We start from the raw sequence: 55024 nt of genomic DNA on the forward strand, positions 1-55024 counted from the left end.
CGCTTCAAATCACCAGAACACGCAAACAAATCACTGCACAACAGATGCAACTGTCAAACAACGCAGGATCAACACCCCAACACCGTCAGGGAGCCCATCCCAACCCCACCATGTCACAGGCAGGAAAACCAGGGGAAGCAATCTAGGAACACCAAAAGCGCCCGTCAACCACCTCAACCCCAGCACCTCCAATCCCCGCAGGAACCATCAGCGCCGTGAGGGGGTATCTATCCCCGCTCCAAAGAAGTGTCAAACGTCGAAGTCATGCGCGTAGGTCATGGGCCGTCGGTGCCGATTTCCTCTGCACCGCTATTGACCCTCGACGAACCGGCGAACGCCGTGGAGGCCGACCGCCTCCCCGATCGCGACGTCACGCCGGACGCGGTTCGCGATGCCGACGACATGCCAGGCATTGCCGATCACGGCGAGCAGCGGCGCCCCCGACGCTCCCCGCGTTCCCGCGCAATCATGGACGACCATCCCTGCCGCGACGGCCAGGAGCTGACAGCTCGTGTCCGCCAGCAATTGCTCGGGCCGATCCTGCTGGTAACCGCCTAGAGCGAGTTCCAGCCTGGGAGGCAATCCCCTGGCCCAGGCGGGAAGGACAGGACCGGGCAGCGGTTCCGCGAGCAGCAGCAGCGCCCAATCGGAATCCGGCGGGCCGCTGGCGTCGGGGCGATAGCCATCCCCGGTGCGGAACCCGACGACGCGGCCATGCGCGGAATAATGACCTCGGTTATAGGCCTGGAGGAAATGCACCGAGCTCGGCTGCACCAGCTGGCGGCTGCGCGGAGAAACGAGGCAGTGCGCGGCGGTGAGGACGAGGCGCGGCTCGACCAGCGTGCCGGTGCAGCGCCCGCCCAGCTCGGTCTGCACCCTCCCGATAGCGCTCCAGGGCGCGTGGCGCACATCCACCGGGCGCCGCGGGTCGTCCACTCGAACCCCAGGGAGTTCCCCACGCGGCGGGGGGTACTGCGCGGCGGCAGGCGCGGCCAGAAGCAAAGCCAGCACCGCCGCGAGCCTCACGCCAGCAACTCCTCGACGAGGCGCGGCACCTCCTGCGTCGCAAGCCCCCGGCGTCCCTCCGCAAAGCTGCTGGCCATGGCGCTTCGCTCCGGGTTGACCTCGATGCCCCGGGCACGCCGGGGCAGCATCCGCACGAAGCCGGCCGCCGGCCAGACCTGGGCAGAAGTGCCGATGGCGATGAACAGGTCGCAATTCGCCAGCGCCGCCTCGATCCGCTCCATGTGCAGCGGCATCTCGCCGAACCAGACCACGTGCGGACGGAGCCGCCCCCGGGCTCCACAGCCCGGACAGGCACTTTCGGCGGTGATCGGGTCTTCCCAGCGGTGATCCGTCCCGCAGGCGAGGCAGCGCGCCCGGCGCAGCTCGCCATGCATGTGCAGCAGCGCCTGGCTGCCCGCGCGGTCATGCAGGTCGTCCACGTTCTGCGTCACCAGCAGGAAGGAACCCTTCCGCCACTCCCGCTCCAGCCGCGCCAGGGCGTGGTGCGCGGCGTTGGGTTCCACCTCGCGCAGCTGGGCGCGACGCGCATTGTAGAAGGCCTGGACGCGCTCCGGATCGGCCGCGAAGCCCTCGGGCGTCGCCACCTCCTCCAGCTTCACCTGGGACCAGATGCCGCCCAGGTCCCGGAAGGTGGCGAGGCCGGACTCGGCCGAGATGCCGGCCCCCGTGAGGACGACGATGTTCAATGCCGTCCGTGCCCCCCGGGCCCACGCGCCCCCGCCGCCTGGACGTGAAGCTGCGCCGGCACTTCCCCGGCCCGCTCGAAGCGAAGCGTGATGGGAACCTGCTCGCCCGGCGAAAGCGGCCGCGCGAGCCCGTACAGCATCAGGTGCAGCCCGCCCGGCCGCAGCGTGACCGCCGTCCCGGGCTGGACCTCGACCGACTCCACCGGACGCATCCGCATGACGTCGCCGTCGCGGAGATGGGTGTGAAGCTCCACGCGCTGGGCCAGGGGGCTCGTGGCACCGAGCAGCCGGTCGCCGGCGCCGGAGCGCAGGGTCATGTAGCCCGCGCCGGTGGCCCCCTGCCCCGCGGCGCGCGTCCACGCCTCCTCCACAAGTACGGCCGGCTGAGCGAGGGCGCCCGCCACCGGCACGGAGGCGAACAAGGCGAGGAACAAGCGACGCGTCATCACGATTCATCCTTCAGCAAGGCAGTTTGGGCGCGGCTGGCGCGGGCCTCAATACGCCCGGCGTCGCGCGCCAGCAGTGAAGCGGAGCGCGACGCCGCCACCGGGTCGCCCTCGGCGCAGAGCCGCTCCAGCCGCGCGAGGCCGGAAGCGAGGGATTGCGCCTCGGCGGCACTGGCATGCGGCCGGGCCGCCTCGATGGCCTCGGCGGCGCCGGCCGTGGCGCCGCGGCAGATCTCCGTCATCGCGGCCTCCATCTCCGCGGGGTCGCACGCCCAGGCGACGGGCACGGCCATGAGCCACGCGGCGAGAAGGGCGCGCGTCACCGGGGCACCAGCTGCAGCGCGGGGGCGGGATGCGGGCTGCCCGCCTCGCCCGACCAGTCCTGGCGCCCGCCGCCGGCGCAGATCTGGGCCACGGCGAAACGCAGCGCCTGGCCGGCAAGGTCGGGGGTGCGGATCGTCATGACGAATTCCTCGTAATGGTCGTCGGGCAAGGGGCTGCCACGCCAGGAGATGGTTGCCGGCGCCTCGCGCACCAGCCCGTGGCCGGTCGGCACGGGGCGCGCCAGCGCCCGGGTCTCGATGGCGATCTCCCAGCCCAGCTTGGGCATGGGGCGTGCCGAGGCCACCCCCTCGGGGAGCGTTACCTCGATGGCGGTGGTGGGCTGGCCGGCGCAGCCATGCGGGACCGCAAAGGCGATGCGCGCATAGGACTGGGTTGGCGCCTCGGCCGGCTGCACCGTCACATGGGCCGCGGCCGGCAGCGCGGCGAAGCCCAGCAGGGCGAGAATGAGCCTCATGGCAGGATTTCCTTCAAAAGCGCAGGCGCAGCCCGGCATAGGCCGCGCGGCCCATGCCGGGTTCGTAGAGGGCGGGGTTGCCCGTCACGCGCGTGGTGACGGAGGCGCTAGAGATGGTGCGGCGATCGGCGAGGTTGCGTGCCTCCAGGAAGGCCGAGAGCCGGCCGTCCAGGAACTCCGCCCCCGCCCGCAGACCGACCAGCGCATAGCTGTTCGTCCGGGTGGTATTCGCGTTGTCCACGAAGAACCCCTCGGGCACGTATTCCAGGTTGGGTGCGATCCAGGCGCCCGAGCCATGCCTGTAGCGAAGTTCGGCGCGCAGCAGGTGGCGCGGCGCGCCGGGAAGCTGGTTGTCGCCGAAGCGGCGGTCGCCGTCGAAGTGGAAGTCGCCGAGGGCATAGGCGGCGCGCAGCGACACCGCATCGCCTGCCGCCGCCACGCCCCGTGCCACGGTCCAGCGCCCGGCCAGTTCGACGCCCTGGTGGATGGTGCGGTCCGCGTTCTGCGCGAAGGCGGAGCCCGGGGCGGGGCCCTGGAAGAGCTGGATCTCCTTGCGGATCCAGGCGCGGTAGAACGTCGCCTCGAAATCGAGCGGCCCCGCCGTGCCGCGCGCCCCGGCCTCCAGCGTCATCGCGCGCTGGTCCTTCAGCAGGGAGAAGCCGCCCAGCGGGACAAGGGCGACGAGGTCAGAAAGGGTCGGTGGCTCCGTGGCCCAGGTGAGGTTGCCGAAGAGCTGTACCGTGTCCGTCGCCTGCCACAGCAGCCCGGCGCGCGGATTGACGAAGCCCGTCCGCAGCGAGCCGCCGAGGGCCGGGTTCAGCCGGTTGTCCGATTGCCGCACCGCCTGCCCGCCGGAGATCCCGGCAACGAGGGCGACGCGCGGCAGGATGTAGAAGCTGTTCTCCGCATAGGCATCCAGCGTCTGCGCCCGGTCGCGGGAGGAGAAGGTCTGCGCGCCCCTCACCCCGGCGAGATTGACGAAGCGCCGGTTGTCGTTCGTTCCAGCGGCGAAGTTCACCCCGGCCACCAGCCGGTTGCGGAACCCGCCCAGCGTCCCGTCCCAGGTGACGCGCCCGAAGGCGTTGAGATCGTTGGTCCGGTTGTCGACGTACTGGAAGATCGGATGGTCCAGCTGCCGCGTCACCCAGGACCCGCCGAACTCCAGCACCGTGCCAGGCGCCACCCGCACCGCCGTCCGGGTGCCGAGGCGGTAGCTCTCGATGTTGCGCTGGTAGTCGAGGGCAATGTTGGTGGCGTTGGCGCGGCGTGGCGCCTGCAGGGCCTCGGAACGGGTGACGGCGCCAGGGATCCGCTGGGCGATGGCGTTGTAGGCGAGGAAAACCCGCGTCTCCGCATTCTCGCTCCAGCGATAGGCGACGTTGGCGTTCATCCGGCCGCTATCGCCCTTGGAATGCTGGCGGAACCCGTCCTCCCGCCGCATCGTGCCGCTGACCCAGGCATCCACCGGCCCGGAGGAGGCGCCATGGGCGACCTGCCCGCGCAGCATTCCAAAGGACCCGCCCTCGAAGCGCAGGAGGCCGCCCGGCATGTCGCGCCCCGTCGGCGTCACGAAGTTGATGGCGCCGCCCAGCGTGTTGGCGCCCAGGGCGAAGGCATTGCCGCCGCGCAGCACCTCGACGCGCTGGAAGGTGAGCGGGTCCAGTTCCGCGAAGTCGCCCGAGCCATCCGCTTGGTTGACCGGCACACCGTCCTGGAGGAGCCGCACGCCGCGCAGGTGGAAGTTCCGCGCAAGGCCGGAACCGCGGATGGAAAGGCGCGAATCCTCGCCCCATTTCGGCTGGGCGAAGACGCCGGGCACCCATTCGGTCATGTCGCGCAGGGTGGTGGTGCCGGGTCGCTCCTGAAACTCGGAGGCGGGCACCATCGTGTTGGCGCCGGGCGAGAGGCGGAGGCGGATCTCCGCCTCCTCGTTGGTCGGGACGGTCAGGCGCGGCGCGGTGCCGGTGACGACGGTCTCGGGTAGCTGGTGCTGGGCAGCGGCTGGCGCCGCCAGGAGAAGCAGCGGCAGGGCCGCGCGCAGGGGTGGCATGAGGCGTGATCCATCGGCGTGAGCGCAGTTCGGCCCGCGCAAGAGGACGCAGGCCGGCTTCGGCGTTCAGGCGATGGCGGGTGGGGCGCGGGAACCGAGCGGCGGGGCGCGGGCTCGCGCGACCGGCGCCGCGACGGCGGCGAGCGGCTCGAAGCGCAGCGAGACGTAGAGCACGTGCTGCCAGACGGAAGGCGGCGCCGGCAGCGCGACGGCGGGCAGGTCGGCGCAGACCGCGCAGACGCCGGCCTCACCCTTCGCCTCGCCATGCTCGCCGAGATCGAGCATCCGCTTGCCCTCGGCCGTGCAGATCTCGACGAGGAGCGACGAGTCGCCCGCCATCGTGCGCAGGCAATTCGCGACCGCAACGCCCGACTGCAGGAACAGCAGGGCGGCAAGCAGGCGCAGCAAGGGCTTGCGGAGGCGGGCCACGGGACCGCCTTACCGGATGGGTGTTCAGGCGGCCAGGGGGTAGTCGGCCTCCGGCGTGTAGACCGCCTGCTCCTTGCCCAGCTGCGAGGAGAAGAGGGTGAAGTGCTCCACCGTTACCGGCTCGCAGCGGAACAGGCTGTGGGTCTGGAGGAAATCCACCAGCTTCGGCACCGGCACGGCATCCGCGCGGCCCAGCGTGACATGCGGCGTGAAGCGGCGCTTCTCGGCCGGGAAGCCGGCGCGTTGCAGGGCCGTCTCGATCTTGGACTGGAGGTGCGAAAGCCCGGGCGTCCGCTCCGCCGTGACGTGCAGGGAATGGACACGCCCCGATTTCTCGAAGGTGCCGAGCCCGGCCAGGCGAAGCTCGAAGGGCTTGGCACGGATCGCGGCTAGGGCCTCGTCCACCTCCTCCGCGCGGTAGGGCGGGGTCTCGCCGATGAAGCGCAGCGTCAGGTGGTAGTTGGCCGGTGGAACCCAGCGCATCCCCGGCAGGCCGCCCGCGAGACCGGCCAGCCCGTCCCGCACATCCTCCGGGAGGTCCAAGGCGACAAAGAGACGCATGACCGAGACCCCCTTTCCCGATTCCCCTGCCCTATCCTGCGGGCGGCGCGACAGCACGGTCCAGCAGTTCCTCGACCTGCGGCAGGATCGTGCGGACCATGAGCGCAACGCCATGCGCATTGGGGTGGATGCCGTCGCCCTGGTTGAGCGCGCGCTCGCCCGCGACGCCCTCCAGGAAGAAGGGCATGAAGACCACGTTCCGCCGCTCCGCTGCACGGGTGAAGACCGCGTGGAACTCGCGCCCGTACTCGGCGCCGAGATTGGGCGGGGCATGCATGCCGGCCAGCAGCACCGGAATGCGCCGCGCCTCCAACCGGTCCAGGATGGTGTCGAGCGCCTTGGCCATGCGGGGCGCTGGAAGGCCGCGCAGCCCGTCATTCGCGCCCAGCGCCACGATGGCCGCGCGCGGGTTCTCGGCCAGGAGCCAGTCCAGGCGCGCGGCGCCGCCGGCCATGGTGTCGCCCGACACGCCGCCATTGACCACGCGGACGTTGCGACCCCGCTCCCGCAGCGCCGCTTCCAGCCGCGGCACGAAGCCCTGGCCCTGCGGCAGCCCATAGCCGGCGGTCAGGCTGTCGCCGAGGGCGAGCAGGGTCACCGGCCCGCCACCTTGCGCCAGGGCCGGCGCGCCCATCATTCCCATTCCGGCCACGAGGCCAGCCTTTCGCAGCGCAGCGCGCCGACCATATGAACGTCCCATGGACAATGCAGACACCCCGCTGATCGAAGCGCGCGACCTTTCCTTCGAGGTGGGGGCAGCCGCGCAGAGGGTCAACATCCTCAAGGGCGTCTCGCTGCGCGTGGATCGCGGCGAGGCAGTGGGAATCGTCGGCCCCAGCGGCTCGGGCAAGACCTCGCTGCTCATGCTGCTGGCGGGGCTGGAGCGCGCCACTCGGGGTTCGCTGCGCGTCGCGGGGCAGGACCTCTCGGCGATGGACGAGGAGGCGCTGGCCCGGTTCCGGCGCGACCAGGTCGGCATCGTCTTCCAGGCCTTCCACCTGATCCCGACCATGACGGCGCTGGAGAACGTGGCGATCCCGCTGGAGTTCGCCGGCCGCGCCGACGCCTTCGCGCGGGCGGAGGAGGCGTTGCGCCTCGTCGGACTCGGCCACCGGCTTGGCCATTATCCCGGTCAGCTTTCGGGCGGCGAGCAGCAGCGCGTGGCGGTCGCCCGCGCCTTCGTCGCGGCGCCCAGCCTCCTCCTCGCCGACGAGCCGACCGGCAATCTGGACCGCGCCACCGGCACGCAGGTGATGGACCTGCTCTTCGGCCTGCGCGAGCGGCACGGCACCACGCTCATCCTCATCACCCATGATCCGGCCCTGGCGGCGCGCTGCCCGCGGCAGCTTCGCATCGAGGACGGGCGCATCGCCGCCGACTCCGCTGCCGTGAAGGTGGCGGCGGAATGAGGAACGCCCTGCTGGGTTGGCGCCTCGCGCGGCGGGAGCTGCGCGGCGGCGTGCGCGGGCTGCGGCTCGTCCTTGCCTGCCTTGCCCTAGGCGTCGCGGCCATCGCGGCGGTCGGAACGCTGCGCGCGGGGGTGGAGGCGGGGTTGCGCGCGGATGGCGCCCGCATCCTGGGCGGCGACCTGGAGATCCGCGCCGGCTACCAGCCCGTGGACCCCGCCGTGCTGGACTGGGCGCGCGAGCGCGGGGCCGCGCTGTCCGAGGTGCGGCTGCTGCGCGCCATGCTGGTGGCGCCGGAGGGCGAGCGCATCCTCGTCGAGCTGAAGGCCGTGGACGGCGCCTATCCGCTGGTCGGCGAGCTGGGCCTCGACCCGCCCGGCCCGGTGGAAGGCCTCTTCGCCGAGCCGTCGGTGGCGGAGCGCCTCGCCCTGCGCCCAGGCGACATGGTGCGGCTGGGCGATGCGACGTTGCGCTTCGGCGGCGTCATCACCGAGGAGCCGGACAAGGTCGCCACGCCCACCATCTTCGGCCCGCGCGCGCTGATGCCGCTGGCGCTGCTGCCGGAGACCGGGCTGATCCAGCCGGGCAGCCTGATCAACCACGAATACCGCCTGCGCCTGCCGCCGGGCGCGGAGCCGCGCCGCTTCGCCGAGGCGCTTCGCACCGCCTTTCCCGGCGCGCCCTGGCGCGTCCGCCTCGCGGAAGCGGCGGAGCCGGGGGTGAACCGCTTCCTGGACCGCGCCGCCTCCTTCCTGACGCTGGCGGGGCTGACCGCGCTGCTGGTGGGCGGCATCGGCGTGGCGACGGGGGTGCGGGCCTGGCTGGCCGCGCGGTCGCGCACCATCGCCACGCTGCGCTGCCTGGGCGCGCCGCAGGGCGCCATCCTTGCCGCCTATCTGTGGCAGGTGGCGGTGCTGGGCTCGGTGGGGATCGTGCTCGGCCTTGCCGGGGGGTGGGGCCTGACCTGGCTGGCGGCGCAGGCGCTGGCCGGGGCGCTGCCCGTCCCGCCGCGGCTCGGCCTTTATCCGGCGCCGCTTGCGCTCGCCGCGCTCTATGGCGCGCTGACGGCGCTGTGCTTCGCGCTCTGGCCGCTGGGCCGGGCCGGGCGCATCCCGGGCGCCGCCCTGTTCCGCGACGCGGTGGCGGATTCGACCCGCTTTCCCGGCTGGGGTGTCGTCGCCGCCAATGCGGCCGCTGCCGTCGCCCTGGTCGCGCTGGTGGTGCTGACGGCGGAGCAGCCCTTCTTCGCCGCGGCCTTTTGCGCCGGGGCGGTTGCGGCGCTGGCGCTGTTCCGCCTGGGCGCCGCGCTGCTGATGGCCGGGGCGCGGCGCGTGCGCGGCCTGCGCCGTCCCGAATGGCGCATGGGCCTCGCCAACCTCCATCGGCCGGGGGCCAGCACGCCGGTCATGCTGGTGGCGCTCGGCCTCGGCCTCACCACCCTGGCCGCCATCGCGCAGATCGAGGGCAATCTGCGCAACGCTCTTGGCCAGGAGATGCCGGAGCGGGCGCCGAACTTCTTCTTCATCGACATCCAGCCCGACCAGGTGGAGCGATTCGATGCCCTCGCCCGCTCCGTGCCAGGGGTGGAGGAGGTGCGCCGCGTCCCTTCGCTCCGTGCCCGCGTCACTGCCGTGAAGGGCGTCCCGGCCGAGGAATGGCGCACCACGCCCGAATCCGCCTGGGCTCTGCGCGGCGATCGTGGCCTCACCTACAGCGCGACCCCGCCGGAGGGGACGAGCATCGTCGCCGGGCAGTGGTGGGACGCCGGTTACCGCGGCCCCGTCCTCGTCTCCTTCGATGCCAATCTCGCACGCGGCTGGGGGGTGGGGATCGGCGACACGCTGACCCTGAACGTGCTGGGCCGCGACATCGACATGACCATCGCCAATCTGCGCGAGGTGCGGTGGCGGTCCCTGGCGATGAACTTCACCCTGATCGCCTCGCCCGGGCTGCTTTCGGCGGCGCCGCACACTCACATCGCCACGGTGCGTGGCGACCCCGCGCAGGATTCCGCTCTGCTGCGCCGGGTCACCGACGCCTTGCCCAACGTCTCCGGCATCCGGGTGCGCGAGGCACTGGAAAAGGTCGGCGAGCTGCTGGAGCGCATCGGCACGGCGCTCACCGCCACCGGTTCCGTCACGCTGCTGGCCGGGGCGCTGGTCCTTGCCGGGGCCGTCGCGGCGGGACAGGCGCGGCGCGTCCGCGAGGCGATCGTGCTGAAGGTGCTGGGCGCGGCGCGCGGCCAGATCCGCCGCGCCTTCCTGGTAGAGTTCGGCGTGCTGGGCCTTTTCGCTGGGGCGCTGGCGGCGGCGGCGGGCACGGCGGCGGCCTGGGGCGTGGTGCGCGGCATCATGGGCCAGCCCTTTGTCTTCCTGCCCGGAACCCTGCTGGCGACTGTGGCGGGGTGCGTCGTGCTGGTGCTGGCCTTCGGCTACGCCGGCACCGCGCTTGCCCTGCGCGTCCGGCCAGCACCAATGCTCAGGAATGAGTGAGGCGGACCCAAATCAACCAGTTGATTCGGATTACAGATGTTCCATATTATAGCTCTGCGGGCATCCGTCCGCGCTTCTTCCCTTGGAGGATCCGACACTCATGGCCTTTCAACCCGAATCGCGGTGGTCCAACCCGCTCGGGGCGACGCAGCAAGGATGGGGCCGTGGCGCCGCCGTTGACGCGGCGACCATTGACGCCGGGCTGCGCGCCTACATGCTGCGCGTTTACAACTGGATGGCCTCGGGCCTGCTCCTGACGGGCATCGTCGCCTACCTGATCGCGCATACCGGTCTTTCGGAGGTGTTCTACAGCGTCGTCCGGACGCCGCGCGGCCTCGCCACGGCGCCTACGCTGCTGGGCTACGCCGCCATCTTCGCGCCGCTCGTCTTCGTGCTGGTGCTGAGCTTTGGCATCAACCGGATGAGCCGCACGACCGTCCAGGCCCTGTTCTGGACCTTCTGCGCGGTGATGGGCGCCAGCATGGCGAACATCTTCGTGATCTACACGAAGACCTCGATCGCCAGCACCTTCTTCATCACGGCCGCGATGTTCGCCTCGATGAGCCTCATCGGCTACACGACGGGCCGCGACCTGTCGAAGATGGGTTCGATCATGCTCATGGGCCTGATCGGCATCATCCTGGCTTCGGTGGTGAACATCTTTCTGGGCTCGCCGGCCCTGGCCTTCGCCATCTCGGTGATCGGCGTGGTGGTGTTCTGCGGCCTGACGGCCTTCGACACGCAGCGCATCAAGAACGACTACATCGAGCACAGCTACGCCGAGGGCACGGACCTCGCCGCCAAGCGCTCGGTCATGGACGCGCTCGGCCTCTACCTGAACTTCATCAACCTGTTCCAGCTGCTGCTGAGCTTCATGGGCGGCCGCAACCAGGAGTGACGCGACGGGCGCAACGCCCACGCGGAAAAGCCCGGCGGGTTCCCCCGCCGGGCATTTTCATGTCCGGAGCCCGCGAAAGCCTCAGTCGCCGGCTTCGGCCATCCTCCGGTCGTCGCGCCCACCCTCCATGTTGTCGAGGATCGGGCATTCCGGGCGCCCATCCCCGGCCGCGTGGTCGGCGAGGTGACGCAGCGACGCCGCAACGGCCTGCATCGAGCGGGCCTTTTCTTCCAGAGCCTCCACGTGGGACAGGGCGATCCGGCGGACCTCGGCGCTGTCCCGCCCCTCATCCTGCCACAGCGCCAGGAGCTGCTTCACCTCCGCCAGCGGGAAGGCAAGGTCACGCGCATGGCGGATGAACCGCAGCACGGCGACGTTCTGGGCGGTATAGGAGCGGTAATTGTTGGCGCGGCGCACAGGCTTCACCAAGCCCAGCGTCTCGTAGTGGCGGATCATCTTCGCGCTCACGCCGCTCTGCGCGGCGGCCTCGCCGATGTTCATCGCGGTGTCTCCTCTGCCGGTCGCCACCGAGCCAACACCAGGGCATTGGCGAGGACGGAAACCGAGGACATTGCCATCACAGACCCGGCGATGGCCGGGTTCAGCATCCCAAACGCCGCAAGCGGCAAAGCTGCTGCATTGTAAACGAAGGCGAACAGCAAATTGCCTTTAATTTTTTGGTAGGTCCGTCTCGCGACCGTCAAAGATTCCGACACAAGGGAAGGATCGCCGCGCAGTAATGTGACCGGCGCGGCAGCGATCGCTGCTTCCGTTCCAGTTCCCATGGCGATGCCGAGATCTGCTTTTGCCAGGGATGGAGCGTCGTTCACACCATCTCCCACCATGGCAACCTTCAATCCTTGACGCTGCCACTCGGCGATCCGCTCAAGTTTAGCTTCCGGCAAGAGAGACGCGGCGACGTCGGTGAGACCCAGACGCTGGGCAAGGCCGCGGGCCGCTGCCTCGCTGTCGCCCGTCAACACCGCGACGCGCAGCCCCCGCGACCGGAGCGCCGCGATGGCGGGGGCAGCTCCCGGCTTCTCCGTATCCTCGAAGGCCAGCAGGGCGATGACCCGCCTCCCTTCCTCCACCAGCCAGGAAAGGGTGCGGCCCTGCGCTGCCTCGCGTTCCGCCTCGGCGGCAAAGGGATTGGCGAGGCCGGACTCCCGCAACGCCCGGGCGGAGCCGAGAAGGAGCGGACGCCCCCCGACGGTCCCGCGTACCCCGCGGCCCGGAAGCGCACGAAAATCCCCCACGGCGGGGGGCGTCCCGGGTGACGCGGCCAGCACGGCGCGCGCCAGGGGATGCTCGCTGCCGGCCTGCAGCGCGGCGGCGAGGGCGAGTGCCCCTTCCTCCACCTCATGCAAGGCGGCGAGGCGCGGCCGCCCCTCGGTCAGCGTCCCGGTCTTGTCGAAGGCGACCAGGTCGATATGGGCGCCGCGCTCGATCGTCTCGGCGTCGCGGAGGAGGATGCCCGCCCTGGCCGCGGCGCCCGTCCCGGCCATGATCGCGGCCGGGGTGGCGAGGCCCAGCGCGCAGGGGCAGGCCACCACGAGCACCGCGACGGCCGGCAGGATGGCCTCGCCCCACTCGGCCCCCGCCAGCTTCCAGCCCAGCAGCGTCAGCGCCGCCAGCACCACCACCGCCGGCACGAAGACGGCCGACACGCGGTCCACCAGCTTCTGCACCGGCGCCCGGCTGGCCTGCGCGGCGGAGACCATGGCGGCGACGCGCGACAGGGTCGTTTCCTCGCCCACCGCCGTCACCCGCATGACGAGGCGGCCGTCCAGCACGGTGGTCCCGGCGGAAAGCCGGGTGCCCGGCTCCTTGTGGACGGGGCGGCTTTCGCCGGACAGGGCGCTCTCGTCCACACCTGCCTCGCCTTCCTCCACCGTGCCGTCGGCGGGAATGCGGCCGCCGGGGCGGATCGCCGCGCGGTCACCCACGCGCAGCAGCGGCGCGGGGATTTCCTCCTCCCGTCCTTCCGCGTCCAGGCGCAGCGCGGTGCGTGGGCGAAGCTCCAGCAGGGCGCGGATCGCGGCACCGGTGGCCGCCTTGGCCCGCCCTTCCAGCCACTTGCCGAGTAGCACGAAAAAGATCACCAGCGCGGACGCCTCGAAATAGAGGTGGTGCGCGTGCGGCTCGGCCAGCAGGAACCACAAGGACAGGAAGAAGGCGGCGCTGGTGCCGAGCGCGACCAGGAGATCCATGTTGCCGGTGCCCGAGCGCAGCGCGGCCCAGGCGCCGCGATAGAAGCGGAAGCCGAAGCCGAATTGCAGCGGCGCGGCGAGGGCCAGCTGCCACCAGGGGCGCGGCATCAAGTCCTGCCCGAAGGCCATTCCCACCATGCCCCACAGGAAGGGCGCGGCGAGCAGGGCCGCCGCCAGCAACTCCCACTCCGGTCGTCCCATGCGGCGGGCCGGGCCTGTCTCCTCCTTGGTCAGGGCATAGCCGGCACGGCGCAGCGCAGCCTCGACGACCGCAGGGTCGGTGCCCGCCACGACCCGCATCACCGCGCGATTGCCGGCGAGGTTGGCGCGCGCCTCCAGCACCCCCGGCACCGCCGCCAGCGCCTTCTCCACCCGCGCGACGCAGGTCGCGCAGCTCATCCCCTCGACTCCCCAGTCCCAGACTTCCTCGCGCAGCCCGTAGCCGGCGCGGGACAGGGCGCGGGCGATTTCCCCCAGCGGGGCATCGCCCTCCAGCGCCACGCGGTCCTCGGCGAGGTTCACGCGGGCCGAGGCAACGCCCGGCAGGCGCGAAAGCGCCTTCTCGACCCGTGTCGCGCAGCTGGCGCAGGTCATGCCGGAAACGGGGATGGTCATGCTCATGGGCGGAATGTGGGGATTCCGGCAGCGTGACAGTCAAGCCGCCTGGACACCGAACCCAGCGGAGGACAGATGGGAGCCATGCGCCGCATCGCGATCCCGCTCCTTCTCGCCCTTGTCTTCGCTGGTCCCGCCCCCGCGCAGGACGCGCAAGGCTTCCGCGTCGTGAACCGCGCGGGGGCCGATGCCACCCAGCTCTACGCGGTGCGGTCGCCGCGCGGGGCACAGGGTGACTGGGGCGGCAACCTGCTCCGCCCCGACCGGCCCCTCGGCGAGGGCCAGGGTTTCCGGGTCAATCCGGCCGCTGGCACCGGGTGCCGCTTCGACCTGCGCCTTGTCCTGACCGACGGCAGGGAGGCGGTGCTGCCGGACCAGGATATCTGCGCCAACCGCAACCTGGACTTCGCCACCACCTCCCGCCCCTCGGCTCCGCCTCGCACCACCCCGGCCACGACGCGCGCCGCCGGACCAGCAAGCCGCGACGTGCCGCTGGCCCAGCCCAATGTACAGGCACGGCAGGTTTCAAGCGGGACGGGCTTCTTGGTCGCCGATGCGCGGGTGGTGACCAACCACCACGTCATCGACAACTGCAACCGCATCCTGCTGCGCACGCCGACGGGCCATTGGCTCGCCGCCACGCCGCCCGCGCGCAGCGACGCTGCGCTGGACCTGGCTCTGCTGAACGTGCCGGGGCTCGTGGGCCCGGCCCTCGCCTTCCGCTCCGGCCCCGCCGTGCGGCGCGGCGAAGGCGTCGTGGCCTACGGCTTCCCGCTGGCGGGGCTGCTTTCCAGCGACCCGAAGCTGACGCGCGGCGAGGTGAACGGGCTGCGCGGCCTGGGCGACAACCCGAACCAGTACCAGATCAGCGCCGAGGTGCAGCCGGGCAACAGCGGCGGCCCGCTGGTAGACATGCAGGGCAACTTGGTCGGCGTGGTGGTGAGCAAGCTGAACGCCCAGGCGGTGAGCCGTCGCACCGGCGACATCGCGCAGAACGTGAACTTCGCGGTGCAGGGCAATGCGGCGCGCGACTTCCTGCGCCGCGCCGGGGTCGAGCCGCGCATGGCCGACAGCACCGGGCCGGACCGCCCCACCGCCGATGTGGGGGAGATCGCCCACCGCTCCACCTTGTTCATCCGCTGCGAAAGGTAGGCCCCTCCCCGGCCCCGCCTCGCCCTGCTAGCGTCCCGGCCGACAAATAGGGAAGACGCCCATGCAACGACGCGCGATGCTCGCCGCGCCCGCCCTCGCGGCCGGCGGCGCCACACTCGCGAGCCTTCCGGCCGCCGCGCAGGCGCCCCGGATCGTCAGCGAGGAGTTCATGGTGCCCGCGCGCGACAGCGGCATCGAGCTCTTCGTCCGCAACAAGCGGCCCGAGACGATGACAAGCTTCACGCCGGGCCGCACCCTCCTCATGGTGCACGGCGCGACCTACCCGGCGCACACCGCCTTCGACCTGCCGCTCGGCGGGCTGTCCTGGATGGACTACATCGCCGGGCGCGGCTTCGACGTGTGGTGCATGGACATTCGCGGCTATGGCCGCTCCACCCGTCCGGCCGAGATGGCGCAGCCGCCCGAGGCCAACCCGCCCCTGGTGCGCGGCGAGACGGCGGTGCAGGACATCGCCGCCGTGTCCGAGTTCGTGCGGCAGCGCCGCTCCATCCCGCGCTGCGTCCACCTGGGCTATTCCTGGGGCACGGCGCTGATGGGGCGCTTCGCCGCCGACAATCAGGGCGCGGTCGAGCGCCTGGTCCTCTACGCGCCGGTCTGGCTACGGCAGGGCGCCTCGCTCACCGATCCCGGCGGCGATCTCGGCGCCTATCGCTTCGTGACGCAGGAAGCGGCGCGGGCGCGGCGCGGGGCGGGCGTGCCGGAGGCGGCTCGGGGAAACCTCGTTCCCGCCGGATGGTTCGAACACTGGGCCGGCGTCACCTGGGCCACGGACCCGGAGGGGCTGCGCCGCTCGCCGCCCGCCCTGCGCGCGCCGAACGGCAGCGTCGCCGACAGCCGCGAATACTGGCGGGCCGGCAGGCCCTTCTATGACCCCGCGAAGATCACCGCGCCGACGCTGCTGGTCCTCGGCGAATGGGACCAGGACACGCCGCCCTACATGGCCCAGACCCTGTTCCCCCTGCTCACCGCCAGCCCCGGCAAGCGCCTCGTGCTGCTGGGCGAGGGCACGCATGGCATGTGGATGGAGCGCAACCGTGGCGCGCTGTTCCAGGCCGTCCAGGTATTCCTTGAGGAAGCTGCTGCCTAAGATGCTCAAGAACCCGACGATCTGCTTCGCCCATGTCGCCTATCAGTGCGGCGCACGGTGGGAGGCGCGCGGCGCGCCGCACCCCTTCTTCGAGGTGCGCTCTCTGCCCGAGCTGGAGGCGCGCATCGGCGAGGCCGACGTGCTCGTCGTCAGCGGGCTGTGGCGCAACACACTGCCTGCAATGGCGCCGAAGCTGCGCTTCGTGCAGTCGCTCTCGGCCGGCACGGACCAGTACGACCGCGACGTGTTCCGCCAGCGTAAGATCCGCCTTGCCTCCGCCGCCGGCGCCAATGCGGCGGCGGTGAGCGAGCACGCGCTGTCGCTTCTGCTTGGCATCACGCGCAACCTGTTCACCGCGCGCGACGACCAGCACCGCACGCACTGGTCCGGCATGAAGAGCGACTTCGCGGTGCGCGAGGACGAGCTGGCAGGCAAGACGGCGGTCGTGGTCGGCATGGGCCGCATCGGCGGGCGGCTGATCCGGCTGCTCAAGGCGCTGGACATGACCGTCATCGGCATCCGCGCCAATCCGAGCGCGGGCAAGGAAGGCGCGGACGAGGTGCACGCCCTGTCCGCCCTGCCTGAGATCCTTCCCCGCGCCGACGCCGTTCTGCTGGTCTGCCCGCTCACCGCCGAGACGACGGGGCTGATCAACCCCCGCACCCTGGGCGAGATGAAGCAGGGCGCCATCCTGGTGAACTGCGCGCGCGGCAAGGTGGTGGAGGAGGAGGCGCTGCTGGCAGCGCTGGAATCCGGCCAGCTATCCGCCGCCGGCCTGGACGTGACGGTGGAGGAGCCGCTTCCCACTCCGAGCCCGCTCTGGTCGCATCCGCGCGTCTTCCTGACGCCGCACACGGCCGGCGAGACGCGCAAGTACGAGGACAACGTGCTCGACCTGATGGAGGAAAACCTGCGCCGCCTCCGGGCTGGCCAGGATCTGGTGAACGCGGTCGTCTGATGTCGGGCACGGAGGAGTCGATCCGCGCGATCCGGGAGGATTCGCGCTTCCAGACGGCTTGCGCGGTGATGCGGGAGGAGCATGGGCGGACGGTGGAGGACATCATCCGCCTCACCGAGATCCCCTCCCCGCCCTTCGGCGAGGCACCGCGCGCGGCGGCCTATCTGGAGATGCTGCGCGACCACGGTCTGGAGGAATGCCGCCAGGACGAGGCCGGCAACGTGATGGGGCTGCGCCGCGGCTTCGGCAATGGCGACATCCTGGTGATCGCGGCGCATCTGGACACGGTGTTCCCGGCCGGCACCGACGTGCGCGTGCGGCGGGAAGGAACCAAGCTCCTCGCCCCCGGCGTGGGCGACGACACGCGCTCGCTGGCCGTGAACCTCGCCTTCCTGCGCGCCATGGACCGCGCGGGCATCCGCACGCGCCACGACATCCTGTTCCTCGGCGATGTGGGCGAGGAAGGACTGGGTGACCTGCGCGGAGTCCGCCACTTCTTCGCCAACCACCCGGAGCGGTCGCGCATCCGCGGCTTCCTAACAGTGGACAGCCCGGAGGTGGACCGCATCGTCACCGGCGGCATCGGCTCCAAGCGGTTCCGCGTCACCTTCCGCGGCCCGGGCGGGCATTCCTTCGCCGCCTTCGGCCTGGTGAACCCGGTCTACGCCATGGCCGACGCGGCGCGCGCCCTCGCCGCCATGCCCGTCCCGCGCGAGCCGGTGACGACGCATTGCGTCAGCGTGATCTCGGGCGGCACCTCCATCAACGCGATCCCAGAGACGGCGGTGATGGAGGTGGATCTCCGCTCCGCCTCTGCCGAGGTGCTGGGCCGGCTGGAGGCGGATTTCCTGGCGGCGGTGGACGCCGCCGTGGCGACGGAAAACGCCGCGCGCACCGGCGGCCTCAAGGTGGAGCTGCAGCGCGTCGGCGACCGTCCGGCGGGGCACACGCCCAACGGCGCGCCCATCGCGCGCATCGCCTTCGCCTCCGTGGCGGCGGAGGGTTACCAGCCTTCCTTCGAGTGGTCCTCCACCGACGCCAACGTGCCGATGAGCCTCGGCATCCCGGCGCTGCGCATCGGCTCAGGCGGGCGCGGCGGGCGGGCGCATTCGCTGGAGGAGTGGATCGACGTGGAGGAGGAGGAAAGCCTGCGCGGCATGCGCACCAGCCTCACCACCATCCTCGCCCTCGCGGAAATGGAGACCAGCCGATGAAGCTCGTCGTGCGCATGTCCGACGTTTCGCCCTACTCGCCGGCGAACCACCACGGCACGGTGAACCACCGCCTCATCGCGCCCGAGACGGTGGGCGACACCAGGATCGAGCTGCTGCACGGGCATCTCCAGCCCGGCGGCTCCGCCCTGCCACACGCGCACCCGGGGCTCGACCAGGTCTGCTACCTGCTGGAAGGACGTGCCCGCGTGTCCTGCCGCGGCGTGGTGGAGGAGATGGGGCCGGGCGATGCCTGCCACTTCCCGGGCGATTGCGAGCACAGCTTCGAGGTCCTCGGGGACTCGCCGGTGCGCGTGCTCGTGATCTATTCTCCACCTTATGGAGAGGATCCCGCCAAGGTGATCCGCCGCTGAGGAGGATTTCGCCATGACCCCGCGCCGCGCCCTGCTTCTGGCCCCGCTGGCGGCCCCGCTCGCCGCCCCTGCCCTGGCCCAGCAGGCGGAGTGGCGCCCGAGCCGCCCCGTCACGCTGGTCGTGCCCTTCGCCGCCGGTTCCGGCACGGATGCCGTGGCGCGCATCCTGGCGCAGATGCTGTCGCAGGAGATGGGCGGCGCCACCATCACGGTGGACAACCGCGCCGGCGCCAACGGCACCATCGCCGCGCGCGCGGTGATGCAGTCACCGCCGGACGGGCAGACGCTGTTCGTCACCACCAACACGACGCACGCCGCCAATCCGTGGCTGCTGAAGCGGCTGGACTACGACCCGATCAACGACTTCACGCCGATCTCGCGCCTCGGCAACTACGTGTTCTGGCTGGCCGTGAACCCGGAAGTCCCGGCCCGCAACCTGCGCGAGCTCATGGCGCTGGCGAAGGCACGTCCGGGCCAGATCTCCTACGCCTCGGGCAACGGCACCGGCATCGTGGCGGGCGCCACCATCGCCCGCATGGGCGGGGTGGAGATGCTGCACGTCCCCTATCGCTCGACGCCGCCCGCCATCACCGACCTGCTCGCCGGGCGCGTCCAGTCCATGGTCGTGGACCTGACGCCGAGCCAGGGCCACGTGCGCGACGGGCGGCTGCGCGCGCTCGGCGTCACGAGCGGCCAGCGCTCGGCGCTGATCCCCGACGTGCCGACCCTGGCGGAAGAGGGTCTGCCCGGCTTCGACCTGCTGTCCTTTGCCGTGCTGCTCGGCCCGGCCCGCATGGCGCCGGAAGCGACCGCCGCATACGGCGCCGCCATGCGTCGCGTCGGCGCCAAGCCGGAGTACCGCTCGCGCCTCGCCGAGGTGGGGTTCGACGGCATGACCTCAACGCCGGAGGAGGTCGGCACCTTTATCCGCGAGCAGATCGCGGCCTGGGGCGAGATGATCCGCGGCGCCGGAATCGAGCCGGAGTGACCTGGCGCGGCGGGGCGTCTTCCTGACATGCCCCGCCGGTGGCGGCGGCGCGGCTGGCGCTGGGGCCGCGCCCTCCTTCTCGCCCTGCTGATCCTCGCCGCGATTCCCGTCGGCCTGCTTTGGATCACGCTGCCCGGCTCAGTGTCGCGGCTGGAGGACCCATCCCTTTCCGAGCCCGTCGCCCTGCAGTTCGACGCAGGCGGGATGCCCACCATCCGCGCCGCGACGGAGGCGGATGCCGCCTTCGCCCTGGGTTGGCTGCACGCCCGCGACCGCATGTTCCAGATGGAGATGATGCGGCGCGGCGCGGCGGGCCGCTTGGCGGAGATCCTGGGCGAGCCCGCTTTGCGCGTGGACCGGATGAGCCGCAACCTCGGCCTCGCGCAGCGCGCCGAGGCCGATTTCGCCGCGCTGGATGCGGGCACGCGCACCATGCTCCAGCGCTATGCCGATGGGGTGAACGCCCGGATCGCGCAACGCGGCCGGATGATCGCTCCCGAGTTCCTGCCCCTTGGCGCGCCCGAGCCGTGGCAGCCCTCTCACTCCCTGCTCTGGGGCAAGGTGATGGGGCTGTGGCTGTCCGGGAACTGGCGGACCGAGCTGGAGCGCGCCGCCCTGGCCGAGCGGCTGCCGGCCGAGCGGCTGTGGGATCTGTGGCCCGCCGACCGGACGGCGGGCCGGCCCGACATCGCCGCCCTGCCCGGCGCCGCCCGCGCCCTGGCCGCCATCCCGGTCTTCGGGGTGGACGCGCCCCTGCCCGACCGGGCCAGCAATGCCTGGGCCGTGGCGCGCGGCGCGACCGGCGCGCCGCTGTTGGCAAGCGACCCCCATCTCAGCTATGGCGCGCCGGTCCTCTGGTACCTCGCGCGGATCGAGCTGCCCGACGACACGCGCCTGGGCGCCACTTCGCCCGGCGTGCCCTTCCTGGTGATCGGCCGCAACCGCGACCTCGCCTGGGGCTTCACCACCACCCATTCCGACACGCAGGACGTCTTCCTCGGCGGCGCGGTGGTGCGCGAGCGCGAGGAGATCCTGCGCATCCGCGGCGGCCGGCAGGAAGTGCTGCGCGTGCGGGAAACGGAGCACGGCCCGGTCGTGGGCGAGGCGCCGCTGATCTCGGTCCGCATGGCCAATCTGGAGCCGGGCGACACCGCCGCCGCGGGGCTGCTGGCCCTGAATCGCGCGCGCGACCTTGCCGGGGCGCGGGCGGCGGCTTCCCTCATCTCCTCGCCGCCGCAGAACCTGATGGTGGCTTCGCGCGACGGCGGCATCGCGATATTCCTCACCGGCCGCACGCCGCTGCGCGCCCCCGGTCATGACGGCTCCCTGCCCTGGGACGGGCCGGGCTGGGAGGGCCTCGTGGCCTTCGACGCCATGCCGCATCGGGAGAACCCGGCGAGCGGCGTGCTGGTGAACGCCAACAACAAGGTCCAGCCGGAGGGGCACCCCGTCTTTCTCGGCCGGGAATGGTACGGCGACTGGCGCTTCCGCCGCATCCACGCGCTGGTGGCCGAGGATGCGCCGCAGGACATCGCCCGCATGGCGGCGATCCAGCGCGACATTGTCTCGCTGCCCGCGCGCGAAGCGCTGCCGGTGCTGAACGCCTTGCCGCGCGGCGACGGGGCGCTGGGCCGTGCCCAGGCACTGCTGACGGACTGGGACGGCACCATGGCGGCCGACCGGCCGGAGCCCTTGATCTGGGCCGAGTTCAACCGCCGCTTCCGGGCGGCGGCGCTGCGCCGCGCGGGCGTGCCCGACGCGCCCGCAGGAACCGAGTTCGGCCAGTTCCTGCTGACCGCGCCGGAGGCCGCGTGGTGGTGCGGCGGCGATTGCCGCTCCCTGGCCGGCATCGCCCTGGCCGAGGCGGTGACCGCGCTTCAGGCGGCGCATGGGCCGGACCCCGCAAGCTGGCGATGGGGAAATGCGCACCGCGCGCGCTTCGAGCATCCGGTGCTGCGCTTCGTGCCGGTGCTGTCGGGCTGGACGCGGCTGGAGGCGCCGGTGGGCGGCGACGGCGACACGGTGCGGCGCGAGGCGGTGCGCGGCGACGGCTACATCTCCGCGCATGGCGCAGGGCTGCGCTTCGTCGCCGACCTTTCCACGCCCGATGGCGCCTTCCTGGAAATCGCGACCGGGCAGTCAGGCCACCCGCTGTCGCGCCACTGGGGCGACCGGCTGCGCGGCTGGGCGCGGCAGCGTCCCTAGCCTTTCAGGATCGCCTCCACGGCCTCCTGCACCGCCAGCGCTTCCTCCAGCGTCGCCAGCGCCGTCGCCTCGCCCCGGCGCAGCGCGGCGAGCTTGTCCAGCTGGCCGCGCAGCGTCAGCGGCCGCATCTCCGCATTGGGGCGCGCATCGGGGGCCTCCTGCCACGCGCCGTCCACCAGGCGCTCGGCGATGGACCAGTCGCGCAGCCGCACCTCTCCGTTCTCGCCGCGCACCACGAAGAGGTTGTGGTCATCGGCCGCGGTCGTGCCGACGCTGCCCTGCAGCGTGACCGGGACCCGGCCGGCGCAAAGCCGCGCCGCCACCGCCGCTTCCGCCCCATCGCCATCCGGATGCACCGCGCGCCCCTCGAGAAGGGACAGCTTTCCGAAGAGTCGCCCAGCCAGGAACAGGAAATGCGACGCCACTTCCCGCGTGAAGCCGCCCTCCGCGCGGCCCGCCAGCCAGAAGGCCGCGCCGCGCTGCCAGGAGCGCGGCCACGCGGCGAAGGCGACAAGGATGGAGACGGAGCGCACCTCGCCCAGTTCCGGCAGCCAAGCGCGAAGCTGCGCCACGGAAGGCGAGGACGCCATGGGGAAGTTCACCGCCGCCGGGTAGCCCGCGGCCCAGCGCACGAAATCCTGCGAGGCCGCGACATCGTGACTCAGTGGCTTTTCCATCAGCAGGGCACGCCCCGCCTCCAGCACCGCCCGCCCCTGCCCGATATGCGCGCCGGGTGGCGAGGCGACGTGCAGCGCGTCCGAGGCGGCGATCGCCTCCTCCATCGTCGCGCAGAACCGCGCCTCCGGCGCAATGGCGGCGAGGCGGGCGGCGGCGCCGGGGTCCGGGTCCCAGGCAGCGGTGAGGCGCCAATCCTCATGCGCGACGGCCGCGCACGCGAGGCGCTCGCCCATGATGCCGAAGCCGATGATCCCGAGGTCATTCATCAAAAGGCAGTCCCACATATTGCTCGGCCAGCGTCCTGCGCGCCGCCTCGCTTCCGCACACGTAGTCCAGTTCCGCCGTCTGCACGCGGTGCTCGAACGGGTCGTCCTCGCTGAAGCGGTGCAGCATCGCCGTCATCCACCAGGAGAAGCGCTGCACCTTCCAGATGCGCGACAGGCAGGTGGCGCTGTAGCCGTCCATCAGCCGCTCGTCCCCCTCGCGGAAGAAGATGGTGAGGGCGCGGGCCAGCACCCGCACATCGGCCACGGCGAGGTTCATGCCCTTCGCCCCGGTGGGCGGGACGATGTGGGCCGCGTCGCCAGCCAGGAACAGCCGCCCGTGCCGCATCGGCTCCGCCACGAAGCTGCGCATGGCGGTGATGCCCTTCTGGATCACCGGTCCCTCGTTCACCCGGCCGAGCCGCGTGTGCAGCGCCTCCCAGATGCGGTCGTCCGGCCAGTTGGCGACGTCCTCCTCCGGGGCGCACTGCACGTAGAGGCGCGACAGCCGCTCCGAGCGCATGGTGGCGAGGGCGAAGCCGTCCTCGTGCCGGGCATAGATCAGCTCGTGGGAGATCGGCTTCGCCTCGGCGAGGATGCCGAGCCAGGCGAAGGGATAGACGCGCTCATAGACGCGCAGCACCTCGGGCGGCATGGCGGCGCGGGAGGGGCCATGGAACCCGTCGCAGCCGGCAACGACGTCGCAGCGCAATTCCTGCGCGCGGCCCTCATGGGTGAAGGTGATGCGCGGCGCCTCGCCGGCGATGTCGTGCAGCGCGACGTCGGACACCTCGAAGAGCAGCGGCCTGCCGGAGTCGAGCCGCGCCGCCACCATGTCCTTCACGCTTTCCTGCTGGCCGTAGATGGTCACGCGCTTGCCGGTCAGGCCGAACAGGTCGATGCGCTGATTGCCGCCGGCGAAGCGCAGCTCCAGCCCGTCATGCTTCAGCCCTTCGCGGTGCAGGCGCTCGCCCAGCCCGGCCTCGGTCAGCGTGTCCACGCTGCCCTGCTCCAGCAGGCCGGCACGGATGCGGGATTCGATGTGGACGCGCGACTGGCGCTCGAGGATCACGGAGTCGATCCCGGCGCGGTGGAGCAGGTGCGCGAGCAGCAACCCGGCCGGACCGGCCCCGATGATGCCCACCTGCGTCCGCACGAGTCCCTCCCTGGCCGCCCTTGCGCTGTTGGCGCAGATTGGGGCTTCCGGCAACAGGAGAAGCATCATGCCCCGCATCGACGTGATCTCGGACGCCATCTGCCCCTGGTGCTGGGTCGGCAAGCGCCACCTGGACGCGGCGCTGGAGACGCTGGGCCGCGACGGCTACGAGGTGCATTGGCGCCCCTTCCAGCTGAACCCGGACATGCCGGAGGAAGGGGTGGACCGGTCCGCCTATCGCGCGGCCAAGTTCGGCAGCGTGGAGCGGGGTCGGGAGCTGGATGCCCGCGTCGCCGCGATGGGCGCGGAGGCCGGGCTGGAGTTCCGACACGATCGGATGACCCGCACCCCCAACACGGTCAGGGCGCACCGGCTGATCCGCTTCGCCGAGGGCCCCCGCCAGCACGCGCTGGTCGAGGCCCTGTTCCGCGCCTATTTCGCCGAGGGGCAGGATATCGGCGACACCGCCGTGCTGGCCGCCATCGCGGAGGCGCAGGGGATCGAGGGCGCGGCGGAGTTCCTGGCTGGCAACGCGCTGGACGCCGAGATCCGCGCCGAGGATGCCGGGTTCCGGCGCCTCGGCATCTCCGGCGTGCCCAGCTTCGCGCTGGACGGTCAGGTGCTGTGGAGCGGCGCGATGCCGGCCGCGCAGATGGTGGAGGCGCTGCGCGCGGGCGCCTGAGCCCCCCTCCCTTCCGGCTCGCGCCAAGCCGGGCCTATGCTGATCCCGCCGCCACGTCTCCGTGGCCGGCGAGGATGCGTCTGAATGGATATCGGGCCGGCGAAGCCCAAGCTGGACGTGAAGCCGCGCCCGACGCGGCGACGGATGCGCCTCCTCGGCGGCGCGCTTCTCCTGCTCGCCTTGCTCGGCGCCGGGGGGCACTGGCTGCACTGGCAGCTTTCCCATGTGGTGCTGGACGATGCCCGCGTCGCCTCGGACATGGTGACGCTGGCCAGCCGCGTGCCCGGCTGGGTGGAGCGCGTGCCGGTGACGGCGGGCGACCGCGTCGCGCGCGGCGCCCTGCTGGTCCAGGTGGATGCGCGCGACGCCGCGCTTGCGGTGGAGGAGCTGGAAGCACGTCTCGCGGGGCTGGAGGCGCGGCGCGCGGAGCTGGAAGCCCGGCGCACCATGGTCGGGCTGCAGAATGTCAGCCAGCGCGCCGCCGCGGCCGCGCGGCTGGATTCCGCCCGAGCGGCCCTTCCCGCCGCCGAGGCGGAGCACGCCTTCGCCGAGGCCGAGCATGCGCGCGCGGAGCGTCTGATCGCCTCCGGCACCGGGACGCGGCAGCGCGTGGAACAGCTGCGCGCCCTGGCCGACGGGGCGCGGCAGCGCGTCGTCGGCGCAGCGGCGGAGATCCGCAACACGGAGGCCCTGCTGACCGCGGCCGAGGCGGCGGCCGAGGAGCTGCGGGTGATCGAACGCCAGCTGGACGCGCTCCTCCCGCAATCGCGCGAGCTGGCGGCATCGCGCGACCGCGCCGCGCTGGACCAGCGTGACCGCGCGTTGCGCATGCCCTTCGACGGCATCGTGGACCGCATCTTCGTGGACCCTGGCGAATACGTCCTGGCCGGGCAGCGCATCGTCCTGGTCCATGCACCGGAGGAGATCCGCATCGAGGCCAACGTGAAGGAAACGGATGTGCGCTTCTTCCGCCCCGGCAAGCCGGTGCGCGTGACGGTGGATGCCTGGCCGGGCCATTCCTTTCCCGCCGTGGTGGACCGGGTGATCGAGGCGGCAACGAGCGAGTTCGCCCTCCTGCCCAGCCCCAACCCCAGCGGCAACTTCACCCGCATCACCCAGCGCCTGCCGGTCCGCATCCGCCTGGACCCGCCGCCGCCGCCCGGCATGCTGCGCCCCGGCATGCTGGTGCGGGTGGAAGCCGAGGCCCGTGACTAGCGGCGGGCCTTCCGTCGCGGAACTCTTCGCCCGCTACGGCCCGGCCTATCGCTGGTGGGTGACGCTGGCGGCGCTGACCGGCACCGTGTCCTGCATCCTGTCCTCCACCATCGTCGTCGTCGCGCAGCCGGACATCGTCGGCGCGCTGGGCATGGGGCACGAGGAAGGACAGCTCCTCGCAACCGGGTTCCTGGCCGCGAATACGGGCTTCATGCTGCTGAACGCCTGGGCGGTGGAGCGCTTCGGCTTCCGCATCACCTATGTCGCCTCCATCTCCCTGTTCGTGATCGCCTCGGTCCTGGCGGGGGTCACGGACAGCGCCACCGTGATGGTGCTGGCGCGGGTGGCGCAGGGCGCCTCGGCCGGGCTGCTGCAACCCCTCTCCATGCAGGTGATCTTCCTGGTCTTCCCGCCGGAGCGGCGCGGCACGGCAATGGGGATGTTCTCCTTCGGGGTGGTGATGGCGCCCGCCATGGGGCCGGCGGCGGGCGGGCTGCTGGTGGATGCCTTCTCCTGGCATGCCGTGTTCTTTCTCTGCCTGCCCACCGCGCTGCTGGGGATGCTGCTTGGTCTCGTCTTCATGCCGGGGCGGGCGGGCGCGTCCGACCGGCGCTTCGACTGGCCGGGCGCGGCGCTGCTGGCGCTGGCGATTGGCCTGCTGCTGGCCGGGCTCACCAATGGGCAGCACCATGGCTGGGGGTCGGACACGGTGCGGCTGCAGCTTGTCGGCGCCGCCCTCGCCATGATCGGCTTCGTCGGCTGGCAGGCGGTGACGCCGGCGCCGCTGATGAACCTCGCCGTGTTCCGGCACGGCGGCTTCGTCGCGGCGGCGATGGTGGCCTTCATCTACGGCGCGGCGATGTTCGGCTCGACCTACCTGTTGCCGCTGCTGGTGCAGCTCGTGCAGGGCTACACGCCCACGCGCTCAGGCCTGATCCTGATGCCGGGCGGGTTCGTCGTCGCCTTTGTCTTCCTGTTCGCGGGGCGGATGGCGGATTGGCTGCCGCCCTGGATCCCGATCTGCCTGGGGCTGGCGATCTTCGCCGCCTCTTCCGTCCTCATGGGGGCGGTAGGGACCGACACGCCCTTCTGGACGCTGGCCATCTGGATCCTGCTGGGGCGGATCGGGCTGGGCCTCGCCATGCCCAACATGAATGTGGGTGCGATGCGCGCCCTGCCGGCTGCGCTTCTGGCGCAAGGGGCGGGGGCGATCAACTTCTTCCGGATGCTGGGCGGCGCCTTCGGCACCAACCTCCTCGCCGTGCATCTGGAGCGCCGCACCGCCCATCATGCCGAGGCGCTGAATTCGCGGCTGGAAGGCGGCGCGGCGGCGCTGGATGCGCGGCGCCTGCTGGAGAACCTCTACGCCCAGGGCGGGCTGCCGGAGGTGATCCGCCGTGACGCGGCGCACGAGTTCCTCGCCCGCATGGTGGAGGCGCAGGGGCTGATGCTCGGCTTCCGCGACGCCTTCATCGTGACGGGGATGATCTGCCTCCTCGCCATCCTGCCGGGGCTGACCCTGCGGCAGAAGCCGCCTGGCGCCGCGCTCAGACCCGCCCCCGCAGCCCGGCCAGGGTGACGACCAGGCGATCGAGCGTCCCGCGCCGCGCCGGGGTGCCGCGCGCCAGGCGGCGCAGGTCGCGCCGCGCCAGGACCAGGGGCAGCGCGGCCGCCACTGCGCCGCGCGGCAGCGCCGACAAATCCGGCTCGGGCGGGGCTTCCGCCGCCAGGGCGCGGACCGCGTCGCGCGCCCGCTCCGGATCGGCGATGACGGAAGCCGGATCCACGCGGTCCGCCGGCAGGAGGCAGCGCCCCTGCGCCGCATGGGCCGGAAGGGCGCGCAGCACGCCCGCGAGGCCGTAAAGCATCCCGGCGCGCTGCAACGCCGGCAGAAGCTCCGGCGGTGCGCCCAGGGCGCGGCCGAGCGTCACCGCGAAGCCGCCCGCCGTGCCGGACAGGAAGGCATGGAAGGCGCCGGTGGAGGGGAAGCCTTCCTCCTCCGCCTCGGCCTCCCGCGCCTCGACCATGGCAAGCAGGTCGTCGCAACGCAGCGTGCCCTCGGCGATGGCTGCGTGCAGCGGCTCCGCCACCTCGTGGTGGCGCGGGGCTTCGGCTTCCAGCACCTCCCGCCACCAAGTCAGGCGCATCAGCGCGACCAGGGGCTTGTCCGTCACCTCCCGCGCCTTTGCCAGCTCGTGGTTGAAGGCGATCAGGGCGAAGGCGGCCTCGCGCCGCTCCGGCGGGGTCCAGAGGGCGCACAGGAAACGGTCGGGGTCGTGCGCGCGGGCGATGGCGCCCACCGCGCTGAGATCGGGCATGACGGCGATGTGACGTCTCAGGCGCGGGGATGCAATCGGTTGACGGGGCCGCCTGCCCTGCTTAGCTGCCGGACGGTCCACAAAGGAGACACGTCCCATGGCCTTCTCGCTGCCCCCGCTTCCCTATTCCACCTCGGCCCTCGCCGAGCGCGGCATGTGCCAGGAGACGCTGGAGCTCCATCACGGCAAGCACCACAACGCCTATGTCACGGCCCTGAACGGTCTGGTCGAGAGCAAGAACCTCCAGGGCAAGACGCTGGAGCAGATCGTGGCCGATGCCGGCAAGGGCGGCGCCGACGGGATGCCCGTGCTGAACCAGGCCGGCCAGCATTGGAACCACATCCTGTTCTGGCAGGTGATGAGCCCGAATGGCGGCGGCGAGTCGCTGCCGGGCAAGCTGTCCTCCGCGATCAACGACAGCTTCGGCGGCCTCGCGCAGTTCAAGGAGGCCTTCAAGCAGGCCGGCGTGACGCAGTTCGGCTCGGGCTGGGCGTGGCTGATCATGAAGGGCGACGGCAAGCTGGCCGTGACCAAGACGCCCAACGGCGCCAATCCGATCTCCACCGGCGAGGGCACGCCCATCCTCGGCTGCGACGTGTGGGAGCACGCCTACTACCTCGACTTCCGCAATGTGCGCCCGAACTACCTCGACAACTTCCTCAACAAGCTCGTCGCCTGGGACGTGGTGGAGAGCCTGATGGAGAAGGGCGGGCTGCAGAGCGGCCAGTCGGCCTGACGTTCAGCTTCTGAACGCCTCAAGGGGCCGCGGCGGGGACGACCCGCCGCGGCCCTTCCTGTTTCAGGCGGGCGCGCCGCCCTTGGACGGGACACGGTGCACGAAGCACAGCTTGTTGCCCTCCGGGTCGCGCACATAGGCGGCGTAGAAATCACCGTATTGCGGGCGGGGGCCGGGCGGGCCCTCGCAGCTTCCGCCATGGGCCAGCGCCGCCGCGTGCGCCGCATGCACGGCATCGGTGTCGGCGGCGAGGAAGGCCGTCATGTTCCCGTTGCCAGGCGCCGCGGGCTCGCCGTTCTGTGGGCGGCAGAGCCAGAAGGTCTGCATGTCGCCCTTGGCCTTGAAGCCAGCCCAGCCCGCATCGGGCCATTCCTGGAAGCAGCGAATGCCCAGCGGCGCCAGCGCGGCGTCGTAGAACGCCTTGGCCTTCGCGTAGTCGTTGGCGCCGATCGTCGCGTGGCTGAACATCAGAACCTCCGGTTGTCGCCGGGACGCAGCCGGATGCCGGGGCGCAGCGCGGTGAAGGGCAGCGTCGCCGGGTCGGCCACCACCGGGCCGGGCGCGGCGGCGACCAGCACCGCCTCGGCGATGGGCTGGAAATGCGCGCGGAAATGCACGGAGGATTTCAGCGCCAGGATGCGCTGCTCCGCCGGCTCCAGGCCAAGCTGCTTGAAGATCGCCTGGTCATGCGCCTGCATCTTGCGCGACACCACGACGATCCGTACCCCATCCACGCGCAGCAGCGCCGAGGGGCCGAGGTCGGCCGGGTTCCCCTTCCCCATTGGGCCTTCCAGGATGAAGCGGCCATCGCCCAGCTTCTCGACCACGCCGGTCACGGTGATCGGCGCGCCGTCGCTCTTGCCGCCCAGGGTGAGGGTCACCGTCGCACCCTCCCCGGCCGCGTGGCAGGCAGCGGCAGCCTCGGCGTCGTTCATGGGCGCCAGCGCCACGCCCTGCGCGCCCTGGCGCAGCAGCTCGGCGAGGAGGCCGGTCGTGTCGCCATGACCGCCGCCGCCCGGATTGTCCTGCGTGTCGGCGATGACGATGGGCTTGCCGTTGCCCGCGCGGCGGATCGCCTCCGCCACGGCGTCCGGCGCCTCCATCACGCCGCCGGCGAACTCGCCCTCGCGCGACGCGATCTCGCGCACAAGCGCATCGGCAGCCCGGTCCGCCGCCTCCTGCGTGTCGGCCCAGGCGGCGATGGCCTGGCCGCAGCCGGGGAAATCCGCGTAGGGGAAGCCGAAGCAATAGGCGAGCTCGGCGACGCCCGCGCCCAGGCTTTCCCGCGCCGCCATCACCCCCTGCATCGGCGCGACCATGGTGCATTGGCTCGTAATGGGGACGAGGAAATCCATCTCGCGGAAGGCCATGGCCCAGGGGCGGCCACGGGCGATGCGCTCAATCAGCAGGCGCATCGCCCGCGCGCCCACCGCGCGCATGTCCACGTGCGGATAGGTGCGGTAGGGCACGACCACGTCGGCCATCTCGCACATGGCGCGGGTCATGTTGCCGTGCGGGTCCAGCGTGACGGCGATGGGCACGTTCGGCCCGACGATGGCGCGGACGCGGCGGATGACCTCGCCCTCGGCGTCGGGGAAGTCGTCGCTCACCATCGCGCCGTGCAGGTCGAGGAACACTCCGTCCACCGGCATGGAGTCGGACAGGGGCGCGCAGATCAGCGCGCAGATCCGCTCGAAGGCCTCGCGCGTCACCGGGCCGGCGGGCATGGCGAAGCACCAGGCCAGCGGCACGGTGTCGTGGTCCTTGGCCTCCTCCATGGCCGCGCCGGCGCAGGTGGAGGTGCCGCGCAGCGTCTGCCGCATCGCCTCGCCCCGGCACAGGGCGGGCAGGCCGCCGGGATGCTGGAAATCCTCCCAGCGCGTCGGGCGCGGGGCGAAGGAATGGCTCTCGTGGAGGAAGCCAGCGACGGCGATCCGCATTCAGAAGGGCTCCTGGCTGTTCGCGGCATCCAGCACCGCGTCGGCGAGGACGAGCAGACCCGCTTCCGCCCATTCGGGCGTCATGCTCTCGGCCTCGTTGTGGGACAATCCGCCATGGCATGGCACGAAGACCATGGCGGTCGGCACGCGGCGCGCGACATAGACGGCGTCGTGGCCGATGGCGGTGGGCATGTCGCGGGCCGGGATGCCCCGGCGCGCGGCGGCGTCGCGCACGAAGCCGCGAAGCCGCGCGTCGAAGCCCTGGCCGGGCGAGTGCCAGAAATCCCGCACCTCCACGCCGACCTTGCGCGCGGCGGCGAGCTCGGCGGCGCGGGCGCGCAGCGCGGCACCCATGGCTTCCAGCGCCGCCTCGTCGCCATGGCGCGTGTCCACGCTGAACCACGCGCGCTCGGGCGCGACGTTGCGGCTGCCGGGATAGGCGCGGACGATGCCAACGGTCCCGCGCCCGCCATGGCTCAGCGCGATTTCCTCCACCGCTGCCATCAGCGGCGCGGCGGCCATCAGCGCGTCGCGCCGCCCTTCCATGCGGGAGCCGCCATGCGCCGATTCGCCGGTCACCTCCACCTCGTACCAGCGCTGGGCGAGGGCGTGGGTGACGACGCCAACCGAATGGCCGCCACGCTCCAGCTCCGGCCCCTGCTCGATGTGCAGCTCCAGATAGGCGCCCATTTCGGGCAGCGTGTCCCTGCCCCTCCAGCCGATGCGCGACAGTTCCGCGCCGAAGCGCTTGCCCTCGGCATCGGCGGTGTCCAGCACCTGCTCCGGCGAAAACACGCCCATGGCGGCGCCGCTGCCCTGCATAGGCGGCGAGAAGCGCGCGCCCTCCTCGTTGGTCCAGTTCACGAGGAGGAGCGGCGCCTCCGTCTCGGCGCCTGCCTCGGCCAGGGCGCGCATGATCTCCAGCCCCGCGAGCACGCCGAGCACCCCGTCATACTTCCCGCCGGTCGGCTGGGTGTCGAGGTGGGAGCCGAAGGCGACGGGCCGCCGCGACGCGTCGCGCCCCGGGCGCAGGAAGCCCATGTTGCCGAAGCGGTCGAGCACGAGGTGGCAGCCCAGCGCCTCCGCGCGCTCCTGAAGCCAGGCACGGCCCTCGGCATCGGCGTCAGTCAGGGATTGGCGGTCGCAACCGCCGCGCGGCGTCCCGCCGATGCGCGCGATGTCGTGTAGGTCGGCCCAGAGCCGCGTGCCGGAAAGGGGGAGGTTAGATCCGCTCGACACCGCACCACTCCGCGAGGGAAAGCGCCAGGGTGCGCGTGATGCCGTGGATGCTCTCGATGCCCACGTTCTCGTCGATGCCGTGGATGTCCACCGCGTCGGGACCGAACACCGCGCAGGGCGTGTCCCCGTGCAGCACGAAGTGGCGCCCATCCGTCAGCCCGGTGGCCGGGTAGTCGCGCAGCGTGCCGCCCGTTGCCTCGGCATAGGATCGGAAGGCGAGCTTCGCGATTTCCGTGTCCTTCGGGAACTCGCAGGGATCGGCCATGAAGCCGCGGAAGGCCAATTCCACCTTCGCGCCGCGCAGCGCATCCTGTGCGGCGGCTTCCGCCACCAGCCTTTCGATGTCGGCTTTCACCTGCCGCGCGGTGTTGCCCAGCATCACGCCGACGCGCATGCCGATGCGGCAGCGCGTGGCGACGCTGCTGTTCCACTCGCCGCCTTCCACCGTGCCGAAATTGACGTTGACCGGGTGGTTCAGGCCGCGGAAGGCGGCATGGATGCGCTCGCCGCGATTCTGTTCCGCCTCGTAGGACTTGAAGGCGGAGGCGATGGCGTTCGCGGCCTCGATCGCATTCACGCCGGCCTGCATGTCGCGCACATGGGCGGGGCGGCCGCTCACCGTCACCCAGGCCCAGACCACGCCGACCTCGGCCGTGTAGTAGCCGTCCAGGCCCGGCCCCGGCTCGGGGATGATGACCGCGTCGGTCTTCGGCATCGCGGCCATGCAGGCCAATGCGCCGTTGCCGGTGCATTCCTCCTCGATCACCGCGTGCATCTGGACTTCGGCCGCTGGTTGGAGCCCGGCGCGGCGCAACGCCTCGAAGGCCATGCAGTAGGACACGATGCCCGCCTTCATGTCGCCCGCGCCGCGCCCGTAGACGCGGCCGTCGCGGATCGCGGGCTCGTAGGGCGGCGTGGCCCACATGTCGGCCGCGCCTTCCGGCACCACGTCCACATGGCCCTGGAAAGTAAGCGAGCGGCCACGCGTCTCGCGCGGCGTGTGCACCGCGACCACGTTGTCGCGCCCCGCGTAGTCCACCAGCGGCGGCGACCAGCCGGGATGGGAGGACAGCGTCTCTGGCACAGTCGGGATGCGGCGCGGCGCGAGGCCGAGATGCCGGTACAGCCGCTCCATCTCGGCCAGCGCGCCCTGCTCCCGCCCCAGGGTGGAGGGGTGGCGCACCAGGCGGAACAGCCAGTCCAGCGTCTCCTCCCGCAGCGCGTCGCAGGATTCGAGGATGGCGCGGCGCGCGCCCGGGTCCAGATTGCTCATCGTCGGGCATCGCAACATCGGCCGGGCCGGTTGTCGAGGGGGCGCGTGGCCCGCAGGATGGGCGCATGAAGGTGTTCGACCATCCGGCCGAGTCGCGCCACGCGCCGCAATTCTTCCTGATGCGCGGCCGGCTGCGCCCGAATTTCGAGGTTCCGGCCCGCGCCGCCGCGCTGCGCGAAGGGCTGCGCAGCCTCGGCCTCTCCTCCGAGGCGCCCGAGCCGGCCTCGCGCGAGGCGATGCGGTCGGTGCACGGGGCCGCCTATCTCGACTTCCTGGAGGATGCGGCTCGGGACTGGGTGGCGCTGCCCGAGGCGGGGCCGGAAGTGGTGCCCAACGTCCACCCGACGCCGGAGATGCTGGCGCAATCCTCGCGCTCCAACGGCCATGTCATCGCCCGCGCCGGGGCGCACACCGCCGACAATGCCTGCCCCATCGGCCCCGGCACCTTCGAGGCGGCGGCGGCGGCGGCGGGCTGCGCCCTGGCGGCGGCGGACCACGTCGCGGCGGGTGGCGGCACGGCCTATGCGCTGTGCCGCCCGCCCGGCCACCACGCCTATGCGACGCGGGCCGGCGGGCATTGCTACGTCAACAACGCCGCCCTCGCCGCGCAGAGCCTGCGCGACCGGGGCGCGCAGCGCGTCGCCGTGCTGGACATCGACAGCCACCACGGCAACGGCACGCAGGGCATCTTCTGGGATCGCGGCGACGTGCTGACCGTCAGCGTCCATGGCGACCCGGGCCGCTACTACCCCTGGTATGTGGGCTTCGCGGAGGAGCGGGGCGGCGGCGACGGTGCGGGCGCGAATCTCAACCTGCCTCTCGCCTTCGGCAGCGACGACGCGGCCTGGCTCGCCGCGCTGGAGGAAGGCATGGCGGCGGTGCGCGGCTTCCGCCCGGATGCGCTGGTGCTGTCCCTCGGATTCGACGCCAGCAAGGACGAGCCGCTGAACGCCCTCGCCGTCACCGAGGACGGCTTCGCCCGGGCGGGCGAGGCGGTGGCGTCGCTGCGCCTGCCGACCGCGATCTGCCAGGAAGGCGGCTACAACACGGACATCATCGGTCAGCTTCTGGCCCGCTTCCTGGGAGGCTTCGGCGCGTGATCCTCGACACCCACGTGGACATCAGGTGGCCGGAGCCGCCGGACTGGACCTGCGAATCCGGCATGTGCGTGGACCTGCCGCGGATGCGCGCCGGCGGCGTGGCCGGCACGGTCTTCATCGCCTTCGTGCCGCAGGGAAAGCGCGACTTCGCCTCGCTGCGCGCTGCGGAGGAACGGTCCGTGGCGATGCTCGAGCATATTCGCGCGCGCGCCGACGGGATGGCGGCGCATTTCTGCGCCACGCCCGCCGAATTCGAGGCGGCGATGAGATCGGGCATCCCCGCCGTGCTCAGCGCGGTCGAGAACGGTCATGCCATGGGGGTCGACCTCGGCCTCATCGCGCGTTGGCGGAAGCTGGGCGCGATCTACCTCACCGTGACGCATGACGGGCACAACGCCCTGGCCGACGCCGCCAAGCCCAAGCCGCATCTCGGCGACGGGCCAAGCGAGCATGGCGGGCTTTCCGCCCTGGGCCGCGCCGCGATCCGCGAAATGAACCGCGTCGGGCTGATGGTGGACTGCTCGCACGTCTCCAAGGCCGGGATGATGCAGGCGGCGGAGTTGTCGCGCGTGCCGGTGGTGGTGACGCACACCGCCTGCGCCGCGCTCCACCCGCATCCGCGCAACGTGGATGACGAGCAGCTGGACATGATCCGCGAAGTGGGCGGCATCGCGCAGGTGACGGCGGTGGCGAGCTTCCTGCGCCCCGCCGGGCCGGACGGCACATCGCCCTCCACGGTGGAGGACGTGGCCGAGCACGTGGAGCACGCGGTCCGCCGCATCGGCATCGAGCATGTCGGCATCTCCTCCGACTTCGACGGCGGCGGCGGCGTCTCGGGCTGGATGCATGCGGGGGAGATGCAGAATGTCTCGGCGGCGCTGCGCGCGCGCGGCTATGGCGAGCGGGAGCTGGCGCTGCTGTGGTCGGGCAATTTCCTGCGCGTCTGGCGGCAGGTGCTGCGCGGCGCGGGCGCCTAGTCTCCGTTCACGACGCTGCCCTCGCGGCGCGGGTCGCTGCCGCCCTGGGCGCGGCCGCGCTGCATGCGGATGATGTTGAGACCCGAGTTCATCTCGCGCAGCTCGACCGGCAGGCCACGTGCCAGCAGCGCGGGCGCGAGGCCGGCAGCGGCCGTGCCCTGCTCCAGCTCCACCGTCGCGTTCAGCGCGCCGACATGCGGCAGGCTGGCAGCCGCCTGCGGCTCCATGTTCCAGTCGAGCAGCGCCACCAGCGCCTGCGCCACGTAGCCCAGGATGCGCGCCCCGCCGGGCGAGCCCACCACCGCTTCCAGCTGCCCGTCCCGAAACACCAGGACCGGCGACATGGAGGAGCGCGGGCGCTTGCCGCCCTCCACCCGGTTCGCCACCGGCCGCCCGTTCACTTCCGGTTGGAAGGAGAAGTCGGTCAGCTGGTTGTTGAGGACGAAGCCGCGCACGACGAGGCGGGCGCCAAACATCCCCTCGACCGTGGTGGTGAAGCTGACGGCGTTGCCCTCGGCGTCGAGGATGCTGACGTGGCTCGTCCCGCCCTCGGGCTGCGGCGGCTGGCTGGCGAGGTTGCCCGCGCCGCGGCGCGGATTGCCGGCGCGTGGCGCGGGCTGGGCGCGGTCCAGCGAGATGGACTGGGCGCGCAGCGTGACATAGGCGGGGTCGAGCAGGCCGGCGACCGGCACGGGGGCGAATTCCGGATCGGCCAGGAACATGTTGCGATCGGCGAAGGCGGTGCGCCCCGCCTCGCCCAGCACCATGGCCGCGTCCGCCCCGGTGGGGTCGGGGGAGGCGAGGTCGAAATGCTCCAGCAGCGCCAGGATCTGCAGCACGACGATGCCGCCCGAGGGCGGGGGCGCGGCGCAGACCGTCCAGACGCGATAAGGGCGGCAGACCGGCTGGACGCGGCGCGCCTCGTAGCCGGCGAGGTCGTCGGCGGTCAGGAGGCCGGGGTTGCCGTTGTGGCTCCGCACCGCGCGCACGATGTCCGCCGCGACCGGCCCGCCATGCAGCGCGTCCGCGCCACCCTCGGCGACGAGGCGCAGCGTCGCGGCCAAGGCGGGGTTGCGGAGCAGGTCGCCCTCCTCCGGCGGCTGGCCGTCGCGCGGCAGGAACAGGGCGCGCGCCGCCGGGTCACGGGCCAGGGACGGCGCGGCCGCCGCGATGTCGCGCACGAGGCGCGCGGAAACCGGGAAGCCTTCCTCGGCGAGGCGGATGGCCGGGGCGAAGAGCGCGGCCCAGGGCAGCTTGCCGTGGACGCGATGCGCCGCCTCCAGCGCCCGCAGCGCGCCGGGCACGCCGACCGAGCGCCCGCCCACCACCGCGTCTAGGAAGGACATGGGCTGCCCGTCGCGCAGGAACAGGTCGCCGCGCGCCGCGGCCGGCGCCGTCTCGCGCCCATTCCAGGCCGAGACCTCGCGCGCCCCGGCGTTCCAGTGCAGCAGGAACAGCCCGCCGCCAATGCCGGAGGATTGCGGCTCCACCAGGGTCAGCACCGCCTGGATCGCCACCGCCGCGTCTAGGGCGGAGCCGCCCTCCCGCAGGATGGCCATGCCTGCTTCCGTCGCCAGCGGGTGGGGCGCGGCGATGACCGGCCGCGTCTGCGCCCCCGCGGCAAGCGGGCAAAGGAGCATCAGGGCCAGGACGAGCGAGCGCATCCCCCGCGCTTAGACTGGAAATGATAGGAAGGTCACGCGCGGCGAGACGTTCTTCGCCGGTAGGACAGCGCCTCCGCCACATGGGCCCGGCCGACCGTGGCGCTGGCGGCGAGGTCGGCGACGGTGCGGGACACGCGCTGCGCCCGGGCAAAGCCGCGCGCCGAAAGGCCGAGTCGTTCCGCGGCCTGCTCCAGCAACCCGCGCGCCTCGGGCTCCAGGGTCAGGGTCTCCTCCAGCACCGCGCCCTCGGCGGCGGCGTTGTGGCGCGGGCCGTCAGCGCCGTAGCGGCTGCGCTGGCGCTCGCGCGCGGCGCGGATGCGCGCGGCCACCGCATCGCTCGGCTCGCCGCGCGGGGCGCGGGACAAATCGGCGGGCGGGACGGCCTGCACCTCCACCGCAAGGTCGATGCGGTCGAGCAGCGGGCCGGAGATCCGCTCGGCGTAGTCGTCGCCGCAGCGCGGAGCGCGAGCGCATTCGCGCCCCGGCTCGCCCAGATGGCCGCAGCGGCACGGGTTCATCGCCGCGACCAGCTGGAAGCGCGCCGGAAAGGTGACGTGGGCATTGGCGCGAGCGATCACGGCGCGGCCGCTTTCCATCGGCTGGCGCAGCGCCTCCAGCGCCGGGCGCGGGAATTCCGGCCATTCATCCAGGAACAGCACGCCGTGATGGGCGAGGCTGATCTCGCCGGGCTTGCCGCGTGCCCCGCCGCCGACCAGCGCCGCCTGGCTCGCCGAATGATGCGGCTCGCGAAAGGGCGGGCGGGTGAGGAGGCGCCCGTCGCGCAGCAGACCCGCGACGGAATGGACCATGGAAAGTTCCAGCGCCTCGCGGGGGGACAGTTCGGGCAGGAGGCCGGGCAGGCGCGCTGCGAGCATGAACTTTCCGGCACCGGGCGGGCCGACGAGCAGGAGGTTGCGCCCGCCGGCCGCCGCGATCTCCAGCGCGCGCTTCGCAGTCTCCTGCCCCTTAAGCTCGGACAGGCAGGGGAAGCGCCCCTCCTCCGGCACCAGGAGCGGCGGCGCGGGCGGGCCGAGGATCTGCGTGCCCTTGAAGTGGTTGAGCAGCGCGGGTAGCCCGTCGGGCGCCAGGACCTGTCCGCGCGTCGCCCAGGCAGCCTCCCCGCCCTGGACGGCGGGGCAGATCAGCCCCAGCCCGCGCGATGCCGCGCCCAGCGCGGCCGGCAGCACGCCCGGCACGGGCAGCAGCGCCGCGTCCAGCGACAACTCGCCCAGCGCGGCGAACCCGGCCATCTCCTCCGGCGGCAACACCTCCATCGCCGTCAGCAGCGCCAGGGCGATGGGCAGGTCGTAATGCGAGCCTTTCTTGGCCAGTCCCGCAGCGGCGAGGTTCACCAGCACGCGCTTCGCCGGCAGGGCGAGGCCGAGCGAGGACAGTGCCGCGCGAACCCGCTCCCGGCTTTCCCCCACCGCCTTGTCCGCGAGGCCCACCACGAGGAAGGCGGGCAGCCCGGCGGAAAGCTGGACCTGGACCTCGACGGGCACGGCCTCGATCCCGCTGAACGCGAAGGAGGTGACGCGGGCGAGGCTCATCCGGCGGGTCGGAGGGTCAGCGGCAGGACAGGATGCGGATGTCGTAGACTGGGTGTTCGAGCATGTTCAGCGCCGGGTTCTCCGCGAACATCCAGCCACGGAACACCGGGCTGCTCCCGGTGCCCGAGCGCTTGTCCGTGATCTCCATCCAGGCGGCGGCGTCTGCCACCTCGTCGGCCGGGCGGCCCTGGCAGGAGCGGACGAGGATGGTGAGCGTGCCGAAGGGCACCGGCTCGTTCACCCGCGCGGTGAGCACGGTGACGCGGGCATTCACCTTGTCCAGCGCCTGGATCTCGGCGGTGCGGCGCTGCACCCATTCCTGCGCGCCCGCCGGCAGGGCCAGCAGCGGCGCGAGAAGCAGCAGGATTCGCTTCACGGTGTCCGTAGCCCGTCCACGAGTTCGTGGAGGATCCGGCGCATCGCCGCCTCGTCCACCCCCATCAGCAGCGCGTCCTCGAAGGCGTCCTGCAGCACCTGCGCCGCCTCCGCGTGGTTCTCCGACAGCACCTTCAGCTTCTCGCGGCAGGAAACGGGCTCGCCATCCTTGCCCGGCCAGGTGGCGGGGGGCTGCGTGGTCACTGCGGGCTTGTCCCGCCGCCATTCTGCCCGCCCGAGTTCATCTGCGTGACGGAGAAGATGAAGCGGCCCAGCAGGCTTTCCAGCGACACGCTGCCCTGCGTCTCGGTGATGCGGCCGCCGGCGGCCAGCAGCCGCTCGCTGCCGCCCGGCACGATCGAGATGTACTTGCCGCCGAGCAGGCCCTCGGAGGTGATCTCGGCGGAGGAATCGGTGGGCAGGCGGATGTCGCTGCCGACGCGGAAGGTCACCTCGGCCATGAAGGTCTCGGGGTTGATCCGCAGCCCGGTGATGCTGCCCACGCGCACGCCCGCGATGCGGACATCGGCGCCGGAGGCGAGGCCGTCCACGCGGTCGAACTCCGCCGTCAGCTCGACGCCGCTGGCCTGCGGCGCCCGGCCGCCATGCAGCACGGCATAGAGGAGGAAGCCCCCCGCCACGGCGAGCACCAGGAAGCCGGCGAGAAGCTCGGCCAGGGAACGGCCCTTCATGGGTATCAGCTTCCCGGCGTCCACGCCTCGTAGTCGCCGCCGGTGGGGCGGCGCAGCCCGCCGGCATAGTCATGCCCCTTGGGGCGGTAGGCGAGCGGCGTGCCGGTCAGGTTCACCTGATGCGGCTTCAGCCAGGGATAGTTCGGGCGCGGGATCGGCCCGGCGGTCATGTGGTGCAGCCAGGCATGCCACTCAGCGGGCACGCTGCTGCTGTCGACGCCCTTGGCATAGACCGCGAAGCGCCGGGTGCGGTTGTAGGTCGGCACCACGCGGCGGCTTTCGTAATAGACGTTGCCCATCTCGTCGGTGCCGATCTTGCGGCCGAAGAGGCGGGCGGTCAGGAGTGCGAGGGCGGACATGCGCGCGGATATGGCACGCCGCGCGATGCGCCGGAAGGGCGGCGCGTTATCCACAAGATGTTGTGGGGAAGTGCCATGCTTCCCACAGCATCCGGCTTCCTTTGGGCCTTTCGCGTGTTATCCTCCCCGTCATGGCGCGATACAACGGAACCCTGTGGGAAGGCGTGGCGCTGCGGCGCCTGCGGCTGGGCGCGGACCCGGACGCCCCGCCCCGCCCCGTCGCCCTTCCCGCCGCCTGGGAGGAGGAGGCCGCCACGGCCCTCGCCGCCCTGGCACCCGGCGAAGGCCCGGCCTCCCTGCCCCGCCTTGTCGAGGCCTGGATCGCCAAGGCCCTGGCGCGCGGCCGCAAGGCCGGCGTGGTGGGCGAGGCGGAGGCGTCGCGCCTCGCGGAAGGCTGGCGCGCCCTGCTGCTGACGCGCCGCGGCGCCCCCGGCGCCGAGGCGTGGCGCGGCGACACCAAGGCCGAGCCGCGCTTCGTGCTGAACCTGCCCGCCTTCCTTGAACCTGAGGGCGGACTCGACCTCGAAGGCTTGGCCGAGGCGGCCCGACTCGGGATGCGCTTCCTGGATGCGTGGTCGGGCGGCCGTGCCACCAGGCTTCGCCTCGGCTTCGCCGACCTTTCAGGGCTGCTGGCCGGGCTGAACCTTCCTTACGACTCGGAGGCGGCGCGCGACACCGCCGCGGCGCTCGCGGCCCTGCTGCGCGGTGCGGCGGAGGCCGAGAGTGGCGCGATGGCCGCGCATCTGGGCGCGCGGGAGCCTGTCGCCCTGTTGTGGCCCGAGCCACCTTCCGTCACCCCGGTTCCCGGCCTCGCCGCGGCCGCCCGCGCGGCGCTGGATGCCGCGGCCGCCTCTCCGGGGCTGCGCCATGCCGGCGTGCTGGCCCTGTCCCCCGCCGACGGCGTCGAGGTGCTGCTGGGCGCCGAGGTGGCCGGGCTGGCCCCGGCGCCGGGCGCCACCCGCGCCGTTTCGACCGGATCGGGCGTGGTGGAGGTGCCGACCCGCGCCGCCCGCCGCCTGCCCGAGTCGCGCGTCGCCGTCCTCCTCGCCCCCGCCGGCCCTGGCGCGCGGCGGCTGATGGCCGATGCGGTCACGCCGTTCCTGTGCGCCGCCCCCCCGCAGCCCGTCGCCGCCCCCGCCGCGCCGCGTCCGGCCGCCGCGCCCCGTCCGGCGTTGCGCCGGCAATCCGGCCATGTGCTCCACGTCACGGTCGGCGGGCACCGCGTGGCGCTGCGCACCACGGAGGAGAATGGCCAACTTCGGGAGATCGCCTTCTCGCTCGCCAAGGAAGGCGCGGCCTATCGCTCGCTGATGGATCATTTCGCCCAGGCCGTTTCCACGGGACTGCAGCGCGGCGTGCCGCTTTCCGACTACGTGGAGCAGTTCGCTTATACGCGCTTCGGCCCGGCCGGCGTGGTGGAGGGCGACCCGGAGATCCCACGCGCCACCTCCGTGCTGGACTGGGCCTTCCGCCGCCTCGCCCTCGACCATCTCGGCGGGGCGCTGCCCCAGCCGGAGGCGGACGACGTGGTGCCTGGCTCCATGGCGCGACCCGCCGAGCAGGCGCCGCTGCTGCCGCTCGACCTGCCGGTGTCGGAACGCCGTCGCAACCTCAAGCTGGTGGGCTGAATCATGGGCGCCGAAGCGCGATTGACCGAACTTGGGCTTTCCCTGCCGGAACCGGCGGCCCCGGTGGCGAACTACATCCCCTTTACCCGGACGGGGAACATCGTCTTCATCTCCGGCCAGGTGCCGCGCGTGGACGGCAAGCTGTGGCCCATCGGGCAGCTGGGGAATGGCGTTTCCCTGGAGGACGGCAAGAAGGCCGCCGAGATCTGCATGCTCGCCATCCTGGCCCATGCCAAGGTGGCGGCGGGAGGCGACCTCGACCGCGTGCGGATCCTGAAGCTGGTCGGCTTCGTGAACTCCGCCCCCAGCTTCGGCGACCAGCCCGCCGTGGTGAACGGCGCCTCCGACTGCGCCGTGGCAGTGCTGGGCGAGAAGGGGCGCCATGCGCGCTCTGCAGTCGGCGTCGCCGCCCTGCCGGGCAATGTCGCCGTCGAGGTCGAGGCGATGCTGGAACTGGGCTGAAAGCCGCCATATCCCGTGGCATGGATGCCGCGCTGAGCCTGTCCCTGCACCCTTCCATCGCCGAGATCCCGGCGGAGGAGTGGGATGAATGCCACGACGGCAATCCCTTCGTGTCCCACGCCTTCCTGTCGTGCCTGGAGGAGAGCGGCTCCACCGGGCCGCGCACGGGATGGCTGCCGCAGCACGTCGCCCTGCGCGACGAAGGCGGCGCCCTGGTTGCCTGCGCGCCCTGCTACGCCAAGGCGCATTCCTACGGCGAATACGTCTTCGACCACGGTTGGGCCGATGCGTTCGAGCGCGCGGGCGGGCGCTACTACCCCAAGCTTCAGGTTTCCTCTCCCTTTTCGCCGGTGCCGGGACCGCGTCTGCTGCGGCGCGGCGGCGTGCCGGTGGCCGCATTGGCCGAGGGGATGCGGCAAGCAATGGAGGCGCTCGAATGCTCCTCCGTCCATGTCACCTTCTGCACGGCGGAGGAGGCGGAGGCGCTGGGCAATTGCGGGTGGCTGCCGCGCCTCGGCACGCAGTTCCACTGGCACAATCGCGGCTATGCGAGCTTCGAGGACTTTTTGGGCGCGCTGTCCTCGCGCAAGCGCAAGACGCTGCGGCGCGAGCGCCGCGCAGTGGAGGAAAGCGGGCTGACCATCCGCACCCTGCGCGGGCCGGAGATGACGCCGTCCCACTGGCGCGCCTTCAACCGCTTCTACCGCAACACGGTGGAGCATCGCTGGGGCGGCGCCTACCTGACGGAGCGCTTCTGGCGCCTCCTGGGCGAGCGCATGGGCGACAAGGTCGTGATGATGTGGGCGGAGCGCGACGGCACCCCTGTCGCCGGGGCGCTGAACCTGATGGGGCCCGACGCGCTGCATGGCCGCAACTGGGGCTGCGTCGAGGAGGTTCCCTTCCTCCATTTCGAGCTGTGCTACCTGCGCGCCATCGACTTCGCCATCGAGCACGGCCTGCCGCGCGTGGAGGCGGGCGCGCAGGGCGAGCACAAGATCCAGCGTGGCTACCTGCCGGTGGAAACGCATTCCGCGCACCTCATCGCCCATCCCGGCCTGCGCCGCGCCGTCGCGCAATTCCTGGAGGCCGAGCGCCCAGCGATCCGCGAGCGCATGGAAGGCCTTTCCACCCTGTCCCCCTATCGCTGCGAAGGCGAGGCGTGAGACGGCTCGCGGCGCTGCTCATGCTGCTGCCCGGCCTTGCCGCCGCGCAGGCGGTGACGCCGCGCCTCGTCCTGGAGATCCCGGGGCGCTGCACGACGCCGCTGCGCCTGGGCGAGAGCGAGGTGCCCTGCGCCCCGCCCGGCGCCGTGTATTCGGTGCTGGAGGATGGGCGCGCCTTTGTCTTCATCCCCTTCGGCCCGCGCTCCGCCATCAACTTCGTCGGCACGCGCGACCATCAGGCCAGCGCCGACAGCTACACGCTCACCCTCGACTACGTGCGGGTGGTGACGGAAGGAATGGCGCGCGAATGGCGGGTGACCGGGGAGTGCCAGGCACGGCTCTCGCCCACCGGTGCCTGGACCGACCTGGGCTGCGCGGCGCGCACGGCGGAAGGGGCGCTCTACGCGGTGCGCTTCACGCCGCGGTGATCCTTGCCTACGCCCAGCTTGCGGCCTCCATGATCCTGGTGGGAGCCAATGTGGGCGTGGCCAAGCTGCTGGCCGAGCAACTGCCGATCGCGATGATCGCCTTCCTGCGCTGCTGCCTCGCCGTGGCTCTGCTGCTGCCGCTGGTGCGATGGCTCGACCCGCCCGTGCCGGTCTCGCGCGAGGTGAAGCGGAACCTGTTCCTCCAGGCCGTGTTCGGCACGGCGCTCTACAATGCCGGGCTGCTGGCCGGGCTGCGCCTGACCACGGCGCTGGAGGGCGGGCTGGTGCTGGCGACGCTTCCCGCCGTGGTCGCGCTCGGCTCCTTTCTGTGGCTGCGGGAAAGCCTGGCGCCGCGGCAATGGCTGGCGGCGGCGCTGGCGGGACTTGGGATGGCGGCCATCACCCTGGCGCGGCTGGGCTTCGGCGGATCGGCCGGCTCGGCCCTGGGCAACCTGCTGGTGTTCTGCGGCGTGGCGGGCGAGGCGATCTACGTGCTGCTGGCCAAGCGTGTCGCCGGGCGCGTGCCGGTGCTGACCGCCTCGCTCTGGATGCAGTTCTTCTCGGCGGCGGTGCTGCTGCCCTTCGCCCTGCCGGGGATGGGTGCGGTGTCCGTGCTGCGGGACCCTTGGTTGCTGGGGCTGCTGGTTTTCCACTCCGTCACCGCCTCCGTCTTGTGCCTGCTGCTGTGGTTCGGCGGGTTGCGGCGCGTACCGGCGGGGGTGGCCGGATCCTTCACCGCCTTTCTGCCGGCAAGCGCGGCGGTGACGGCGGTGATCTTCCTGGGCGAAAGCTTCGGCCCGATCCATGCGGCGGGCTTCGCGCTGATGATGACGAGCTTGCTGCTGGCGACGTGGCCGCGGCGAAGGGCCTAACGCGCGCCCCGCGTGATTCCCAGCACCGCCTGGCGTGCCACGGTTTCCGCGGGCAGCGCCGTCGTCTTGCAATGCCGCTCGGCGCGCAGCAGCGCGGCGCCCAGCGCCTCCAGCCGGGCGGGGTTCCATTTGCGCAGCGCGCGTTCCATGCCCGGCTTGGCTTTCCAGAACACGGGCGGACGCAGCGCGCCGATCGCGTCTCCGGGGCTCGCGCCATTCGCCACCGCCAGCGCGGCTTGGTGCAGGCGCTGCACGTGGCGCAAGGCGGCGCGGATGACCTGAATGGGATTCGCGCCCTCCGCCATGGCGCGGGCGATGGCGCGGTCCGCCGCCCCGGCCTCGCCCATCGTCGCGGCCAGCAGCGCCTCGTCGAGGTCGAGCAGCGAGCCCTCGCCCAGCACCGCCATCGCGTCCTCGACAGTGATGCGGGCGCCCGGCTCGGCATGAAGGGCCAGCACCTCCAGGGCGCGGCGCAGCGCCAGCCGATCCTCGCCGGCGCGCTCGGTCAGCCAGTCCAAGGCCTCCGGCTCCGCCGCCGCGCCCAGTTCGCCGAGGATGCGGCCGATGCTGTTGGCGAGGTCGCGGCCGCGCTCCGCATAGCACTCGATCACCATGCCGCGCGGATGGTCGGCCACGATCGTGCGGAGCTTGGAGCGCGCGGTGAGCCCGGCGCCCTCCATCACCACCAGGCCGGCCCCCGGCCCGCCGAGTGCCTGGCGCGCCGCCTCGGCCCAGGCATCGCGGGCGTCGCGCACCCGCACGGCGACGCGCCCGCCCATCAGCGGCATGGCGGCGGCGGTGGCTGCCAGCGCGCCCGCGTCGCGCATCTCCTCCTTGCCCGCCTCGGCGCGGCAGAGCGGATCGTCGCCCGCCACGGCGCGCACCAGCGTGGCGGCGCGCTCGGCGATCAGCCCCTCGTCGTCGCCGACAAGGAGGACGAGGCGGCAATCCTCGGGCGGGGACTGGAGAAACGCGGCGAGGCGCCTTGGGTCAAGCTTCCCGGCCATCAGCCGGGCGTGGCCTGCCGGCGACGCAGCGACAGGGCGACGGCCTCGACCACGCGGTCGCCCAACTCCTCCACCAGGCGCCGGTCCATCGCCTCGCGCGAGGCCTCGGCGGCGAAGAACTGGAGGTCGGGGATGTTGAAGGCGTCCAGCGTCCGCTCGCGCCCCTGGTCCACCAGGGTGGGCGGGATCGCGTCGGTGGTGAGGGACCAGTTGGCCGTCATCACGGTGCGGACGCGCGTGGCGGTGCCATCCTGGCGGAAGCCCAGCGGCTCCACCTCGCTCGTCGTCGCGACGTAGAGGATGTAGCGGCTGGGCGTGCCGGGCCGGCTGCCTTCCAGCCGGCGCTGCAGGTAGCGGCGCATCACCTGCCCGAAGCGCTCGGGCATGAGGGCGACGCGCACCGTCGCCAGCTCCGCTGCGAGGCCCGGGTCGGTGGCGGGCGCCCGCCGTTCCCCGTCCGGTCCGTAGAGCGGGCGGAAGCCGCAGCCGGCCAGCAGCCCGGCCCCGCCCAGCGCCAGCAGGGCGCGCCTATGCGACAAGGTTCACCACCCTTCCCTTGACGTGGATGCGCTTGCGGATGGGCTTGCCGTCCAGCGCGCGCTGGACGTTCTCCTCCGCCTCGGCGCGGGCGAAGACCTCCTCGTCCGTCGCTTCCACGGGCACCTCGATGGTCGCGCGCAGCTTGCCGAGCACCTGCACCGCCAGCGTCACCGTTTCCGCCTTGAGCAGCGCCGGATCGGCCTCGGGCCAGGGCATCCGGGCGACGAGGCCGGCGCCGGGGCGCAGCCGTGCCATCACCTCCTCCGCGAGGTGGGGCATGGCGGGCGCGGCGAGGCGCAGCAGCATCTCCAGCGCCTCCTCCCGCGCGGCCAGCGGTGCGCCCGGCGCCTCGGCGATGGCGTTGGCCAGTTCGTGCAGCCGCGCGACGGCGACGTTGAAGGCGAAGCCCTCCCACGCTTCCGTCACGGCGGCGATGGCGCGGTGCGTCGCCACCCGCAGCTTGCGTCCCGCCGCCTCGTCCGGCTTGTCAGCCTCGGCGAGGTTCTGGGCGAGGCGCCAGACGCGCTGGGTGAAGCGGAAGGCGCCCTGCACGCCGCTCTCGCTCCATTCCATGTCGCGCTCGGGCGGATTGTCCGAGAGGATGAACCAGCGCGCCGTGTCGGCGCCGTAGCGCGCGATGATCGCGCCCGGGTCCACCGTGTTGCGCTTGCTCTTGCTCATCGCCTCGACGCGGCCGACCGTCACCGGCTCGTTCGTGCCCTTGACGATGGCGGTGCCGTCGGCGCGCTTCTCGATTTCCTCTGGGTAGAGCCAGCGCCCGTCCGCGCCCTTGTAGCTTTCGTGCTGCACCATGCCCTGGGTGAAAAGCCCGGCGAAGGGCTCGTCCAGGGTGACGTGGCCGGCGGCCTTCATCGCGCGGGTGAAGAAGCGGCTGTAGAGCAAGTGCAGGATCGCGTGCTCGATGCCGCCGATGTACTGGTCGACCGGCAACCAGGCATCCACCGCCGCCCTGGTCACCGGCTGCTCCGCACGCGGCGAGCAGAAGCGCGCGAAGTACCAGGACGAGTCGACGAAGGTGTCGAAGGTGTCCGTCTCGCGCCGGGCCGGCTTGCCGCAGGATGGGCAGCCGACGTGCTTCCAGCTGGGATGATGGTCCAGCGGGTTGCCAGGCTTCGTGAAATCCACGTCCTCCGGCAGGCGCACCGGAAGCTGGTCGGGCGGCACCGGCACCACGCCGCACTCGTCGCAATGGATGACGGGGATGGGGCAGCCCCAGTAGCGCTGGCGGCTCACGCCCCAGTCGCGCAGGCGCCAGTTCACCACGCCCTCGCCGGCGCGGAGGCGCTCCAGCTCCTCGATGGCGCGGCGCTTGGCGGCGGGGACGTCCATGCCATCCATGAAGCGGCTGTTCACGATGACGCCGTCGCCGGTGAAGGCGGTGTCGCCCACGTGGAAGCCGGCGGCCTCCTCGCCCTTGGGCATCACCACGACAGGCACGGGCAGGCCGTATTTCCGCGCGAAGTCGAGGTCGCGCTGGTCGCCGCAGGGACAGCCGAAGATCGCGCCCGTGCCATATTCCATCAAGACGAAGTTGGCGATCCAGACCGGGTATTCCTCCCCGGTGAAGGGGTGCTTCACGCGGAAGCCGGTGTCGAAGCCCCGCTTCTCCGCCTGCTCGATCACCGCCTCGCTCGTGCCCAGTGCGCGGCACTCGGCGATGAACTCGGCGGCCCTGGGGTCACGCGCGGCGGCGGCCGCGGCGAGCGGATGCTCGGCGGCGACGGCCAGGAAGGACATGCCGAACAGCGTGTCGGGGCGGGTGGTGAAGACCTCCACCTCGGCCACGCCATCCACGGGTTCGGCCATGGGAAAGCGCACCCGCGCGCCCTCGGAACGGCCGATCCAGTTGGCCTGCATCAGCTTCACCCGCTCGGGCCAGCGGTCGAGGCCGCCCAGCGCGTCCAGCAGCTCGGGCGCGAACTTGGTGATGGACAGGAACCACTGGCTCAGCAGCTTCTTCTCGACCGGCGCGCCGGAGCGCCAGCCGCGACCGTCGATCACCTGCTCGTTCGCCAGCACCGTGCCGTCCACCGGATCCCAGTTGACCAAGGATTCCTTGCGCTCGACGAGGCCGGCGCGCAGGAAGTCCAGGAAAAGGCGCTGCTGCTGGCCGTAATACTCGGGGTCGCAGGTGGCGAATTCGCGGTCCCACTCGATGGACAGGCCCATGCGCTTCAGCTCGTCGCGCATGTTGGCGATGTTGTTGTAGGTCCACTGGCCCGGATGGATGCCGCGCTCCCGCGCCGCGTTCTCCGCGGGCAGGCCGAAGGCGTCCCAGCCCATCGGGTGCATCACCAGGTGGCCGCGGGCGCGCTTGTAGCGCGCGACCACGTCGCCCAGCGTGTAGTTCCGGACATGCCCCATGTGGATCTTGCCCGAGGGGTAGGGGAACATCTCCAGCACGTAGTACTTGCGCGCATCGGCCGGCGGCACGTCGGGGACGGAGAAGCAGCGCGACTCCTCCCAGGCCGCCTGCCAGCGGGGTTCGGCGGCGGCGAAGTCGTATTGGGCGGACGCGCCCTCGGGCATGTCGTTCATGGCCGCCCGGAATACCCTTCCGCGCGCCGGGGGGGAAGGCGTCAGACGCCCAGCCCGGCGAGGTCCACCACTTCCACCATCGCCCCCGCCTCCAGCGCCGGAGCGAAGGGGGCGCGCAGGATCAGCGCGTCGCTCTCCGCCAGGGTGCGGAGCATGGAGCTGTCCTGCACCGGGGCCGGGGTCACGCGCAGCTCGCCCACGTCGCGGTGCAAGGTCGCCCGCAGGTGGTCGGCGCGGCGGTCATTCTCCGGCAGGGCGGTGGTGCAGCGGGCGCTGACCACGGGCAGGCCGGGCGCGGAGGCGCCGGACAGCCTCGCCAGGGCGGGGAGCAGGAACACCACGGCGCAGACCAGGGTGGAGACGGGATTGCCCGGGAAGCCGAGGACCGGCAGGCCGCGCCAGTCGCCGAAGATCAGCGGCTTGCCCGGCCGCATGGCGATCTTCCAGAAATCCAGCTTGAAGCCCTGGCGCCCCAGCGCCGCGGCCGTCTGGTCGTGATCGCCCACGCTGGCCCCGCCTGTGGTCAGCAGGAGGTCGCAGCCGCGGGCGCCCTGCGCCACCGCCAGGATCGCCGCCGGGTCGTCCGGGGCGACGGGCAGCACCAGCGCCTCCGCCCCGTTCGCCTCGAGCAGCGCCGCCAGCATGAAGGAATTGGAGGACACGATGCCCCCCGGCGGCACCGGGTCGCCCGGCAACGCGATCTCGTCCCCCGTGGCGAGGATGGCGACGCGCGGGCGGCGATGCACCGACAGCCAGGCATGACCGCAGGCCGCCGCCAGCCCCACGTCGCGGGCGGAAAGCCGCCGTCCGGCTTCCAGCAGCGCCTGGCCCTCGGCGAAGTCGAGCCCTTCGCGCCGGATCCAGCGCCCGGGGCGCGGCGCCTCGTTCACCGTGATGCGGTCGCCTTCGCGCGTCGCGTCCTCCTGGAGAAGGATGGCATCGGCCTCTTCCGGCACGAAGGCGCCGGTCGAGATGCGAACCGCCTCGCCCGCGCCGAAGGACCCGGCAAAGGGGTGCCCGGCGGCGCTTTCCCCCGCCACGCGCAGCACGGCGCCGAGCGTCGCCTCGCCCGCGCGCAGCGCGTAGCCATCCATGGCGGAAACATCGGCGGGGGGCTGGGTGCGGCGGGCGTGCAGCGGCGCCTGGAGGACGCGCGCCCTGCCCTGGCCCACCGGGATCGTTTCCGGCCCCGTGGGGGCGAAGCCCGCGAGGATGCGGCGCCGCGCCTCCTCGACCGGGATCATGCGGCGCTCCAGCGCCCCGAGCGCCCGCCTTCCTTTTCCAGCAGGCGCAGCCCCTCGATCCGCATCGAGCGGTCCACCGCCTTGCACATGTCGTAGACGGTGAGCGCGGCGACGGAGGCGGCGGTCAGCGCCTCCATCTCCACCCCCGTCCGACCGGTGCAGGCCACCGTCGCCTCGATGCGGATGGAAGCATCGCCCTCGGGCGTGAGGTCGAGCGTCACCTTGTCCAGCGCCAGCGGATGGCAAAGCGGGATGAGGTCAGCGGTGCGCTTGGCCCCCATGATGCCGGCCAGCCGCGCGACGCCCAGCACGTCGCCCTTCTTCGCGCCGCCGGAGCGGATCAGCGCGAGGGTCTCGGGCTGCATCACCACGCGGGCCTCGGCCACGGCGCGGCGCTGGGTGATGTCCTTGCCGCCCACATCCACCATGACGGCGCGGCCCTCGCCGTCGAAATGGGTGAGGCCGCTCATGCCGCCAGCAGGGCGGTGGTGGCGGCGCCGAGGTCGGGCTGGCGCAGCAGGTGCTCGCCGACCAGGATGCAGAAGGCGCCGGCCTTGGCCATCCGATGGACGTCGGCGGCGGTGCGGATGCCGCTTTCCGCCACCGGAATGCGGTCGGCCGGGATGCGCGGCACCAGCGTCTCGGAGGTGGCGAGGTCGGTGGTCAGCGTCTTCAGGTTGCGGTTGTTCACGCCGATCAGCCGCGTCTGCAGGCCGAGCGCCCGCTCCATCTCCCGCTCGTCATGGACCTCGGCCAGCACGGCCATGTCGAGGGAGCGGGCGATCTCCTCCAGCTCCACCGCCTGCTCGTCGCTCAGCGCCGCCATGATGAGCAGCACGGCGTCGGCGCCCATGGCGCGGGATTCGAAGACCTGCCACGGGTGGACCAGGAAGTCCTTGCGCAGCGCCGGCAGGGCGCAGGCGGCGCGGGCGGCCTTGAGGTCGTCCGGATGGCCACCGAACCACTTCTCGTCGGTCAGGACGGACAGGCAGGTGGCGCCCGCCGCCTCGTAGATGCGCGCCAGCTGCGCCGGGTCGAAGCCCGGGCGGATCTCGCCGCCGGAGGGGGAGCGGCGCTTCATCTCGGCGATCAGCCCGGTGCGGCCCTGCGCGACCGTGGTGCAGAGCGCGCCCTGGAAGTCGCGCGGCGGCTCGGCCGCCTTGGCCAGCCGCTCCATCTCGGCGAGGGAGGTGGCGCGCAGCCCCTCCCGCACCTCGATGTGCTTGGCGCCGATGATGGTCGCGAGGGCGTCCGGGACGGTGGTGTCAGGCATGCTCGGGTTCTTGGATGTGGGTGGCGCGGCGGAGCTTCTCCAGCGCCTCGCGCGCGCGGCCGGTGTCGATGCTCTCCGCCGCCAACGCCGCACCCTCGCGAAGGGTGGCACAGCGACCGGCGACAAGGAGCGCAGCGCCGGCGTTGAGGCGGACCACGTCGCGATAGGGGCCGGGGGCGCCCTCCAGCAGGGCGAGCAGGGCGGCCGCGTTCTCCGCCGGGTCGCCGCCGCGGACCGCCTCGGGCGGAGCCGGGGTGAGGCCCGCCTCCTCCGGCGAGACGGTGAAGTGGCGCAGCGCGCCGTCGCGCAGCTCCACCACCTCGGAAGGGCCGGACAGGGCGAGCTCGTCGAGGCCCTGGCCGTGCACCAGCCAGGCGCGCTCCGTGCCCAGCCGCGCCAGGGTCTCGGCCATGGGGCGGAGCCAGCGCGAATGGAAGGCACCGGTCAGCTGCCGCGTCACGCGGGCCGGGTTCGCCAGCGGGCCGAGCAGGTTGAAGATGGTGCGGGTGCCCAGCTCCACCCGGGCGCCGCCGGCGTGGCGCAGCGCAGCGTGGTGGCGCGGCGCCATCAGGAAGGCCAGCCCCGCCTTGGCGATGACCTCCGGCAGGCGGTCCATCGGCACGTCCAGGTTGACGCCCAGCGCCGACAGCGCGTCCGCCGCGCCCGACTTGGAGGAAAGCGCCCGGTTGCCGTGCTTGGCAACCGGAACCCCGCACCCGGCCACCACGAGCGCGGCGGCGGTGGAGATGTTCAGGCTACCCGAGGAGTCGCCCCCCGTGCCGACGATGTCGATGGCACCGTCCGGCGCCTCGACCGCCGTCATGCGGGCGCGCATGGCGCGGACGGCGCCGGTCATCTCCGCCACCGTCTCGCCGCGCACGCGCATGGCCATCAGCAGCCCGGCGATCTGCGCCGGGGTCGCCTCGCCCGCCATGATGACGGCGAAGGCAGCCTCGGCCTCCGTCTCCGCCAGGGTCTCCCCATCGGCGAGGCGGGCGAGGACGGGCTTCAGCCCGATCATGCCGGGGCCTTTGTTCCGGCCAGGAAGTTGCCGAGGATGCGGTGCCCGTGCTCGCTGGCGATGCTTTCGGGGTGGAACTGCACGCCGTGGATCGGCAGCTCGGCATGGGACAGGCCCATCACCAGCCCGTCCTCCGTTTCCGCCGTGGCGACGAGGGAATTGGGAAGGGTTTCCCGCTTCACCACCAGGGAATGATAGCGGGTCGCCCGGAAGGGGCTGGGCAGGCCGGCGAAGACCCCCTGCCCCTCATGCACCACGTCCCACACCTTGCCGTGCACCGGCACCGGGGCGCGGACCACCTCGCCGCCAAAGGCCTGGCCGATGGCCTGGTGGCCCAGGCAGACGCCCAGAAGCGGCATCCGTGCCTCGGCGCAGGCGGCAATCAGGTCGAGGCAGATCCCGGCCTCGTTGGGCGTGCAGGGGCCGGGGGACAGGATCACCCCGGCGGGACGGCGGGCCAGCGCCTCGGCGGGCGTCAGCGCGTCGTTGCGGACCACCTCCACCTCGGCCCCCAGGTCGCCCAGGAAGTGCACGAGGTTCCAGGTGAAGCTGTCGTAGTTGTCGATGAGCAGCAGCATGGCGATGGGCGGAACCTGACGGGCACCGCCCACCGGGTCAAGCCGCGGCGCTTCCCGTGGCCTTCCGGACCGGCTCGCCCAGGGTCTGCATCAGCCGGTTGGCCCAGGCGAACATCGCCACGGCGGCCGCGATGTCGAGGATCTCGGCATCGGCCAGGCCCTGTTCGCGCAGCGCCGCGATGTCCTCCTGGGTCGCCGCCGCCGGGGCGGCCGAAAGGCGCACGGCGAAATCCACGATGGCGCGCAGCCGGGGAGGCATGTCGGTGGAGACGCCCTCCCGGAGGATGCGCTCCATCACCTCCGGGTCGCCCTTGAGCTGGACCCATCGCTGGGCATGGACCGAGGCACAGTAGGGGCAGCCATTCACCCGGCTTTCCGCGACGCTCGCCAGCTCGCGCTCGGCGCGGGAGGCACCGCGCGGGCCGTACATGATGGTGTTGAACAGCTTTGAGCGCTCGCGCAGCACCGCCGGCTCCTGCACCAGCAGCAGGTAGTAGGGCGAGGTGCGGGCGCTGGCGTGGCTGGCGTCGAGGATGGCCAGCTGCTCCGGTGTGGCCTCCGCCACGTCCAGCACCGGCACCCAGCTGTCCCAGTCCAGCGAGTCCGAGGTGAAGCCGAAATCCGCCGTGCCGGGAGATTGCGGCGCCAGCCTCACCTCCGTTCCGCCGGCGCCCGGCTTGCCGTCCAGCAGGTCCAGCGCCGTCGCCATGCGCGTGGCATAGGCGATGAAGGCCACAAGCTGCGCCAGCATGACGATGTCGCGCGGCGCCAGCCCCGCCTGCTCCAGCGCGCGGATCGCCTGCGGGTTCGCTTGGTCGGTCCGCAGCGTCAGCAGGTCGGCGAAGCGGCGCATGGCGTCGAGGCGCGGCGATTCCTCGGCCAGGGCGGCATGGCGTGCTTCCAGCCGGGCATCGCCGTGCAGCCGCGCGACATGGGCGGCGACGGCATGGCGCTCGCCCTCCGAAAGCCCGGAGGGGCCGCGGAAGATCGCCTCCTCACTGCCGGAGGTCGCGGCCCGCACATCGGGCCGCATCGCCCTCAGCGCGTGGAGCGTGCTGCCCTCGGCGATCCCCGCGATCTCGTCCACCACGTCCTGCATGCGTTCCCGGTCCTTGGCTCTGTGCGGGGCGGAGGATGCCTCAGCCACGCGGGATGAAGAAGGGCGTGGTTTCCAGCTCCGGCTCGTCAAAGGCGGCGAGCTCGGCGCGCACCGCCTCCTGGTCCTCGCGGAAGAAATGCGCGGCGATGCCGTTGGCCAGCCGCTCGGAGGCCGCCGCCACGCCGGGGATGTCGCTGGCAATGCCGCCATGGCTGGCATGGGCGCCGTAGCTGAGCAGGTGGATGCGCCCGATCTCCTCCGGCGCGGCCTCGCCCTTGGGCGTCAGCTCGAAGGCGCGGCCAAGATAGGGGAAGGCTTCCATCTCCGGACGGCGCAAATGGTCGGGCGGCACGTAGCAATCGCCCCAGCGGGCGATGTGCGGCGCCAGCCCGGCCAGCTCTGGCACGTGGTCGAGGTCCACGCGGAATCCCGTGCCGGCGATCAGGAAGTCGGCGCGCACCTCGCGCGGCTCCGCACCGCCCAGGGTCAGCACCACCTCGTCTCCCTCGCGCCGCGTCGCCAGGGTGGGGGCGCCGAGCTGGATGCCGAAGCCCGGCAGGCGCAGGGCGCGGTGCACCGTCTCGTGCGGCGGGGGCGACTGGTTGTCGTACATGTAGGTCACGAGCAGCCAGCGGGAGGCGTCGTCCAGGTCGCCCCAGCCCAGCTGGTATCCCGGCCCGGCCGAGCCGCGCCCCTTGTTGATCTGCGGCAGATGCGTCCGGCGCACGTAGAGCGTCGCCTCCTTCGCACCGCGCTCCAGCGCCGTCGCCGCGTTGTCCCAAGCCGAGGCGCCGCCGCCGATCACCGCGACCCGCTTGCCGCGAAGCCGCTCGAAATCGATGGGCGCGTTGGCATGGGCGGCGAGGTCGGGCCAGAGCGAGCGGTCCACTACCTCCGGCAGGGCCAGCCCGCCCGACCCGGCGCGCCCCGTGGCCAGCACGACGCGCCGCGCCAGCAACGAGGCGCCGTCCGCGAAGAGAAGGCGCAGCACGCCCTCTTCCGGGACGATGCGCGTCACCTTGGTCCGGTGGCGCACCGGCAGGGCCAGGACGCGCTGCAGCCAGGACAGGTAGTCCTGCCACACGGCATTCGGGATCTTGTAGAGCGCCTCCCACGCCGCCTCGCCCCGCGAGGCCGTGTACCAGGCGCGGAAGGTGAGGCTGGGGATGCCGAAGCAGGGGCCGGCCAGGGTCTTGGGCGAGCGCAGCGTGTCCATGCGCGCCCAGGTTACCCAGGGACCTTCCAGCCCCGGCGGGTTCTCGTCCAGCAGGAGGACGTTGCCGATCCCCTTGAAGATCAGGGTGCCGGCGGCGGCGATG

General features: G+C 72.3%; 55 protein-coding genes (1 of these 55 cut by a window edge). 21 read left to right on the forward strand and 34 right to left on the reverse strand.

Annotated features, from left to right (window positions below):
* Nucleotides 1-309: 309 nt before the first annotated feature.
* From OF850_RS15880 to OF850_RS15920, 9 genes are all read right to left on the reverse strand, one after another.
* Complete coding sequence (locus OF850_RS15880) at nt 310-1026, reverse strand: trypsin-like serine peptidase (protein ID WP_301591270.1); 717 nt, start codon at nt 1024-1026, stop codon at nt 310-312.
* Nucleotides 1023-1712 carry an NAD-dependent deacylase gene (locus OF850_RS15885; protein WP_301591272.1) on the reverse strand — a complete coding sequence of 230 codons (690 nt, stop codon included), beginning with the start codon at nt 1710-1712 and terminating at the stop codon, nt 1023-1025. Before OF850_RS15885 ends, OF850_RS15880 begins: the two co-directional genes overlap by 4 nt.
* Nucleotides 1709-2158, reverse strand: coding sequence for a copper chaperone PCu(A)C (locus OF850_RS15890; RefSeq protein WP_301591274.1), 450 nt, complete (start codon nt 2156-2158; stop codon nt 1709-1711). The genes OF850_RS15885 and OF850_RS15890 overlap by 4 nt, the downstream gene beginning before the upstream one ends.
* The gene (locus tag OF850_RS15895; RefSeq protein WP_301591275.1) at nt 2158-2481 is read right to left on the reverse strand and encodes a hypothetical protein; all 324 of its coding nucleotides are present in this window, start codon (nt 2479-2481) and stop codon (nt 2158-2160) included. The genes OF850_RS15890 and OF850_RS15895 overlap by 1 nt, the downstream gene beginning before the upstream one ends.
* Nucleotides 2478-2957, reverse strand: a complete 480-nt coding sequence (locus OF850_RS15900; RefSeq protein ID WP_301591276.1) for a YcnI family copper-binding membrane protein — start codon at nt 2955-2957, stop codon at nt 2478-2480. Before OF850_RS15900 ends, OF850_RS15895 begins: the two co-directional genes overlap by 4 nt.
* A 13-nt stretch (nt 2958-2970) precedes the next feature.
* Nucleotides 2971-5007 carry a TonB-dependent receptor family protein gene (locus tag OF850_RS15905; RefSeq protein WP_301591277.1) on the reverse strand — a complete coding sequence of 679 codons (2037 nt, stop codon included), beginning with the start codon at nt 5005-5007 and terminating at the stop codon, nt 2971-2973.
* 66 nt (nt 5008-5073) lie between these two features.
* Entirely contained in the window at nt 5074-5436 is a 363-nt protein-coding gene (locus OF850_RS15910) for a DUF2946 family protein (RefSeq protein ID WP_301591278.1), read from the reverse strand.
* Nucleotides 5437-5460: 24 nt separating this feature from the next.
* Nucleotides 5461-5997, reverse strand: coding sequence for an RNA 2',3'-cyclic phosphodiesterase (thpR, locus tag OF850_RS15915; protein ID WP_301591279.1), 537 nt, complete (start codon nt 5995-5997; stop codon nt 5461-5463).
* Between the two features lie 31 nt (nt 5998-6028).
* On the reverse strand, nt 6029-6634 hold the full coding sequence (locus OF850_RS15920; RefSeq protein ID WP_368044699.1) for an arylesterase: 606 nt from the start codon (nt 6632-6634) through the stop codon (nt 6029-6031).
* A 61-nt stretch (nt 6635-6695) separates the two neighbouring features.
* On the opposite strand from OF850_RS15920, the gene OF850_RS15925 reads away from it, so the two are divergent.
* From OF850_RS15925 to OF850_RS15935, 3 genes are all read left to right on the forward strand, one after another.
* Entirely contained in the window at nt 6696-7406 is a 711-nt protein-coding gene (locus tag OF850_RS15925) for an ABC transporter ATP-binding protein (RefSeq protein ID WP_301591280.1), read from the forward strand.
* Nucleotides 7403-9895 (forward strand): ABC transporter permease, encoded by a 2493-nt coding sequence (locus OF850_RS15930; RefSeq protein ID WP_301591281.1) that lies wholly within the window; start codon nt 7403-7405, stop codon nt 9893-9895. The genes OF850_RS15925 and OF850_RS15930 overlap by 4 nt, the downstream gene beginning before the upstream one ends.
* Before the next feature lie 100 nt (nt 9896-9995).
* Complete coding sequence (locus OF850_RS15935) at nt 9996-10793, forward strand: Bax inhibitor-1/YccA family protein (protein ID WP_301591282.1); 798 nt, start codon at nt 9996-9998, stop codon at nt 10791-10793.
* Nucleotides 10794-10874: 81 nt separating this feature from the next.
* Here the strand turns inward: OF850_RS15935 and OF850_RS15940 are convergent, their stop codons facing one another.
* Together OF850_RS15940 and OF850_RS15945 are read right to left on the reverse strand one after the other, a co-directional pair.
* Entirely contained in the window at nt 10875-11294 is a 420-nt protein-coding gene (locus OF850_RS15940; RefSeq protein ID WP_301591283.1) for a MerR family transcriptional regulator, read from the reverse strand.
* Nucleotides 11291-13624 (reverse strand): heavy metal translocating P-type ATPase, encoded by a 2334-nt coding sequence (locus tag OF850_RS15945; RefSeq protein WP_301591284.1) that lies wholly within the window; start codon nt 13622-13624, stop codon nt 11291-11293. The genes OF850_RS15940 and OF850_RS15945 overlap by 4 nt, the downstream gene beginning before the upstream one ends.
* Nucleotides 13625-13702: 78 nt before the next feature.
* On the opposite strand from OF850_RS15945, the gene OF850_RS15950 reads away from it, so the two are divergent.
* The 7 genes from OF850_RS15950 to OF850_RS15980 all read left to right on the forward strand — a co-directional run bounded on the left by OF850_RS15950 (nt 13703) and on the right by OF850_RS15980 (nt 21614).
* Entirely contained in the window at nt 13703-14770 is a 1068-nt protein-coding gene (locus tag OF850_RS15950; RefSeq protein ID WP_301591285.1) for a S1C family serine protease, read from the forward strand.
* Between the two features lie 61 nt (nt 14771-14831).
* Nucleotides 14832-15878, forward strand: a complete 1047-nt coding sequence (locus tag OF850_RS15955) for an alpha/beta hydrolase (protein WP_301591287.1) — start codon at nt 14832-14834, stop codon at nt 15876-15878.
* A 1-nt stretch (nt 15879) separates the two neighbouring features.
* Nucleotides 15880-16836, forward strand: a complete 957-nt coding sequence (locus OF850_RS15960) for a D-2-hydroxyacid dehydrogenase (RefSeq protein WP_301591289.1) — start codon at nt 15880-15882, stop codon at nt 16834-16836.
* Complete coding sequence (locus tag OF850_RS15965) at nt 16836-18050, forward strand: M20/M25/M40 family metallo-hydrolase (protein WP_301591290.1); 1215 nt, start codon at nt 16836-16838, stop codon at nt 18048-18050. The genes OF850_RS15960 and OF850_RS15965 overlap by 1 nt, the downstream gene beginning before the upstream one ends.
* The gene (locus tag OF850_RS15970; RefSeq protein ID WP_301591291.1) at nt 18047-18421 is read left to right on the forward strand and encodes a cupin domain-containing protein; all 375 of its coding nucleotides are present in this window, start codon (nt 18047-18049) and stop codon (nt 18419-18421) included. Before OF850_RS15965 ends, OF850_RS15970 begins: the two co-directional genes overlap by 4 nt.
* A 13-nt stretch (nt 18422-18434) precedes the next feature.
* Nucleotides 18435-19409, forward strand: coding sequence for a Bug family tripartite tricarboxylate transporter substrate binding protein (locus OF850_RS15975; RefSeq protein ID WP_301591293.1), 975 nt, complete (start codon nt 18435-18437; stop codon nt 19407-19409).
* Between the two features lie 27 nt (nt 19410-19436).
* Complete coding sequence (locus tag OF850_RS15980; protein ID WP_301591294.1) at nt 19437-21614, forward strand: penicillin acylase family protein; 2178 nt, start codon at nt 19437-19439, stop codon at nt 21612-21614.
* Here OF850_RS15980 and OF850_RS15985 read toward each other — a convergent pair.
* A complete protein-coding gene (locus OF850_RS15985) occupies nt 21611-22558 on the reverse strand; it encodes a Gfo/Idh/MocA family protein (protein ID WP_301591295.1) in 948 nt (315 codons plus the stop codon). The two genes, OF850_RS15980 and OF850_RS15985, sit on opposite strands and share 4 nt — an antisense overlap.
* Nucleotides 22551-23711: a 4-hydroxybenzoate 3-monooxygenase gene (gene pobA, locus OF850_RS15990; RefSeq protein ID WP_301591296.1), complete on the reverse strand. Its 1161-nt coding sequence runs from the start codon at nt 23709-23711 to the stop codon at nt 22551-22553. Before pobA ends, OF850_RS15985 begins: the two co-directional genes overlap by 8 nt.
* 67 nt (nt 23712-23778) lie before the next feature.
* Here pobA and OF850_RS15995 point away from each other — a divergent pair, with 67 nt between their 5' ends.
* The 3 genes from OF850_RS15995 (at nt 23779) to OF850_RS16005 (ending at nt 27187) form a co-directional block, all read left to right on the forward strand.
* Nucleotides 23779-24393 (forward strand): DsbA family oxidoreductase, encoded by a 615-nt coding sequence (locus tag OF850_RS15995; protein ID WP_301591297.1) that lies wholly within the window; start codon nt 23779-23781, stop codon nt 24391-24393.
* An 84-nt stretch (nt 24394-24477) separates the two neighbouring features.
* Nucleotides 24478-25608 carry an HlyD family secretion protein gene (locus tag OF850_RS16000; RefSeq protein ID WP_301591299.1) on the forward strand — a complete coding sequence of 377 codons (1131 nt, stop codon included), beginning with the start codon at nt 24478-24480 and terminating at the stop codon, nt 25606-25608.
* The gene (locus tag OF850_RS16005; protein WP_301591301.1) at nt 25601-27187 is read left to right on the forward strand and encodes a DHA2 family efflux MFS transporter permease subunit; all 1587 of its coding nucleotides are present in this window, start codon (nt 25601-25603) and stop codon (nt 27185-27187) included. The genes OF850_RS16000 and OF850_RS16005 overlap by 8 nt, the downstream gene beginning before the upstream one ends.
* Here the strand turns inward: OF850_RS16005 and OF850_RS16010 are convergent.
* Nucleotides 27156-27926, reverse strand: coding sequence for a squalene/phytoene synthase family protein (locus OF850_RS16010; protein ID WP_301591302.1), 771 nt, complete (start codon nt 27924-27926; stop codon nt 27156-27158). The genes OF850_RS16005 and OF850_RS16010 overlap by 32 nt on opposite strands.
* 97 nt (nt 27927-28023) lie before the next feature.
* Between OF850_RS16010 and OF850_RS16015 the strand changes: the two genes are divergently transcribed.
* Nucleotides 28024-28662 (forward strand): superoxide dismutase, encoded by a 639-nt coding sequence (locus tag OF850_RS16015; protein WP_301591303.1) that lies wholly within the window; start codon nt 28024-28026, stop codon nt 28660-28662.
* Between the two features lie 63 nt (nt 28663-28725).
* Here the strand turns inward: OF850_RS16015 and OF850_RS16020 are convergent, their stop codons facing one another.
* Genes OF850_RS16020 through OF850_RS16035 form a run of 4 tightly spaced genes read right to left on the reverse strand, consistent with a single transcriptional unit; the run spans nt 28726 to nt 33114 of the window.
* Nucleotides 28726-29130: a VOC family protein gene (locus tag OF850_RS16020; protein ID WP_301591304.1), complete on the reverse strand. Its 405-nt coding sequence runs from the start codon at nt 29128-29130 to the stop codon at nt 28726-28728.
* The gene (locus tag OF850_RS16025; protein ID WP_301591305.1) at nt 29130-30602 is read right to left on the reverse strand and encodes a M81 family metallopeptidase; all 1473 of its coding nucleotides are present in this window, start codon (nt 30600-30602) and stop codon (nt 29130-29132) included. Before OF850_RS16025 ends, OF850_RS16020 begins: the two co-directional genes overlap by 1 nt.
* Nucleotides 30603-31841 (reverse strand): Zn-dependent hydrolase, encoded by a 1239-nt coding sequence (locus OF850_RS16030; protein WP_301591307.1) that lies wholly within the window; start codon nt 31839-31841, stop codon nt 30603-30605.
* Nucleotides 31825-33114, reverse strand: coding sequence for an ArgE/DapE family deacylase (locus tag OF850_RS16035; RefSeq protein WP_301591309.1), 1290 nt, complete (start codon nt 33112-33114; stop codon nt 31825-31827). Before OF850_RS16035 ends, OF850_RS16030 begins: the two co-directional genes overlap by 17 nt.
* A 65-nt stretch (nt 33115-33179) precedes the next feature.
* Here OF850_RS16035 and OF850_RS16040 point away from each other — a divergent pair, with 65 nt between their 5' ends.
* Both OF850_RS16040 and OF850_RS16045 read left to right on the forward strand, forming a co-directional pair.
* On the forward strand, nt 33180-34214 hold the full coding sequence (locus OF850_RS16040) for a histone deacetylase family protein (RefSeq protein ID WP_301591310.1): 1035 nt from the start codon (nt 33180-33182) through the stop codon (nt 34212-34214).
* On the forward strand, nt 34211-35191 hold the full coding sequence (locus tag OF850_RS16045; protein WP_301591312.1) for a dipeptidase: 981 nt from the start codon (nt 34211-34213) through the stop codon (nt 35189-35191). Before OF850_RS16040 ends, OF850_RS16045 begins: the two co-directional genes overlap by 4 nt.
* Here OF850_RS16045 and ggt read toward each other — a convergent pair.
* From ggt to OF850_RS16075, 6 genes are read right to left on the reverse strand one after another with little or no spacing between them, the layout of a single operon-like run.
* A complete protein-coding gene (gene ggt, locus OF850_RS16050) occupies nt 35188-36855 on the reverse strand; it encodes a gamma-glutamyltransferase (protein ID WP_301591313.1) in 1668 nt (555 codons plus the stop codon). The two genes, OF850_RS16045 and ggt, sit on opposite strands and share 4 nt — an antisense overlap.
* 32 nt (nt 36856-36887) lie before the next feature.
* Entirely contained in the window at nt 36888-38405 is a 1518-nt protein-coding gene (locus OF850_RS16055; protein ID WP_301591314.1) for a YifB family Mg chelatase-like AAA ATPase, read from the reverse strand.
* Nucleotides 38406-38421: 16 nt separating this feature from the next.
* Entirely contained in the window at nt 38422-38781 is a 360-nt protein-coding gene (locus OF850_RS16060; protein ID WP_301591316.1) for a DUF2155 domain-containing protein, read from the reverse strand.
* Nucleotides 38778-38984 carry a hypothetical protein gene (locus tag OF850_RS16065; RefSeq protein ID WP_301591317.1) on the reverse strand — a complete coding sequence of 69 codons (207 nt, stop codon included), beginning with the start codon at nt 38982-38984 and terminating at the stop codon, nt 38778-38780. The genes OF850_RS16060 and OF850_RS16065 overlap by 4 nt, the downstream gene beginning before the upstream one ends.
* Nucleotides 38981-39472, reverse strand: a complete 492-nt coding sequence (mlaD, locus tag OF850_RS16070) for an outer membrane lipid asymmetry maintenance protein MlaD (RefSeq protein WP_301591318.1) — start codon at nt 39470-39472, stop codon at nt 38981-38983. The genes OF850_RS16065 and mlaD overlap by 4 nt, the downstream gene beginning before the upstream one ends.
* Nucleotides 39473-39477: 5 nt before the next feature.
* Nucleotides 39478-39831: an NADH-ubiquinone oxidoreductase subunit NDUFA12 family protein gene (locus OF850_RS16075; RefSeq protein ID WP_301591319.1), complete on the reverse strand. Its 354-nt coding sequence runs from the start codon at nt 39829-39831 to the stop codon at nt 39478-39480.
* Nucleotides 39832-39962: 131 nt separating this feature from the next.
* Between OF850_RS16075 and OF850_RS16080 the strand changes: the two genes are divergently transcribed.
* Genes OF850_RS16080 through OF850_RS16100 form a run of 5 tightly spaced genes read left to right on the forward strand, consistent with a single transcriptional unit; the run spans nt 39963 to nt 44384 of the window.
* Nucleotides 39963-41459 carry a TSCPD domain-containing protein gene (locus OF850_RS16080; RefSeq protein ID WP_301591320.1) on the forward strand — a complete coding sequence of 499 codons (1497 nt, stop codon included), beginning with the start codon at nt 39963-39965 and terminating at the stop codon, nt 41457-41459.
* Nucleotides 41460-41462: 3 nt separating this feature from the next.
* Complete coding sequence (locus OF850_RS16085) at nt 41463-41921, forward strand: RidA family protein (protein ID WP_301591322.1); 459 nt, start codon at nt 41463-41465, stop codon at nt 41919-41921.
* Nucleotides 41922-41941: 20 nt separating this feature from the next.
* Entirely contained in the window at nt 41942-43084 is a 1143-nt protein-coding gene (locus OF850_RS16090; RefSeq protein ID WP_301591324.1) for a GNAT family N-acetyltransferase, read from the forward strand.
* On the forward strand, nt 43081-43512 hold the full coding sequence (locus OF850_RS16095) for a hypothetical protein (protein ID WP_301591325.1): 432 nt from the start codon (nt 43081-43083) through the stop codon (nt 43510-43512). Before OF850_RS16090 ends, OF850_RS16095 begins: the two co-directional genes overlap by 4 nt.
* Nucleotides 43509-44384 carry a DMT family transporter gene (locus OF850_RS16100; RefSeq protein WP_301591326.1) on the forward strand — a complete coding sequence of 292 codons (876 nt, stop codon included), beginning with the start codon at nt 43509-43511 and terminating at the stop codon, nt 44382-44384. Before OF850_RS16095 ends, OF850_RS16100 begins: the two co-directional genes overlap by 4 nt.
* Here the strand turns inward: OF850_RS16100 and holA are convergent.
* The 10 genes in view from holA to OF850_RS16150 are tightly spaced (at most 50 nt apart) and all read right to left on the reverse strand, a layout consistent with a single transcriptional unit that may run on beyond the window.
* A complete protein-coding gene (holA, locus tag OF850_RS16105; protein WP_301591327.1) occupies nt 44381-45391 on the reverse strand; it encodes a DNA polymerase III subunit delta in 1011 nt (336 codons plus the stop codon). The two genes, OF850_RS16100 and holA, sit on opposite strands and share 4 nt — an antisense overlap.
* The gene (gene lptE / locus OF850_RS16110; protein WP_301591328.1) at nt 45391-45930 is read right to left on the reverse strand and encodes an LPS assembly lipoprotein LptE; all 540 of its coding nucleotides are present in this window, start codon (nt 45928-45930) and stop codon (nt 45391-45393) included. The genes holA and lptE overlap by 1 nt, the downstream gene beginning before the upstream one ends.
* On the reverse strand, nt 45920-48481 hold the full coding sequence (gene leuS / locus OF850_RS16115; protein WP_301591412.1) for a leucine--tRNA ligase: 2562 nt from the start codon (nt 48479-48481) through the stop codon (nt 45920-45922). Before leuS ends, lptE begins: the two co-directional genes overlap by 11 nt.
* Before the next feature lie 50 nt (nt 48482-48531).
* A complete protein-coding gene (locus tag OF850_RS16120; protein ID WP_301591329.1) occupies nt 48532-49734 on the reverse strand; it encodes a molybdopterin molybdotransferase MoeA in 1203 nt (400 codons plus the stop codon).
* Complete coding sequence (gene moaC, locus OF850_RS16125; RefSeq protein ID WP_301591330.1) at nt 49731-50204, reverse strand: cyclic pyranopterin monophosphate synthase MoaC; 474 nt, start codon at nt 50202-50204, stop codon at nt 49731-49733. The genes OF850_RS16120 and moaC overlap by 4 nt, the downstream gene beginning before the upstream one ends.
* Nucleotides 50201-51007, reverse strand: coding sequence for an indole-3-glycerol phosphate synthase TrpC (trpC, locus tag OF850_RS16130; RefSeq protein ID WP_301591331.1), 807 nt, complete (start codon nt 51005-51007; stop codon nt 50201-50203). The genes moaC and trpC overlap by 4 nt, the downstream gene beginning before the upstream one ends.
* Complete coding sequence (trpD, locus tag OF850_RS16135; RefSeq protein ID WP_301591332.1) at nt 51000-52028, reverse strand: anthranilate phosphoribosyltransferase; 1029 nt, start codon at nt 52026-52028, stop codon at nt 51000-51002. Before trpD ends, trpC begins: the two co-directional genes overlap by 8 nt.
* The gene (locus OF850_RS16140) at nt 52025-52606 is read right to left on the reverse strand and encodes an anthranilate synthase component II (RefSeq protein WP_301591333.1); all 582 of its coding nucleotides are present in this window, start codon (nt 52604-52606) and stop codon (nt 52025-52027) included. Before OF850_RS16140 ends, trpD begins: the two co-directional genes overlap by 4 nt.
* 37 nt (nt 52607-52643) lie before the next feature.
* Nucleotides 52644-53705 (reverse strand): CMD domain-containing protein, encoded by a 1062-nt coding sequence (locus OF850_RS16145; protein WP_301591335.1) that lies wholly within the window; start codon nt 53703-53705, stop codon nt 52644-52646.
* 40 nt (nt 53706-53745) lie between these two features.
* Nucleotides 53746-55024, reverse strand: the 3' portion of a protein-coding gene (locus OF850_RS16150; RefSeq protein ID WP_301591337.1) for an FAD/NAD(P)-binding protein. It continues 173 nt past the right edge of the window; only the last 1279 of its 1452 coding nucleotides appear in the window; the start codon falls outside the window, past its right edge — the gene reads right to left on this strand; its stop codon occupies nt 53746-53748.

Source organism: Sabulicella glaciei (genome assembly GCF_026183895.1).
Lineage (GTDB): Bacteria > Pseudomonadota > Alphaproteobacteria > Acetobacterales > Acetobacteraceae > Roseococcus > Roseococcus glaciei.

Excerpts from the sequence above, each read along its gene's own strand:
- OF850_RS15890 (WP_301591274.1), bottom strand. The coding sequence starts at position 2,158 with ATGACGCGTCGCTTGTTCCTCGCCTTGTTCGCCTCCGTGCCGGTGGCG.
- OF850_RS15900 (WP_301591276.1), bottom strand. The coding sequence starts at position 2,957 with ATGAGGCTCATTCTCGCCCTGCTGGGCTTCGCCGCGCTGCCGGCCGCG.
- OF850_RS15905 (WP_301591277.1), bottom strand. The coding sequence starts at position 5,007 with ATGCCACCCCTGCGCGCGGCCCTGCCGCTGCTTCTCCTGGCGGCGCCA.
- thpR (WP_301591279.1), bottom strand. The coding sequence starts at position 5,997 with ATGCGTCTCTTTGTCGCCTTGGACCTCCCGGAGGATGTGCGGGACGGG.
- OF850_RS15920 (WP_368044699.1), bottom strand. The coding sequence starts at position 6,634 with ATGATGGGCGCGCCGGCCCTGGCGCAAGGTGGCGGGCCGGTGACCCTG.
- OF850_RS15925 (WP_301591280.1), top strand. The coding sequence starts at position 6,696 with ATGGACAATGCAGACACCCCGCTGATCGAAGCGCGCGACCTTTCCTTC.
- OF850_RS15930 (WP_301591281.1), top strand. The coding sequence starts at position 7,403 with ATGAGGAACGCCCTGCTGGGTTGGCGCCTCGCGCGGCGGGAGCTGCGC.
- OF850_RS15935 (WP_301591282.1), top strand. The coding sequence starts at position 9,996 with ATGGCCTTTCAACCCGAATCGCGGTGGTCCAACCCGCTCGGGGCGACG.
- OF850_RS15940 (WP_301591283.1), bottom strand. The coding sequence starts at position 11,294 with ATGAACATCGGCGAGGCCGCCGCGCAGAGCGGCGTGAGCGCGAAGATG.
- OF850_RS15945 (WP_301591284.1), bottom strand. The coding sequence starts at position 13,624 with ATGAGCATGACCATCCCCGTTTCCGGCATGACCTGCGCCAGCTGCGCG.
- OF850_RS15950 (WP_301591285.1), top strand. The coding sequence starts at position 13,703 with ATGCGCCGCATCGCGATCCCGCTCCTTCTCGCCCTTGTCTTCGCTGGT.
- OF850_RS15955 (WP_301591287.1), top strand. The coding sequence starts at position 14,832 with ATGCAACGACGCGCGATGCTCGCCGCGCCCGCCCTCGCGGCCGGCGGC.
- OF850_RS15960 (WP_301591289.1), top strand. The coding sequence starts at position 15,880 with ATGCTCAAGAACCCGACGATCTGCTTCGCCCATGTCGCCTATCAGTGC.
- OF850_RS15965 (WP_301591290.1), top strand. The coding sequence starts at position 16,836 with ATGTCGGGCACGGAGGAGTCGATCCGCGCGATCCGGGAGGATTCGCGC.
- OF850_RS15970 (WP_301591291.1), top strand. The coding sequence starts at position 18,047 with ATGAAGCTCGTCGTGCGCATGTCCGACGTTTCGCCCTACTCGCCGGCG.
- OF850_RS15975 (WP_301591293.1), top strand. The coding sequence starts at position 18,435 with ATGACCCCGCGCCGCGCCCTGCTTCTGGCCCCGCTGGCGGCCCCGCTC.
- OF850_RS15980 (WP_301591294.1), top strand. The coding sequence starts at position 19,437 with ATGCCCCGCCGGTGGCGGCGGCGCGGCTGGCGCTGGGGCCGCGCCCTC.
- OF850_RS15985 (WP_301591295.1), bottom strand. The coding sequence starts at position 22,558 with ATGAATGACCTCGGGATCATCGGCTTCGGCATCATGGGCGAGCGCCTC.
- OF850_RS15995 (WP_301591297.1), top strand. The coding sequence starts at position 23,779 with ATGCCCCGCATCGACGTGATCTCGGACGCCATCTGCCCCTGGTGCTGG.
- OF850_RS16000 (WP_301591299.1), top strand. The coding sequence starts at position 24,478 with ATGGATATCGGGCCGGCGAAGCCCAAGCTGGACGTGAAGCCGCGCCCG.
- OF850_RS16010 (WP_301591302.1), bottom strand. The coding sequence starts at position 27,926 with ATGCCCGATCTCAGCGCGGTGGGCGCCATCGCCCGCGCGCACGACCCC.
- OF850_RS16015 (WP_301591303.1), top strand. The coding sequence starts at position 28,024 with ATGGCCTTCTCGCTGCCCCCGCTTCCCTATTCCACCTCGGCCCTCGCC.
- OF850_RS16020 (WP_301591304.1), bottom strand. The coding sequence starts at position 29,130 with ATGTTCAGCCACGCGACGATCGGCGCCAACGACTACGCGAAGGCCAAG.
- OF850_RS16025 (WP_301591305.1), bottom strand. The coding sequence starts at position 30,602 with ATGCGGATCGCCGTCGCTGGCTTCCTCCACGAGAGCCATTCCTTCGCC.
- OF850_RS16035 (WP_301591309.1), bottom strand. The coding sequence starts at position 33,114 with ATGAGCAATCTGGACCCGGGCGCGCGCCGCGCCATCCTCGAATCCTGC.
- OF850_RS16040 (WP_301591310.1), top strand. The coding sequence starts at position 33,180 with ATGAAGGTGTTCGACCATCCGGCCGAGTCGCGCCACGCGCCGCAATTC.
- ggt (WP_301591313.1), bottom strand. The coding sequence starts at position 36,855 with ATGCGCTCGCTCGTCCTGGCCCTGATGCTCCTTTGCCCGCTTGCCGCG.
- OF850_RS16055 (WP_301591314.1), bottom strand. The coding sequence starts at position 38,405 with ATGAGCCTCGCCCGCGTCACCTCCTTCGCGTTCAGCGGGATCGAGGCC.
- mlaD (WP_301591318.1), bottom strand. The coding sequence starts at position 39,472 with ATGAAGGGCCGTTCCCTGGCCGAGCTTCTCGCCGGCTTCCTGGTGCTC.
- OF850_RS16075 (WP_301591319.1), bottom strand. The coding sequence starts at position 39,831 with ATGTCCGCCCTCGCACTCCTGACCGCCCGCCTCTTCGGCCGCAAGATC.
- OF850_RS16080 (WP_301591320.1), top strand. The coding sequence starts at position 39,963 with ATGGCGCGATACAACGGAACCCTGTGGGAAGGCGTGGCGCTGCGGCGC.
- OF850_RS16085 (WP_301591322.1), top strand. The coding sequence starts at position 41,463 with ATGGGCGCCGAAGCGCGATTGACCGAACTTGGGCTTTCCCTGCCGGAA.
- OF850_RS16090 (WP_301591324.1), top strand. The coding sequence starts at position 41,942 with ATGGATGCCGCGCTGAGCCTGTCCCTGCACCCTTCCATCGCCGAGATC.
- holA (WP_301591327.1), bottom strand. The coding sequence starts at position 45,391 with ATGGCCGGGAAGCTTGACCCAAGGCGCCTCGCCGCGTTTCTCCAGTCC.
- leuS (WP_301591412.1), bottom strand. The coding sequence starts at position 48,481 with ATGCCCGAGGGCGCGTCCGCCCAATACGACTTCGCCGCCGCCGAACCC.
- OF850_RS16120 (WP_301591329.1), bottom strand. The coding sequence starts at position 49,734 with ATGATCCCGGTCGAGGAGGCGCGGCGCCGCATCCTCGCGGGCTTCGCC.
- moaC (WP_301591330.1), bottom strand. The coding sequence starts at position 50,204 with ATGAGCGGCCTCACCCATTTCGACGGCGAGGGCCGCGCCGTCATGGTG.
- trpC (WP_301591331.1), bottom strand. The coding sequence starts at position 51,007 with ATGCCTGACACCACCGTCCCGGACGCCCTCGCGACCATCATCGGCGCC.
- trpD (WP_301591332.1), bottom strand. The coding sequence starts at position 52,028 with ATGATCGGGCTGAAGCCCGTCCTCGCCCGCCTCGCCGATGGGGAGACC.
- OF850_RS16140 (WP_301591333.1), bottom strand. The coding sequence starts at position 52,606 with ATGCTGCTGCTCATCGACAACTACGACAGCTTCACCTGGAACCTCGTG.
- OF850_RS16145 (WP_301591335.1), bottom strand. The coding sequence starts at position 53,705 with ATGCAGGACGTGGTGGACGAGATCGCGGGGATCGCCGAGGGCAGCACG.